At 39.4% G+C, this 57,671-nt stretch carries 58 protein-coding genes, 1 pseudogene and 1 riboswitch (2 of these 60 cut by a window edge); of the genes and pseudogenes, 52 read left to right on the top strand and 7 right to left on the bottom strand.

Annotation, left to right across the window (positions count from 1 at the left end):
- From AB5706_RS09865 to AB5706_RS09875, 3 genes are all read left to right on the top strand, one after another.
- On the top strand, positions 1-872 hold the 3' portion of the coding sequence (locus tag AB5706_RS09865) for an MATE family efflux transporter (RefSeq protein ID WP_173774130.1). It extends 502 nt beyond the left edge of the window; only the last 872 of its 1,374 coding nucleotides appear in the window; its start codon lies off the left edge, out of view; the stop codon is at positions 870-872.
- 823 nt (positions 873-1,695) lie between these two features.
- Positions 1,696-3,669 (top strand): ATP-binding protein, encoded by a 1,974-nt coding sequence (locus tag AB5706_RS09870; protein WP_233456113.1) that lies wholly within the window; start codon positions 1,696-1,698, stop codon positions 3,667-3,669.
- A gap of 365 nt (positions 3,670-4,034) precedes the next feature.
- Positions 4,035-4,125, top strand: a riboswitch (cyclic di-GMP riboswitch).
- A 233-nt stretch (positions 4,126-4,358) separates the two neighbouring features.
- The gene (locus AB5706_RS09875; RefSeq protein ID WP_368366044.1) at positions 4,359-7,565 is read left to right on the top strand and encodes a response regulator; all 3,207 of its coding nucleotides are present in this window, start codon (positions 4,359-4,361) and stop codon (positions 7,563-7,565) included.
- Positions 7,566-7,982: 417 nt separating this feature from the next.
- Here AB5706_RS09875 and AB5706_RS09880 read toward each other — a convergent pair whose 3' ends face one another.
- Positions 7,983-8,336, bottom strand: coding sequence for a cupin domain-containing protein (locus AB5706_RS09880; protein ID WP_004614173.1), 354 nt, complete (start codon positions 8,334-8,336; stop codon positions 7,983-7,985).
- Between the two features lie 142 nt (positions 8,337-8,478).
- On the opposite strand from AB5706_RS09880, the gene AB5706_RS09885 reads away from it, so the two are divergent.
- Positions 8,479-8,811 carry a winged helix-turn-helix transcriptional regulator gene (locus AB5706_RS09885; protein WP_008373705.1) on the top strand — a complete coding sequence of 111 codons (333 nt, stop codon included), beginning with the start codon at positions 8,479-8,481 and terminating at the stop codon, positions 8,809-8,811.
- Positions 8,812-8,977: 166 nt separating this feature from the next.
- Here the strand turns inward: AB5706_RS09885 and AB5706_RS09890 are convergent, their stop codons facing one another.
- Positions 8,978-10,273, bottom strand: coding sequence for a tyrosine-type recombinase/integrase (locus AB5706_RS09890; protein ID WP_173770546.1), 1,296 nt, complete (start codon positions 10,271-10,273; stop codon positions 8,978-8,980).
- 86 nt (positions 10,274-10,359) lie between these two features.
- Entirely contained in the window at positions 10,360-10,989 is a 630-nt protein-coding gene (locus tag AB5706_RS09895; RefSeq protein ID WP_015520978.1) for a helix-turn-helix domain-containing protein, read from the bottom strand.
- 174 nt (positions 10,990-11,163) lie between these two features.
- Here AB5706_RS09895 and AB5706_RS09900 point away from each other — a divergent pair, with 174 nt between their 5' ends.
- The 8 genes from AB5706_RS09900 (at position 11,164) to AB5706_RS09935 (ending at position 17,338) form a co-directional block, all read left to right on the top strand.
- Entirely contained in the window at positions 11,164-11,394 is a 231-nt protein-coding gene (locus AB5706_RS09900; protein ID WP_003505382.1) for a helix-turn-helix domain-containing protein, read from the top strand.
- Positions 11,395-11,538: 144 nt separating this feature from the next.
- Complete coding sequence (locus AB5706_RS09905; protein WP_173770547.1) at positions 11,539-11,853, top strand: relaxasome subunit MobC; 315 nt, start codon at positions 11,539-11,541, stop codon at positions 11,851-11,853.
- Positions 11,853-12,158: a hypothetical protein gene (locus tag AB5706_RS09910; protein ID WP_005345966.1), complete on the top strand. Its 306-nt coding sequence runs from the start codon at positions 11,853-11,855 to the stop codon at positions 12,156-12,158. The genes AB5706_RS09905 and AB5706_RS09910 overlap by 1 nt, the downstream gene beginning before the upstream one ends.
- Entirely contained in the window at positions 12,134-13,855 is a 1,722-nt protein-coding gene (locus AB5706_RS09915; RefSeq protein WP_173770548.1) for a MobA/MobL family protein, read from the top strand. The genes AB5706_RS09910 and AB5706_RS09915 overlap by 25 nt, the downstream gene beginning before the upstream one ends.
- Positions 13,833-14,543 carry a DUF6040 family protein gene (locus AB5706_RS09920; protein WP_173770549.1) on the top strand — a complete coding sequence of 237 codons (711 nt, stop codon included), beginning with the start codon at positions 13,833-13,835 and terminating at the stop codon, positions 14,541-14,543. The genes AB5706_RS09915 and AB5706_RS09920 overlap by 23 nt, the downstream gene beginning before the upstream one ends.
- 375 nt (positions 14,544-14,918) lie before the next feature.
- Complete coding sequence (locus tag AB5706_RS09925) at positions 14,919-15,500, top strand: TetR/AcrR family transcriptional regulator (protein ID WP_173770550.1); 582 nt, start codon at positions 14,919-14,921, stop codon at positions 15,498-15,500.
- Positions 15,493-16,185 (top strand): ABC transporter ATP-binding protein, encoded by a 693-nt coding sequence (locus AB5706_RS09930; RefSeq protein WP_015517697.1) that lies wholly within the window; start codon positions 15,493-15,495, stop codon positions 16,183-16,185. The genes AB5706_RS09925 and AB5706_RS09930 overlap by 8 nt, the downstream gene beginning before the upstream one ends.
- Before the next feature lie 4 nt (positions 16,186-16,189).
- Complete coding sequence (locus AB5706_RS09935) at positions 16,190-17,338, top strand: FtsX-like permease family protein (protein ID WP_173770551.1); 1,149 nt, start codon at positions 16,190-16,192, stop codon at positions 17,336-17,338.
- Between the two features lie 180 nt (positions 17,339-17,518).
- Here the strand turns inward: AB5706_RS09935 and AB5706_RS09940 are convergent, their stop codons facing one another.
- On the bottom strand, positions 17,519-17,755 hold the full coding sequence (locus tag AB5706_RS09940; protein WP_008373065.1) for a DUF6061 family protein: 237 nt from the start codon (positions 17,753-17,755) through the stop codon (positions 17,519-17,521).
- Between the two features lie 559 nt (positions 17,756-18,314).
- Between AB5706_RS09940 and AB5706_RS09945 the strand changes: the two genes are divergently transcribed.
- The 4 genes from AB5706_RS09945 (at position 18,315) to AB5706_RS09960 (ending at position 19,962) form a co-directional block, all read left to right on the top strand.
- Positions 18,315-18,785, top strand: a complete 471-nt coding sequence (locus tag AB5706_RS09945; RefSeq protein WP_173770552.1) for an LURP-one-related/scramblase family protein — start codon at positions 18,315-18,317, stop codon at positions 18,783-18,785.
- A gap of 46 nt (positions 18,786-18,831) precedes the next feature.
- Positions 18,832-19,050 carry an aspartate dehydrogenase gene (locus AB5706_RS09950; RefSeq protein WP_118512505.1) on the top strand — a complete coding sequence of 73 codons (219 nt, stop codon included), beginning with the start codon at positions 18,832-18,834 and terminating at the stop codon, positions 19,048-19,050.
- Between the two features lie 90 nt (positions 19,051-19,140).
- The gene (locus AB5706_RS09955; RefSeq protein ID WP_267904431.1) at positions 19,141-19,269 is read left to right on the top strand and encodes a hypothetical protein; all 129 of its coding nucleotides are present in this window, start codon (positions 19,141-19,143) and stop codon (positions 19,267-19,269) included.
- Positions 19,270-19,545: 276 nt separating this feature from the next.
- A complete protein-coding gene (locus AB5706_RS09960) occupies positions 19,546-19,962 on the top strand; it encodes a hypothetical protein (protein WP_173719342.1) in 417 nt (138 codons plus the stop codon).
- A 52-nt stretch (positions 19,963-20,014) separates the two neighbouring features.
- Here the strand turns inward: AB5706_RS09960 and AB5706_RS09965 are convergent, their stop codons facing one another.
- Positions 20,015-20,530, bottom strand: coding sequence for a helix-turn-helix domain-containing protein (locus AB5706_RS09965; RefSeq protein ID WP_173717405.1), 516 nt, complete (start codon positions 20,528-20,530; stop codon positions 20,015-20,017).
- 380 nt (positions 20,531-20,910) lie between these two features.
- On the opposite strand from AB5706_RS09965, the gene AB5706_RS09970 reads away from it, so the two are divergent.
- The 19 genes and pseudogenes from AB5706_RS09970 to AB5706_RS10060 all read left to right on the top strand — a co-directional run bounded on the left by AB5706_RS09970 (position 20,911) and on the right by AB5706_RS10060 (position 35,619).
- Positions 20,911-21,162: a hypothetical protein gene (locus tag AB5706_RS09970; RefSeq protein ID WP_148463119.1), complete on the top strand. Its 252-nt coding sequence runs from the start codon at positions 20,911-20,913 to the stop codon at positions 21,160-21,162.
- A gap of 293 nt (positions 21,163-21,455) precedes the next feature.
- Complete coding sequence (locus AB5706_RS09975) at positions 21,456-21,671, top strand: hypothetical protein (RefSeq protein ID WP_118577842.1); 216 nt, start codon at positions 21,456-21,458, stop codon at positions 21,669-21,671.
- Between the two features lie 20 nt (positions 21,672-21,691).
- Entirely contained in the window at positions 21,692-22,102 is a 411-nt protein-coding gene (locus AB5706_RS09980) for a peptide deformylase (RefSeq protein ID WP_117990283.1), read from the top strand.
- A gap of 67 nt (positions 22,103-22,169) precedes the next feature.
- Positions 22,170-22,511, top strand: coding sequence for an arsenate reductase family protein (locus AB5706_RS09985; protein WP_148463118.1), 342 nt, complete (start codon positions 22,170-22,172; stop codon positions 22,509-22,511).
- A 90-nt stretch (positions 22,512-22,601) separates the two neighbouring features.
- Positions 22,602-22,878: pseudogene (locus AB5706_RS09990) on the top strand (SDR family oxidoreductase); the annotation flags it as partial.
- Positions 22,879-23,047: 169 nt separating this feature from the next.
- Positions 23,048-24,301 (top strand): ATP-binding protein, encoded by a 1,254-nt coding sequence (locus tag AB5706_RS09995; protein WP_148463136.1) that lies wholly within the window; start codon positions 23,048-23,050, stop codon positions 24,299-24,301.
- A 135-nt stretch (positions 24,302-24,436) separates the two neighbouring features.
- A complete protein-coding gene (locus tag AB5706_RS10000; RefSeq protein WP_148463117.1) occupies positions 24,437-24,706 on the top strand; it encodes an ArsR/SmtB family transcription factor in 270 nt (89 codons plus the stop codon).
- 85 nt (positions 24,707-24,791) lie between these two features.
- A complete protein-coding gene (locus AB5706_RS10005) occupies positions 24,792-25,445 on the top strand; it encodes a helix-turn-helix domain-containing protein (RefSeq protein WP_148463116.1) in 654 nt (217 codons plus the stop codon).
- 89 nt (positions 25,446-25,534) lie between these two features.
- On the top strand, positions 25,535-25,744 hold the full coding sequence (locus AB5706_RS10010) for a DHHA1 domain-containing protein (protein WP_173774191.1): 210 nt from the start codon (positions 25,535-25,537) through the stop codon (positions 25,742-25,744).
- A 42-nt stretch (positions 25,745-25,786) separates the two neighbouring features.
- Complete coding sequence (locus AB5706_RS10015; protein ID WP_368366052.1) at positions 25,787-27,313, top strand: Y-family DNA polymerase; 1,527 nt, start codon at positions 25,787-25,789, stop codon at positions 27,311-27,313.
- Positions 27,314-27,327: 14 nt separating this feature from the next.
- On the top strand, positions 27,328-27,741 hold the full coding sequence (locus AB5706_RS10020; RefSeq protein WP_342981956.1) for a hypothetical protein: 414 nt from the start codon (positions 27,328-27,330) through the stop codon (positions 27,739-27,741).
- Between the two features lie 212 nt (positions 27,742-27,953).
- On the top strand, positions 27,954-28,178 hold the full coding sequence (locus AB5706_RS10025; RefSeq protein WP_173719327.1) for a GNAT family protein: 225 nt from the start codon (positions 27,954-27,956) through the stop codon (positions 28,176-28,178).
- A gap of 236 nt (positions 28,179-28,414) precedes the next feature.
- On the top strand, positions 28,415-29,491 hold the full coding sequence (locus tag AB5706_RS10030; protein WP_148463113.1) for a M42 family metallopeptidase: 1,077 nt from the start codon (positions 28,415-28,417) through the stop codon (positions 29,489-29,491).
- A 376-nt stretch (positions 29,492-29,867) separates the two neighbouring features.
- Positions 29,868-30,269, top strand: coding sequence for a hypothetical protein (locus AB5706_RS10035; RefSeq protein WP_368366045.1), 402 nt, complete (start codon positions 29,868-29,870; stop codon positions 30,267-30,269).
- Complete coding sequence (locus tag AB5706_RS10040; protein ID WP_368366046.1) at positions 30,266-32,326, top strand: ATP-binding protein; 2,061 nt, start codon at positions 30,266-30,268, stop codon at positions 32,324-32,326. The genes AB5706_RS10035 and AB5706_RS10040 overlap by 4 nt, the downstream gene beginning before the upstream one ends.
- A gap of 300 nt (positions 32,327-32,626) precedes the next feature.
- Positions 32,627-33,949, top strand: a complete 1,323-nt coding sequence (locus AB5706_RS10045) for an MATE family efflux transporter (protein ID WP_368366047.1) — start codon at positions 32,627-32,629, stop codon at positions 33,947-33,949.
- A 116-nt stretch (positions 33,950-34,065) separates the two neighbouring features.
- Positions 34,066-34,752: an MBL fold metallo-hydrolase gene (locus tag AB5706_RS10050; protein WP_173717984.1), complete on the top strand. Its 687-nt coding sequence runs from the start codon at positions 34,066-34,068 to the stop codon at positions 34,750-34,752.
- Entirely contained in the window at positions 34,749-35,105 is a 357-nt protein-coding gene (locus tag AB5706_RS10055; protein WP_148463109.1) for a VOC family protein, read from the top strand. Before AB5706_RS10050 ends, AB5706_RS10055 begins: the two co-directional genes overlap by 4 nt.
- A gap of 55 nt (positions 35,106-35,160) precedes the next feature.
- Complete coding sequence (locus tag AB5706_RS10060; protein WP_173717985.1) at positions 35,161-35,619, top strand: Lrp/AsnC family transcriptional regulator; 459 nt, start codon at positions 35,161-35,163, stop codon at positions 35,617-35,619.
- Positions 35,620-35,806: 187 nt separating this feature from the next.
- Here AB5706_RS10060 and AB5706_RS10065 read toward each other — a convergent pair whose 3' ends face one another.
- Complete coding sequence (locus tag AB5706_RS10065) at positions 35,807-36,949, bottom strand: GntR family transcriptional regulator (RefSeq protein ID WP_195589513.1); 1,143 nt, start codon at positions 36,947-36,949, stop codon at positions 35,807-35,809.
- A gap of 292 nt (positions 36,950-37,241) precedes the next feature.
- Between AB5706_RS10065 and AB5706_RS10070 the strand changes: the two genes are divergently transcribed.
- The 9 genes from AB5706_RS10070 to AB5706_RS10110 all read left to right on the top strand — a co-directional run bounded on the left by AB5706_RS10070 (position 37,242) and on the right by AB5706_RS10110 (position 47,403).
- Positions 37,242-38,657, top strand: a complete 1,416-nt coding sequence (locus AB5706_RS10070) for an L-fucose/L-arabinose isomerase family protein (protein WP_195589515.1) — start codon at positions 37,242-37,244, stop codon at positions 38,655-38,657.
- Between the two features lie 47 nt (positions 38,658-38,704).
- Entirely contained in the window at positions 38,705-39,685 is a 981-nt protein-coding gene (locus AB5706_RS10075; protein ID WP_195982855.1) for an ABC transporter permease, read from the top strand.
- A gap of 83 nt (positions 39,686-39,768) precedes the next feature.
- Positions 39,769-40,812 (top strand): sugar ABC transporter substrate-binding protein, encoded by a 1,044-nt coding sequence (locus tag AB5706_RS10080; RefSeq protein WP_195982856.1) that lies wholly within the window; start codon positions 39,769-39,771, stop codon positions 40,810-40,812.
- 72 nt (positions 40,813-40,884) lie between these two features.
- Entirely contained in the window at positions 40,885-42,396 is a 1,512-nt protein-coding gene (locus AB5706_RS10085) for a sugar ABC transporter ATP-binding protein (protein ID WP_368366048.1), read from the top strand.
- A 15-nt stretch (positions 42,397-42,411) separates the two neighbouring features.
- Positions 42,412-42,975: an L-rhamnose mutarotase gene (locus AB5706_RS10090; protein WP_195589525.1), complete on the top strand. Its 564-nt coding sequence runs from the start codon at positions 42,412-42,414 to the stop codon at positions 42,973-42,975.
- A 33-nt stretch (positions 42,976-43,008) separates the two neighbouring features.
- On the top strand, positions 43,009-43,689 hold the full coding sequence (locus AB5706_RS10095) for a D-lyxose/D-mannose family sugar isomerase (RefSeq protein WP_195589527.1): 681 nt from the start codon (positions 43,009-43,011) through the stop codon (positions 43,687-43,689).
- Positions 43,690-43,936: 247 nt separating this feature from the next.
- Positions 43,937-44,776 (top strand): transketolase, encoded by an 840-nt coding sequence (locus AB5706_RS10100; RefSeq protein WP_195982858.1) that lies wholly within the window; start codon positions 43,937-43,939, stop codon positions 44,774-44,776.
- Between the two features lie 4 nt (positions 44,777-44,780).
- Positions 44,781-45,722, top strand: a complete 942-nt coding sequence (locus AB5706_RS10105) for a transketolase family protein (protein WP_368366049.1) — start codon at positions 44,781-44,783, stop codon at positions 45,720-45,722.
- 25 nt (positions 45,723-45,747) lie between these two features.
- A complete protein-coding gene (locus AB5706_RS10110) occupies positions 45,748-47,403 on the top strand; it encodes a ribulokinase (RefSeq protein ID WP_368366050.1) in 1,656 nt (551 codons plus the stop codon).
- A gap of 149 nt (positions 47,404-47,552) precedes the next feature.
- Here the strand turns inward: AB5706_RS10110 and AB5706_RS10115 are convergent, their stop codons facing one another.
- Entirely contained in the window at positions 47,553-47,864 is a 312-nt protein-coding gene (locus tag AB5706_RS10115; protein WP_173717986.1) for a helix-turn-helix domain-containing protein, read from the bottom strand.
- Positions 47,865-48,245: 381 nt separating this feature from the next.
- Between AB5706_RS10115 and AB5706_RS10120 the strand changes: the two genes are divergently transcribed.
- From AB5706_RS10120 to AB5706_RS10155, 8 genes are all read left to right on the top strand, one after another.
- Positions 48,246-49,556: an ABC transporter substrate-binding protein gene (locus AB5706_RS10120; RefSeq protein ID WP_195589535.1), complete on the top strand. Its 1,311-nt coding sequence runs from the start codon at positions 48,246-48,248 to the stop codon at positions 49,554-49,556.
- A 65-nt stretch (positions 49,557-49,621) separates the two neighbouring features.
- Positions 49,622-50,518: a carbohydrate ABC transporter permease gene (locus AB5706_RS10125; protein WP_173770559.1), complete on the top strand. Its 897-nt coding sequence runs from the start codon at positions 49,622-49,624 to the stop codon at positions 50,516-50,518.
- Positions 50,519-50,521: 3 nt separating this feature from the next.
- Positions 50,522-51,316 carry a carbohydrate ABC transporter permease gene (locus AB5706_RS10130; RefSeq protein ID WP_173717990.1) on the top strand — a complete coding sequence of 265 codons (795 nt, stop codon included), beginning with the start codon at positions 50,522-50,524 and terminating at the stop codon, positions 51,314-51,316.
- Positions 51,317-51,336: 20 nt separating this feature from the next.
- Positions 51,337-53,217, top strand: coding sequence for a sensor histidine kinase (locus AB5706_RS10135; RefSeq protein ID WP_173770560.1), 1,881 nt, complete (start codon positions 51,337-51,339; stop codon positions 53,215-53,217).
- On the top strand, positions 53,214-53,939 hold the full coding sequence (locus AB5706_RS10140; protein WP_195589540.1) for a response regulator transcription factor: 726 nt from the start codon (positions 53,214-53,216) through the stop codon (positions 53,937-53,939). Before AB5706_RS10135 ends, AB5706_RS10140 begins: the two co-directional genes overlap by 4 nt.
- Positions 53,940-53,959: 20 nt before the next feature.
- Complete coding sequence (locus tag AB5706_RS10145) at positions 53,960-55,519, top strand: ADP-ribosylglycohydrolase family protein (RefSeq protein ID WP_195589543.1); 1,560 nt, start codon at positions 53,960-53,962, stop codon at positions 55,517-55,519.
- A 14-nt stretch (positions 55,520-55,533) separates the two neighbouring features.
- Positions 55,534-56,466: a BadF/BadG/BcrA/BcrD ATPase family protein gene (locus tag AB5706_RS10150; RefSeq protein WP_195589545.1), complete on the top strand. Its 933-nt coding sequence runs from the start codon at positions 55,534-55,536 to the stop codon at positions 56,464-56,466.
- A gap of 324 nt (positions 56,467-56,790) precedes the next feature.
- Positions 56,791-57,671: the 5' portion of a glycoside hydrolase family 172 protein gene (locus tag AB5706_RS10155; RefSeq protein ID WP_195379354.1), read on the top strand. It continues 223 nt past the right edge of the window; only the first 881 of its 1,104 coding nucleotides appear in the window; it begins with the start codon at positions 56,791-56,793; its stop codon lies beyond the right edge, outside the window.

Raw genomic sequence — 57,671 nt, forward strand, 5'->3', positions numbered from 1 at the left:
TAGGCTCTTTTTTTGTAAATATACTGTTCAACTATATGTTTATATTCGGTAAGCTGGGAGTTCCCAGGATGGAAGTAGAAGGCGCAGGAGTGGGAACACTGATTGCCAGAGTATTTGAATTTTTGCTGATATGTGGATATTTTTTGTTTGTAGATCGCAAGATCGGCTATCGACTGAAGAATTTGCGGATGAAATGTAATTCCCTGATTAAGGATTATGTTTCTATCAGCATTCCGGTATTTGTTTCGGATTCACTGCTTGCTCTTGGTACTTCAGCGGTAGCAATGGTTATGGGAAGAATCGGAACGGGATTTGTATCGGCAAATTCAATAACAGTTGTTACACAGCAGCTTACGACCGTGATAATTCAGGGAATCTGTCACGCCAGCTGCATTATGACCGGTCACACATTGGGCCATGGTGAACGGGAAAAGGCACAGCAGCAGGCCTGGACATTCCTGATTCTTGGCCTGGTAGTGGGCATTTTAGGCGGAGGTCTGATCAAGGTATTAAGCAGACCCATTATCGGACTTTACAATATAACACCTGAAACGGCTCAGATTGCCGGTGAGCTTATGGACGCCATCGCATTTATTGTTATTTTTCAGTCTATGAACAGCATTCTGACAAAGGGAGTGCTCCGTGGCGGTGGTGATACGAAATTTCTCATGGTGGCAGATATTATTTTTCTGTGGGCTGCGTCATTGCCCCTTGGAATTCTGGCGGGGCTGGTATGGCATCTGGATGCTTTTTGGATCTATGTTTTTCTGAAAATAGATCAGATTTGTAAATCGATATGGTGTGTATTCCGCTTGAGGAGCGGAAAGTGGATAAAAACTTTTTCAAAGGAGAAAATGAATCATGCACAGTAAATTAGGCAATTACATTACATCCATTATTTTTTGACCCTGTTAACAAAAAGACATAAGAACGGCCTGAGAATACAGCCACAGATGGCTCTGAATAGTTATAAATTATAGATAGGATGTCAAAAAAGTTTTGATGGGTGGCTGGATAAACTGTAAACCAGAGCAAAATATGGTCAAAAAATTATCGACATCCGACCTCGCACATGTTATATATAAGTAATCTAATAAGAAAACAGTGTTATCATTACTGCATTGCTAAATGAGAATGGTAGCCATAAATATGAATTCGCAGGAACGGTAGAAAAATCAATGATTTCATTGACTTATCTTAACTCAAAATAATATAGGTTTCCAACGGGGACTCGAGCTCCTAAGCACTAGATGTGGGTTCGATTCCCGCACGGGACGTCCTATCAAAAGCGGAATGTATTAGAAAAATTTCTAATATAATTTCCGCTTTTTTGTTTTTTCAGAGGGAAAATGGAATGGAATATCAGCTAATACGGAAAGAATCCTATTAGCCGCTATCTAATAAAACGCACTGCTGGTATAATAGCTGGAAATAAATCGAAATTCTAATAAAAGAGAAAAGCCAGCTGTTTATTTGAGAAAGTGGATGTAAATTCAAGCTCCGATAAGAAAAAAGAGGAAGGGAAATATCCGGCGGTAATCTGATATTTTAGTTTTGTCTTCCAGCTCGGTCCTCGCTTATATTTGTCATAGACACATGTCTTGAAAAAATGATAGCGGAACAATATGTTGCTGTGATATAATAAAGTATTCGGAATATTTGGAAGAGAATGAAGAGAGGATATGAGTGAACGACATGAAGAAAACAAAAGAAGGAGTTAATTTGAAGAAAAAGAAATTCCTTAGACTGAAGAATACAGGTAGTATCCTTGTGCTTCTGGGGCTTTTGATAATTTTTGTAATAGCACTGTACACATTTATCCTGCAAAGTTCTTACACTAAGACCGCCCTTGATACAGAAATTGCGCGTGATACAGCGAGTGCAGATGCAGTACACAAACTTGTGGATGGAAGAATCGGCAAAGAAGATTTTGATCAAATCAAAGATCAATCTGATGAAAAGAAGCAATTATATAAGGATATTTCTTCATATTTCAATGAAATCAGAACACTGAATTCTACTCGATATATTTACACCGCTACAAAAAATGAAGAAGGAAAATTCGTTTATGTGGTAGACGGTTTGGATTCGGATGCGGATGATGTAAGACACCCTGGAGATTATATTGAGGAAGAAATGGTTCCGTATATTGATAGGGCTATTTCTGGGGAGAATGTGTACTCTCAGGATATCATTGATACAACATGGGGTCCGATTTTTACGGCTTGCTATCCTGTAAGCGCAAATCATGATGGGACAGGAGAAATCATTGGCGCATTTTGCATTGAAATGGATATGCAATCAGCTTATGGAATGGTTGAAGAGACAAATCATATTTCCATCATCTGCGGTTTAGTCGCAGGAGCTGTATTGCTTTTAATTTGTCTATATACCTATTATGTTTACCAGAAAAGCAAGGCAGAAGAGCAAAAACAAAAACAATTATTAATGACCGCCGCTGAGGAAGCAGATGCTGCCAACAAAGCAAAATCTGCGTTTTTGCTTAGTATTAGCCATGACATCAGAACGCCGATGAATGCCATTATTGGATTTACAAACATTGCGCTTCACCAGAACAAGGTTTCAGATATTCATGATAGCTTGGAGAAAGTTCAAAAAAGTTCGAATCATCTTCTCTCTTTGTTGAATGACGTTCTGGATTTTACTCGCATTGAAAGTGGAAAAGTTACTATTTCGCCCGAGCCAGTGGACATTACTCAATTGATAGATAACGTCCAGACGATTATGAATGGACTTCTTTATAATCGAGATCTTAAGTTTGAAGTACATCGAGAAATCCCAAAGAACCCATATGTCCTTGCGGATGTTGCGCGTATCCGAGAAGTTTTAGTGAATCTTCTTGGCAATGCTGTGAAATTCACAAAGGACGGCGGAAAGATTACTTTGGATATCAGCAGTTACCCAGGAGCGGATGAGAAACATATCATAACTCGTTATGTTGTTCGAGATAACGGTATTGGCATGAGCGAAGAGTTCCAGAAAAAATTATTCGATCCGTTTTCACAAGAAGATGATGCTAATGCCAGAACTCAATATAAGGGAACCGGTCTTGGTATGGCCATCACAAAAAAATATGTGGATATGATGGGCGGTTCGATTGCTGTTGAGAGCAAAAAAGGTGTAGGTTCTACATTCACAGTGGAGATCCCACTGGAGTTGCCAGAACAGGTTATTCAATCAGAACAAAAACAACGTCTACATAGAGATTTGATGGGTATTCATGTTCTTATGGCTGAGGATAATGATCTAAATGCTGAACTTGCTACGATAATACTGGAAGATGCTGGTATGACCGTAACACGCGCATCAGACGGAAAAGAAGTTGTGGATTTGTTTAAAAATCATCCACGAGGCACATACGATCTTATTTTGATGGATATTATGATGCCAAACATGGATGGACACCAAGCAGCAAAAGCCATTCGAGCCCTAGGTATAGAGCGGTCCGATGCAGTTACGATTCCAATTATAGCTTTGTCTGCAAATGCTTTTATAGATGATATTCAGGAATCCCTGGATTCAGGCATGAATGACCATATTTCCAAGCCGATTAACATGGAGGAATTAACTGATACAATTGCTAAATACATTAAACGTGACACATGTTTGGCAAAGGAACTGAAGCAGAAACAAAATGACGGTATCTGAATCCGCAGATCCATGATACAGAAAAGAGGACGATGATGGAAGTTCCAGAAGGAGTGGACGCAGAGTTACTTGCAAAAAGTTCTCAGCAATCTGGAAATGGCTGTGTTGCTGACATCATTAGCAAAATCAATGCAAGGGGAACATAATTAAGATAAAGGCAGACCGGTGGAGAGCAAAATCTCTACCGGTTTTATTTATGAGATCAAATCAGAGCATGTGAGAAAAAGAGGTAAAATCATAATAGGAATTGCTGTGCCTGGCACAGATCGAATATCCGCAAAAATAGAAGTAAAAGATGTGTAGATTTTTTAAAAAAATTATTGACGTGAGGAAAACCACGTGGTATGTTTTTTGAAAAAAAGAGATTATTTTAAAGGCAAACCTGTTGAAAGGCAGGGTCGCAAAGCCAAAAGGGACTAAAGTCAGAAAACTTGACCATGTCAGCCGGTTGCCACTGTTTCCATATCATCATAATATATGGAAAAGATGTTTGAACAGAAGAGATTCCGATACCTTTTATACTATATAGATGTGTGATTTAAAAAAAATATAGTAGGGACACTGGCAGATTTTGGCAAGTGTCCTTTTTGTATGCAAAAATGGGTAACAAAACTAGCAGGGACAGGTTTTCTGTATACAGATAAAAGCAAGATGAAGAAGGCATAAGACGGAGAGAGGATTTTTATAAAATGAAAAATTATGAAGACAAAATATATTCCTTAGGTGAGACTGTAACGGGGCAGACACAGGCCATGTCACAGGCCGTACAGAAAACACTGGAAAATAATGGCGGGGTAGGTATAATGACAGGATCTTATGACCAAAACCTGTCTATTTTGTCTGTGAATAATCTGCTGTTGCATAGTACAGGATATACATTCGATACTTTCATGGAACAGACAAAAGGCTCATTGAGAAACTTCTTTTATGACGAGGAAGATATACTGGAGCGAGACCGTTTTTTGCAGCTTCACGGAACAGGGGAAGCACAGATCCTTGCAGCAGACGGTACAGTGAAAAATGTACGGCTTTGTAAAGAGGATGCGACAGATGAGGCGGGCAGACAGATCTGGGTTATGTCCGTACAGGTCAACTGGGATCATGTAAATTTGACACTGCTCAATGAGGCTATCTGTTCCGGCTTCTGGTATTTTGACTGTGACGAAAACAGTGAGATTGTGAATGCGAACTGGAGTCATGAATTCCGAAAAATGCTCGGCTATCATGACACTCTGGACTTTCCGAATAAACTGGAATCCTGGTCAGATCTTCTGCATCCACAGGATAAAGAAAGAGTAATGGTACAGCTTCAGGCGGCAATTAAGGATAAGACGAACCAGATAAAATACCAGGTAGAGTATCGTATGAGAATGAAGGATAATCAATACCAGTGGTTTCGGGCATCTGCAGAAGTAATACGCCGTCTGGATGGTTCTGCCAGCAGGATTGCCGGGATTTTTGTTAACATTGATGGGGAGAAAAAAGAAAGCATGCAGGCACAAAAATCTGCTGCTTTCCACCGGGCTTTTACGAAAGCAGATTTGTGCGAGTATTATGTGAATCTGGAAGCGAATACTTTTGATACCTTTAAGGTTGAACCGTCCTTGATGACCGTCTTTGAACAGAGTTATACGTGGGATGAATTGATTCGGCATTTTGTGGATTCCTATGTTGTGGAGACAGATAAGAAGGCGGTATCCTCTTTTTACGACCGTGGTTATATTGCAGAAAGGCTGAAGGGTCTGGAAACCGAATTGGCTTTAGAGTGCCGTATCACTCTGAATGGAGAAGAACGATGGGTCCGCAATGTGGTCATACGTGGCGAAATAGAGGATTCAGAATATGCCATGATCTTTCTGCGTGATATCACAGAGGCAAAGGTAGAGAGCGCACGGCATCTGCAGATGGCAGCGGACAATGCTTCCATGGAGCAGCTGATCCAGAGCATAGTGCGTCTGGTTGACCGCTTTGTTGTCTGTGATCTGGAAAATGACAGATATGAATTCTACAATCTGAATGGACAGATGATATATAAACCTCTGGGATTTTATCATGATTTTCAGATGCAGGTTCTTGAAAAATATAAGACACTGGAACCATTGGAAGCTATAGATATCCTGGTAGCCCCGGATAATATTCGGAAAAAACTGAAAAGTGAAAATGATATTTATAAGTTTGAGTATTGCAGCCTGGATGAAAAGACTTATAAAATCGCTTCTTATATTCCCTTGGAATGGAAGAATGGAAAGCTGGAAAAGGTATTGCTGGCATCCATGGATGTGACACAGGAGAAGAAAGCAGAGATTGAATCCCGTCAGGCACTGAAAGAGGCTTACCGGTCCGCAGAAAACGCAAATCGTGCGAAAACAGAATTCCTTTCCAATATGTCCCATGATATCCGGACACCAATGAATGCCATTGTGGGTCTGACGGCAATCGCAGGAGCAAATATTGAGAGTCAGGACAGAGTTATTGAATGTCTCAGCAAGATTACAGAATCAAGCCGTCATCTGCTGGGACTGATCAATGAAGTGCTGGATATGGCACGTATCGAAAGCGGAAAAATGACGCTGGCACAGGAAGATTTCAATCTGTCAGATCTGGTAGATAATCTTATTACACTTACGAAACCGGTGCTTGATGAACATAAACATAATTTTGATATACACATCAATCATATTGAACATGAGGCTGTCTGTGGTGACAGCTTGAGGATTCAGCAGGTATTTGTGAATCTGATGAGTAATGCGATCAAGTATACACCGGATGGTGGAAATATTACTTTTTCCATAGAGGAAAAGCCAAATGGATTTTCAGAACTTGGATGCTATGAATTTACGATTGAGGATAATGGAATCGGTATGTCACCGGAATTCCAGAAAATCATGTTTGATCCTTTCAGCCGTGCAGATGACCACCGGACAACCAGAGTTCAGGGAACCGGTCTTGGAATGGCAATCAGCAGAAATATTGTGAACCTGATGAATGGTAATATTAAAGTGGACAGTACCTTACATAAGGGAACCAGAATTACGGTAACAATTTATCTGGAGCTTCAGGAAAAAGAAAAAGAACAGGACAAAAATCTGATGAATCTGCCGGTTCTGGTAGTGGATGATGATAAGACATGCTGTGAAAGTACAGTTGCCACACTGAAGGAAATCGGTATTATGGGTGAATGGGTTCTCTCTGGCAGGGAAGCGGTTGAGCGCTGTTATGCACGGCATGAGTTGAAAGATGATTACTTTGCTGTTATTTTAGACTGGAAGATGCCGGATATGGATGGTATAGAGACTGCCAGACAGATCCGGAAACGGATAGGAAAAGAGATCACCATCATTGTATTGACATCCTATGAATTCAGCGAAATTGAAGAAGAAGCAAAGGCTGCAGGTGTAGATGCTTTTATTGCAAAACCGCTGTTCCGTTCCCGGCTGACGGCAACACTACGGCAGTTTACTTCAAGCAGAAAAGAAAAAACAGCAAGAAATTATCTGGAAAAGTTGTCAGAATCAGACTACACGGGAAAAAGGATTCTGCTAGTTGAGGATAATGAGTTGAACAGAGAAATTGCTGTTGAAATTTTGCAGATGACAGGGGCAGAAGTGGAAATAGCAGAAAATGGGAAAATCGCAGTTGAAAAAGTGGAAGCTTCTCCGGAAGGATTGTATGATCTTGTTTTTATGGATATCCAAATGCCTGTCATGAATGGTTATGAGGCAACTGCAGCAATCAGGAGCCTTCCGGGTGAAAAGGGAAAACTGCCTATTGTTGCTATGACTGCCAATGCTTTTGCAGAAGATGTACAGTTGGCCAAAAATACAGGCATGAATGGACATATCGCGAAACCGCTGGATATGGATAAGCTGAATGATGTTCTGGAAAACTGGCTGTAATTGCCTTCCTGGATGCATGGGAAAAGCAGCTAGGAAACATAGAGAGGGTTTTGTTATGACAGAAACTAAATATATATTTCCGAAGCAACCGCAGTCCATGGCAGTTTTGGCTTTCATAGCAGTGCTGATCATTTTGCTTCTTGTCCTAATTGTAATGGTACATATAAGAAGGAATTAAGATTGAGTTATTGGGGATTGCAATAATACCTTTAGAAATTGCTGTGACAACAAATAATTTTTGGGGATATGTCCTAGGTGTTTTTGGATTTGGCGTCGCTGTAGTTGGCTGTTTTCTAAAAGATAATCACTGATAACTTCTTGTTTGAAAAATTGAGAAAACGTAATATTGAACAAAAAAGAAATGCACAGTTCTTAGTTTATCGTGAACTGTGCATTTTTGTAAATAAATACTTTTAATTAGCCGATTACGGCATCCTCTGCTGTAAAATGTTCCAGAGAATTTTCTTTTACCTGAATGCAGATATAAGTAATTCCAGAAATATCGGATGCAAAAAACTGACGCTTTGCAGCAGGTGCGATTTTTAGCCAGTCTCCAGTTGAAAGGCTAATTTCTTCTCCATCAATTATGGCTTTGCCGTTACCTGAAAGAATTCCATAGATTTCTTCATTTTCTTTATGAGAATGAACAAATGGGACATTTGCTCCTGCAGGTAGTTCGTTTAAACTGATTTCTGCACCTGTTAAAGACAACTTTTCATGCAGCTCAATTCGGTTTTCCTTTCCAATAGTTGTTTTTGTGTAATTTGCCATAATAATACCTCCATAGTTAATTTGTAGTTTCTGGTTGCTTGGTGTTAGTATAGTGTGAGACACATACAAAAACAAGTACGCACCTTTTTGTAACTGTACACTCAAAATCGAATGTGTTACAATAGCCTCGGAGGTGAGAATTATGCGAGCAAAAGAAGAATTACCGGAATGCCCAGTTGCAACAGCAGTATCTCTTATCGGAGGAAAATGGAAACTGCTGATTTTGCGTAACTTGAAAGAGCGTCCATGGAGATTCAATGAGCTACAACGAAGTATAGATGGTATTTCACAAAAGGTTTTGACAGATAGTTTACGACAAATGATGAGTGATGGGTTGGCATATCGACACGATTACCATGAGCAGCCACCGAGAGTTGAATACGGCTTAACGGAACTCGGAACAAAAATGCTTCCAATTGTTAATTCACTTGCTGACTTTGGTAACTACTATAAATCAATTATTGAACAGAATTAAGTACGTTAGTATTTGAAAAGCTCGAACAATTCCAGTTTGCCGAAATATATTTCTAACTTTCCCTATTTTACAGGCTTTCCAGCCTGTGCATTAGCGAAACGATATGTATTTTCCCTTATTTTTGCCCTTATGAGATAATCGTAAGGGAAATAAGGGAAAGTTTTATTTAGTCGTTGCCTGCCACCTTATCAAGTAACCTTGCAGATTCCCGCTTGGCTTTTCTTGTAGAGTGTGCATAGACATTCATGGTGGTACTGACATCTGAGTGTCCTAACAGTTCCTGCACATCCTTTGGTGCTGCTCCATTTGCCAGAAGGTTGCTTGTGTAGGTGTGTCGCAACTGGTGAAAATGAAATCCTTCAAATCCATCCAGTTTCTGAGCAATCTTCCTGCAAACAATTCCTAACGTGCTTGGCAGTTCCAAACTTCCATCCGGTCTTAAGCAGACAAAGGATATTTCCTTATAATCTTCTGGAACATTCTCTGTTCCGTCCAGATGATAGAACTCATAGTAAACTCTGTTTTTGTCTTTTACTTCTCTGTAGTAGTTTTTGTGGTAAAGTTCTCCGTACTGCATTCGGTTTTTAAGTTGTTCCTTTCGGGCATTGCGAAGAATCTCTGCCAGTGTATCTCCAAAATCAACAATCCTTACCTTTTTTCGTTTGGTTGGTCCGATGATATTCTTGTGCCTTGAACCATCATATCGGATACTGCGTCTGATTGTAAGGCACTGTTCTTCAAGATTTACATCCTGCCATGCCAGACCACAGGCTTCACCGATACGAAGTCCTGTATAATAAGCTATCTGGATTGGAAGTATTGCCGGTGGATTGTAATCCTGTAGAAATTCAATCAGTCTTTCATAATCCTCTCGTGGAATTGGCTGTATATCGCCATCCATGTCATCATCAGAAAACAGGTCAACCTCATCCGTCTGGTATTTCAGCTTAATATACTGCATCGGATTGAAAGTGATATATTGCTTTGGTGATACTGCAAACCGGAATGACTGCTGTAATACTGCCGAGAAAGAACGAATGTAATCTTTGCTGTAACCTTTTCTTTCTGAACCATCTGGATAAGTGCCACCAAAGGAAAGCAGATCGAAGAAGGCTTGTAAATGCTCAGATGTTACATTTTTCAACTTTCTCTCTGAAATTGGATGCTTCTTGATGTTGGTAATTGCACCGAGGTAATTCTGGACTGTCCCATTACTGAGAGTACCGGTCTTTAATTCTTCCTCTGCCCATATATCAAGTAATTCTCCAACTGTAATATTTTCCGACTTTGCAATGAAATTTTTGCTTTCGTAATCGTCCATTGCCTGACGGAGCAGTTTTTCCGTTTCACTTTTGCTTTCTGTTCCAGCGTATTCTTTCTGAACTAGATTGCCGCTTGCATCTTCTACATAGAAGCGGTAGTACCATTTCTTTCCTTTTTTTCTTACAGATCCTTTTGCCATAATCGTGTGTCTCCTTTCGATATCAGACAATCGGAACTGATGAAATGCTTCTTGCGTGTAAGTATATCATAACTCCGGTTGTCGTTCTATACCGAATCGGAATCTTCATACAAAACTTCTGATAAAAGATTTTCAAGCCTTTGTTCTGCCATTTCCGGTTTCTTGGAATAGAGCCTTACAATATCTGCCATGTCATTAAAGGCATTAACAGTATGGGTGATCTCCCGGAGAAACATAATCTCGTTATATTCATCATTCGATTCAAACCCCATTACCTTTGCAATATCCGATTCATTCGTGCTGCCCTTGTAATTCTTGCAGGCAAACTGGAATGATTCCAGAAACAGGTTATATTGCTTTAACATTAACAGCAGTAAATCTTTTGAAAAAGCATCTTCCTTTTTACTAAGGTCGAGAGGTAGCTGTTTGAGAATATCGCCCATTGCATCACGAATCTGTAATTCTTTCTTATCCGTAATATCGGTTTCGTATTCATCGGTTTCACCTCTGAGCCATTCAATAGATACATGAAGTGCTTCCGAAAGACCTTCCAGCACCATCTTTTTGGTATTGTCAATCGAACCATTCTCATAACGCAGGATTGTGGAAGCGGTAACTCCCATCTTCTCTGCAACATAAGGCTGTGTCAGATTTAATTCCAGACGACGTTGTTTTGCCCTGCTACCTATCAGCTTGCGTAATTCTTTATCTTTCATGCTGATTGCCTCCTTTTTCGGTATGTATGAATTATAGCATGTACCTCACGTAATTGCAATATGCAATCTAATGATTAATTTTAAAATTTCATAACGCTTGACAACGCAATATAAAACCGCTATACTAACAGTACAACAAAAATTGCATAATGCAATTTAATAGGAGGTGACAAGATGACGGAAAGAAAGATTGCATTATCCATCGAGGAAGCAGCCGACTATACAGGAATTGGCAGAAATACTTTGAGAAAGCTGGTTGAATGGAAGAAGCTTCCGGTATTAAAAGTCGGAAGAAAAGTCCTTATTAAAACTGACATTCTGGAAAAGTTCATGGAAGCCAACGAGGGGCGAGATCTGAGGGATAAAGGAAATGTAAAAGCTGTCACAAGAAATGTGGCAACTTAAAAAGGCGGCTTCCTACGAAACCGCCAAAGGTTCTATCAGACCGAAGCCATGATATACCTACACGCAAGAGGATTATACCATGTGCTTCTCCTGATATGCAACCGGGAACTGTTGTTTATCGGAAAAAGAAAGGATGAAGACGATATGGCGAAATCAACAAAGACTTATGAAGAAAGATTACGTGCATTAGAGAAAAAGGAACAGGAAAGCATTGAAGCTACAAAAAAGCTCATAGCACAGCGGAAGGAACTGGAAAAGAGAAAGAAAGCGGAAGAAAGTAAAAAACGAACCCACAGGCTTTGTCAGATTGGAGGAGCGGTGGAATCAGTTCTTGGCTGTCCGATTGAGGAGGAAGATTTACCAAAGTTGATAAGCTTCTTAAAAAGGCAGGAGACAAACGGGAAGTTTTTCTCAAAAGCGATGCAGAAAGAATTAGTTACAGACATGGAGGAAGTGTAATGGCGGAGGGAGTGGTTTTTCCATTCCCTTCATTGCCTTTGAATGAAGGGCGCACTTATGGACAACCAGAGGTCGTCCTTATAAGTTTGCCACAAGTGGCAACCGGTCTGCGCTTACGCTTGCCGGGCTCGTTCCGTCGGCGGGGCTTTCAGCCAGACCTGCTCATGCCGCAGGGGGCACTCTTGCGCAGAGGGCGTTCCGACAGCTTCACTTCTGCCAAACCAGAAGAAGATGCTGTCGGAAATCAATGCCGGATACGGCAGAAAGGGGGAATCGTATCATGGCGATATTTCACTTTACAGTAAAGATTGTCGGGCGCAGTAAAGGAAAATCTGTCATATCCGCATCGGCATATCTTAATGGAGATGTGATGAAGAATGAGGAAACAGGCAGAATCAGTTACTATACTTCCAAAAAGGAAGTCGTCTACACCAGTCTGATGATGTGCGAAAATGCACCTCCTGAATGGCTGCATGTACCGGAAGAAAATATAAAAAGGTTTCAACAGTCTATCCGTTATAAAAGAGCGGATGATAAAGATGCCGCACTGGAAAAGTTTAAAATCACATTTCAGAAACAGCGTCTATGGAATGAGGTATTGAAGATAGAAAAAAATGCAGATGCACAGCTTGGACGCTCATTTGAATTTTCCCTGCCGAAAGAATGGAGCAGACAGGAACAGATTGATTATACAACCGAATATATTCAAAAGACTTTCGTGGATAAGGGAATGTGTGTCGACTGGAGCATACACGATAAGGGCGATGGAAACCCACATGTGCATTTACTTGTAACCATGCGACCATTCAATCTGGATCATTCATGGGGCAGCAAAGAAGTCAAGGACTGGGATTTTGTCAGAGATACTGACGGAAATATCGTGGTTGATGAATCCCACCCGGACTGGTGGCAGGATAAGAAAAATCCTGATCGGCATGGAATCCGCATTCCGGTACTTGATGAAAACGGAGTACAGAAAGTCGGGGCAAGAAACCGAAAACAATGGAAACGGGTTCTGACCGATGCTACAGGGTGGAACAATCCAAAGAATTGTGAGTTATGGCGAAGCGAATGGGCTAAGATGTGTAACCGGCATTTATCCATAGACAATCAGATTGACCACCGCTCTTATGAAAGACAGGGCAAATTAAAAGTCCCTACGATTCATGAGGGTGCGGATGCAAGAAAGATTGAGGAAAAATATCTCACCGGACAGATAAAGAAAGGTTCATGGAAGGTCGAGGAAAACCAGATGATTAAAAAACAAAATGCACTGATGCAAAAGGTAATTGCAACCTTTAGTAAAGTATCCGGTGCATTGTCGATGTGGAGGGAGTGGTTGAATGACATTAGAAGAAAGCAAAGAAGTAATTCCCATGATGGAAGCAATGATTACACAGATAGAGGAACAGCAGAATATCATGGCAGAGATGCTTCAGGAGATACAGGAAAAGGACGAGAAGCTGATGTGCTTTCAGGAGCAGGAAGAACGATTGCAGCAATTAGAGAAAGAATTATCAGAGCTGCTTCAAATCTTGCCGGATACAGAAGAACTGCTGATGCTTCTGGAAGAAAAGACAGACCAGATACAGCAACTTACAGACGAGAATCAGCAATGGCAGGAATTGGCACAGAAATTAAACAGCGAGAACCGGCTATTGCAGAAACAGAACAGCGAATTACTGAACTTGAACAGCAATTAGAGAAAGGAAGGTTGATTGATGAACGAATTAAGAAACTCAAAGAGCGACGATCAACTGGAAGAGTTGCTTCTGCTGACAGAGCAGATGCAGGAAGAACTCGACCAGAAAGACCGGACTATCCGGGAACTGAAAATGCAGCTCGACGAATCGCTGACCTTGAACGAGAGGTTAAACAGCGAGAACAGAGTCGGGAACATTCAAGCCTTAAAGAACGACTTGAGGAAAACAAAAGAATTATTGCAGAGCGAGAAAAAGAAAACGCACACCGCCCAAGCCATGATAGAGGAATGTCGAGATAAGCAGAGACAGGCAGAACAGGAACGGGATTATGCACTCTCCCATCAGAAAAAAGTAGAAATACCGGTTGAAAAGCCGGTGCTCTATCAAAAGTGCGGGAATTGTAAACAGACAGCTTATCTGAAAGCTAAGGAAAGGTATGATACACAGAGAGAAAAACTGGCAGGCAGATATAAAGCAAAAACAGCTATATATGAAGCATTGATGTTTCTGCTGATATGGTATTCCGTATCAACTACTCTTTTTCAGATGATACGGTCAAAAATATTTATTTCTGATTGCGTGGTATTCTTTGATACAATCGCCACTTTTGTACAGACCATTGCTGGCTGGATTGCACTGATAGGAAAGAATGTGGCACAGATTAGTAATGGAATATCCAATCCTGTCATTGCCGGAATTATATACTGGCTGATAAGAATATTGATTTGCGGTGGATGTCTGGTGGGTGCGGGAATACTTGTAGCGTTTATAGGGATAAAGATTGCAGGGCTATATAAGAAATACTGTTGGGATATGATTACCATACTGGTAACACTTATAAGCATGGAAATAGCAATCTACTTTGGAGATTGGATAAAGACAGTATTGCCGATCAATCTGCTATTTTTCTTATTATTCGTGCAACTGGTATATGTTGGAATCAGGTGGTATGTAAAAGGCTGGCGGGAAACAAGGGGATATTATTAAAAATCCGATTGTAAACACACAATTTTATATATGTGCTTAATCACACCTCTTTGTATTTTAATAAAATCCTACAAAAGCTTTGAAAACAAAGGATTCATTGTAATGTGTTCGCTTTATCCCTTTATATGATTTCACACTATGTTCCCCTTGCCCTGACTGTTCATAATGGTAAAAGCAAGGGCTGGAAAAACGCATAACGCAATACAACAAAGTGTAGCAATTGGGATATTATGAACGAAGAAATCATCTTTTCATAAGCAGTCAATAAGGCTGAAGGAATTAATCTCTGCCGCCTTATTGACTTTCAGGTGGGCTTCAATTATAATTAAATCAGCTGATTTAAAACAAGCGATTTAGTAAAAGGAGAGATAAAGTATGCCACCAAAAGCCAAATTTACAAAAGCAGAAATTATTGAAGCCGCATTAAATATTGTCAGGGCAGACGGATATGAGGCTTTGACTTCAAGAGCGTTAGGAACATATCTCGGTAGTTCGGCAAGACCCATTTTTACTGTATTTAAAAATATGGAGGAGGTTCAGCAGGATATGATTAAATCTGCTAAAGCTCTGTATAAAGAATATGTCAATAAAGGACTAACAACAGAGCCCCCGTTTAAAGGGGTGGGTACACAATATATTCTCTTCGCTGTTAATGAGCCTAAGCTTTTTCAACTCCTCTTTATGACGGAGCAAAAACAAATTCCTGACTTATCTGGTGTACTTCCGCTGATAGATGAAAGTTATGAGCAAATTCTATTGTCAATTCAAGATGATTACAAAATTTGCAAGGCAGCTGGGAAAAAACTGTATCATCATCTTTGGATATATACACACGGAATTGCAACGCTTTGTGCCACAAAAATGTGCCGATTTACAGACGAAGAAATCAGTATAATGATTACTGAGGTATGTATGAGTATTTTGAAAAAGCTGAAGGAAGGAGAAAATAATGATTAAAGCGAGAAATATAATAAAATCCTACCAAAACGGAGAAAGCCGATTCCAAGTATTAAAGGACATCAGTCTTGATATTGAGGATAATGATTTTGTGGTTATTCTCGGCGCATCTGGTTCTGGCAAGTCAACCTTTTTGAATGTAATTTCAGGTCTTGAACGCCCTGACAGCGGTAAAGTGTTTTATGACGGAAAGGATATTACAGCACTTTCTGATAATGAATTAACTTCATTTCGTAAGGAAAATGTCGGATTTATTTTTCAGCAGTATTATTTGCTACCCAATATGAGCGTTGATAAAAATGTAAAAATGGGTGCTGATTTAGCAAATAATAAAGATTATAAAAACGTCATTAGAGCGGTTGGACTCGGAGAAAAACTACATAAATATCCCAGCGAACTTTCGGGTGGCGAACAGCAAAGAGTATCTATTGCAAGAGCTTTGGCAAAAAGACCGAGAGTATTATTTCTTGACGAACCGACAGGAGCATTAGACGAACAAACAGGACGACAGGTTCTTGATTATATATGTAAACTTCAAAAGGAATATGGTTTTACGATTGTAATGGTAACGCACAATTTGAATATTGCGGAAATGGCAAACACAGTTATAAAAATGAATAGCGGAAAAATATCTGAAATTTACACAAATGAAGCACAAAAGACTGCTTATGAGATAGGGTGGTGATGGTATGCTCGTTGGAATAAAAAATATTTCAAAACTCATCGGTATTTCCATTATAGCCTGTTGTGCTGTTCTTGTTTGTACAATGTTTCTGAACTTTTATTTTGATATTCGATTAATTGAGAGTGAAATTACATCTGAATTATCAATGTTTTTTTATAATGCTCAGGTTTCTACCGCAAAAGTCGTTTGCCTTGTAAGTGGCGGATGCTTGCTTTTAACTGCGATTGTTATGTTGTTGTTTTATATTAAGCATTATATTGACACGCATAAGAAGGAACTTGGGATATTAAAGGCGTTGGGATATTCAAATATCAAAATTGCAAAAAGCTTTTGGGTATTCGGAATTAGTATATTTATTGGAACTGTAACCGGATATGCAGGAGCATTTCTTATAATGCCGTGGTTTTACGCTCTACAAAATGAAGATAAAATGCTTCCTGAGATAACTATCAATTTTCATCCAAGCATTTTATTTTATTTTGTGGTATTGCCGACTGTGTGTTTTTCGGCACTTTCAGTTTATTATGCCTGGTACAAATTCAAAAAACCTGTGTTGCTGCTTTTGAAAGATAATATGCAAACTGCTTCTAAAACACCAAATCATAGAATCGAAAAAAGCAGTGAATTGTCGTTTGTAGAGTATTTGAAAAGGAATACCTTGAAATCTAAAAAGGCACTTGTATTCTTCATTATTTTTGCTTCGTTTTGCTTTTCAGCTATGACACAAATGTCGTTTAGTATGAAAGATTTATCAAGTGAAATGATGGGTGTGATGATGTTGGTCATCGGACTTGTATTAGCGTTTACAACTCTGTTTCTTGCTATAACTACAGTAATAAACGGAAATACAAAAACTATTGCTATGATGAGAGTATTCGGCTATTCACAGAAAGAATGTTGCAGGGCAATTTTAGGAGGATACAGACCGCTGTCCTATATTGGTTTTATAATCGGAACAGTATATCAGTATGGATTGCTTCGGCTTATGGTGGATATTGTATTTAAGGATGTCGAGGGTGTACCTACGTATAAATTTGACTTTCCTACTATGCTTATTTCTCTTGCTTGTTTTATCACGATTTATGAAATTATGATGTATATATATTCTGAAAAAATTAAGAAGATTTCTATCAAGGAAATTATGATTGAGTAACAGGGGAAAATACATACAAACAATATGGATACAGTGCCCTGTCTGGTGAAAAAAACTGAACAATGATACTGGAAAATACCAAATTTAAAAGTTTCATCTGCATTGTCAGAAGTGAAAAAATATAGAATAATAGGGACAAATAAATCTAAAAGGGTTATTTGTCCCTTATTTATCTTTGAATTAAATTTCTAAGGAATCTTCCGCATCTACCCACATTTGCATCGTTCCATCAAGATACAATCTTGCATATTCAAGTGGTTCATCAATAGCAAGTGCATTTAATGCACAATCTGATCCAGGTGTTGTTTTTAAATTCTTTTCTGCTTCCCAGCAGTCAATGCGGAGCATATAGCCAGCACTGGTATATACATCAATGCTGTTTCTGTGTGGATTGTATTCTGCAAATATCGTTCTCATCGTATCAAATCTCCTTATCGTTCAATCAATCATTTGTTAAAAAAATAGAAGCATTTCAATCAGTTCACCATGTCGTTTTAATTTTGTGTTATACTGTTTTATAGGATTTTCTTGCCCTTGTATTTGCCCTTATCAGAGTTCGTAAACACTGGTGGGACAATATAATACAAGGGAAACAATAAGGGAAAGCTCACCTGCGATAAACTTAGTGTTTTCAAGGGCTTGAGAGATATTTGATAATAAAATATAACAATTATTAAATTCCTTGGAATACATGAAATCTCAATTCCAGTTTGCAGGGACGACAAGCGGCTCAGTATGATATTTAATTAAATGTTGCAATGAAAAGATCATTTACCGTAAACAAGCAGTAGATGGTCTTTTTTATATGTTTTTGGGAACAAGTAGAGATTTATAGCTGGTAATATGTGTTTTATCATAATCTGTGAAATAAGATGAGCTAATTCTTCGATTTACATATTTTTTAAGGTGTTCCGGCATGGTATTATGGTACTTATAAAGAACCAATTATATCTGTTGGAGAGAGCGGTGAAAAGTTATGAAGCTATTATTTAAACAAAGGCTGTTTTCATGGTTTGACAGCTATGATATCTATGATGAAGCAGGCAACACTGTTTATGTAGTAAAAGGTCAGTTGTCATGGGGACATAAACTTGTAATTTATGATGCCTATGGAAATGAAGTAGGAATGGTTGTTCAGAAAGTACTTACTTTTCTTCCTAAATTTGAGATTTATAAAAATGGCAGTTATATTGGATGCCTGAGCAAAGAATTCTCATTTCTGACGCCACATTATAATATTGATTACAATGGATGGCATATTGATGGAACCTTTATGGAATGGGACTATAGCATTCTTGATCGAAGCGGTTATTCAATTGCACGGGTTAGTAAAGAACTGTTTCATATGACTGATACATATGTTATTGATGTTCAGGATCCAGGAAATGCGTTGGATGCGCTGATGTTTGTACTTGCGATTGATGCGGAAAAATGTTCTAGGAATTAAAAAGTTGATCTTATTACCGAAGATATTCGGGGATGGGGGAGGTAGCATGGGATTATTCAAAAAGAAAATCGTGAAAAAAACATATGACCGAGAACATATGAAACCAGTTATTCGTGCAAGCATTTGTACTGGAGAAGAAGTAGCAGGGTTCAAAGATATACGGACCGGAAAAATCGAAGAAATCATGCTGATCAGATCGCCGGAGGACTTAGAAAAATTCAAAGAGATATATGAGATAACAGAGAAAATTGCAAAAGAATATTAGACGTTGGATAAGGTGGATGTGTATTGTGAAAAATAAATTTGTTATAGTGACAATATCAACAAAAAAGCAGAATGTAAATGGGGTGATCAGATGGAAGCAGCACAGAGAATTCGATTAATCCGGATAATAGAAAAGATGGAGAAAAACCCGGCATTCAGTAATAAGCTTGGTATAAAGAACACATCTGAATATTTAGCAGAAAAAGAGCAGAATAAATGAAAGACACATATCAGAATGAGTTTCAGAAGGAGAAAAAAATGTTATCGTTATTATTTACAATTTGTATAATTTGGTTTGTAGGAAAATTTTTTATTTTCGGATTAAGAGCATCCTGGGGAATTATGAAATTACTTTGTACAGTTATTTTCTTTCCGGTGATATTGATTGGTATGGTTATAGGTGGACTGATGTACATTGCTTTTCCATTGTTGATTGTCGCTGGCATTATAGCATTGGTGACGTCACATTCATAATGGATCAGGAGGAAGAAAACGAATGGGATATGATATTGAAAAAGAAAAAAGAGAAGCAATTGAAGCTGGGAGTAGAGCGTTGAACAGTCTTCAGGCAGCAAAAGATAATTTAAACAGTGCAAAGAATTGGGGCCTGGTAGATATGTTTGGCGGTGGTTTTTTTACTACGATGCTAAAACATTCTAGAATGGATCAGGCCAAACGGAATATGGAACAGGCAAAGTATGATCTTCGTAATTTCAGTAGAGAATTAAATGATGTAAATATGGCATGTAACTTGAATATCGATACTGGAGATTTTCTTTCTTTTGCGGATTATTTCTTTGATGGTTTTGTTGTGGACTGGGTGGTCCAGGATCGAATCAATAATGCAAAAAGACAGGTAGAAGAAGCTATTCGAAGAACAGAAAGTATCGTCAATCAATTACAGCGTATGTAATGTAAAAGGCAATGAGTCAGAAATGGTTCATTGCCTTTCGTCGAGTTATGGCTTATTTTAATTTTTCTTTTTCGGCATTTAAGAGCTCAAGATTAAGCCCCTGTTCTCCGGCTGTCTTATCTACCCAAAGATTCAAAGAGTCTATGGCTAAAGAAATTTCATCAAGTTTTTTACTAATATAAGCAAAATCTTTCATTTCATCATCGCTGATCTTACCGTCACGGGCAATCTGGATCAGACGACCGGTAAGAGGATTGATTTCATTCAGACTGGCAATTGTCTCCAAAATGATATTTGACAGATCGGTCACTTCTACTTCTGGAACATAACGATGGCCGATTTCGCATTTGTGAGAGCAATAATAATTGCAAAGATCTGGTCTTTTATAGGCATCTGCCATTTGGAGGATATCATAAGGCGTAGGTTCTTGTGTTTCATATTCAAATTTTTCAATTTTTGAATCAGAGACAGCATCCATTTTTTCACTGGCCTCTGCTCTTGTAAGTCCTGCCGCTTCTCGGTAAAGCTGGTAAATTGTTTTGTTTTCCCTGGTGGATTGTTTACCCATGAGAATTTCCTCCCCGTATATCGCCAAACATGCAGAGCATCTATGTTCCAGGCTGCATGCTGAGCGTGTATTTCTTATATGAATTTTATTATACATAAATTATGAACTAACAACAAGTAATAGACTTTGTAAAATTATCATTTTAGGGTTTATATCAAAGAATGCTCAAGGAAGTTTAGCCGGTTGGTTGTCGGGATTTTTGTACAGCCATTTATTGTAAGATGATAACATCAAAAAAGAAGAAAAATCCAAGGAGGACTGGCAAATGAAAGGTTATGAAACAAGCAACGGATATATGGGATATGTAGAAGGCAAATACATTTTATTTGCCAGTGAGCAAGAGTATTTCGAGTTTATGGAAGATTAAGGGAGGAAAAATCATGTTTGGATTTGATAAGATGTTTGATTTTAACAGAGACGGGAAATTGGATAGTTGGGAACGTGCTGCACAGTTTCAGTTCATGGACGAAATGATGAAGGATGATGAAAAAAGTATCTTTGATGACGACGATGAGATCGATACTTTTGCGGATGCAGGGCTGGATTATGATGAGTTGGAATTTATGGATCCGGATGAAAGAAGAGAAGTTTTGGAAGATGCAGGACTGGATCCGGATGAGTTTGATTTTTGAAACTGAATGATATAGTTTAGAATAGCTGAGGCTGATTAGGGTCTCGGCTATTTGCTTTGGCTGATGGGAAGAAACAAGGAAAGCAACAAAATACGGAAAGTTATTTATGACAATTTATTACATGTAAGGTATAATAATGAACAAGAGGTTTAAATTGTACCTCTTGTCTATTTTATATGGATTTTATAACGATGGCAATGTAAGGATGGCTGTAACGGAAGATGAAGTGGTGGAAAGTCGGAAAAGGTATGTAGAATACTGATTCTTAATATTATCTCAAGAGGAATTAAAGTATGATGTATACAGTAAAACGAATCGATGAAGACCTGGATTTTGGTTGTGAAGAACGACTGGATGATGCACCAGTCATGGCACTAGTGACTCTTGTGGATTCTTCTGGAAAAGAAGTGACAGTAAAAGCAGAGGATGCCAAGCTCTATGAGCGTAATATCAATGAAGGAGACAAAGTTTGTCTCGATGTAAATAATAAATTGGAAAAAGCAGAATGAAAGCTACAGGGAGAAAGTAAATGGTAAAGCAAATTGTAAGAGACGTTTTCTTTTTAGGCCAACCATCCGAACCGGCCACGAAAGCAGATATCCAAGTTGGAAAAGACCTGCAGGATACGCTGCAGGCGAACCGGGAGCGTTGTGTGGGTATGGCGGCAAACATGATTGGTGTAAAGAAGAATATCATCATTGTAAATATGGGCTTCATAGATGTTGTGATGTTCAATCCGGTGATTGTTTCAAAACGTGACATGTATGAGACAGAAGAAGGCTGTTTATCCTTAGATGGTGTTCGTAAGACGACCCGGTACCAGGAAATAGAAGTAGAGTATTATGATTTCAACTGGAAAAAACAGCGGCAGAAGCTGTCCGGATGGACGGCTCAGATCTGCCAGCATGAAATTGATCATTTGTCTGGAAAGATAATATAACTGAATGCGGACCTGGAATGTCCGCTTTACAAAATGATACATATGGCGATGGACAAGGAGAAATAATTTGAATATACAGATTTTTGGAACAAAGAAGTGTAATGATACAAAGAAAGCAGAACGTTTCTTTAAAGAACGTGGGATTAAGTTTCAGTTTATTGATATGAAAGAAAAGGGCATGAGTAAGGGCGAATTTAATTCGGTTGCCCAGGCAAATGGTGGACTGGAAAATATGATCAACTGGGAGGGCAAGGATAAGGATCTGCTTGCGCTTATTAAATACATTGCAGAGGAAGATAAATTTGAGAAGGTACTGGAAAACCCGCAGGTGATTAAAACACCGGTGGTTCGTAATGGAAAACAATCCACTCTTGGATATCAGCCGGATATCTGGAAAGCGTGGAAGTAAGAGATCGGAGGATAGGCAGCTAATGGAAGAATGTAGATTTCATATTGGTGATGTAGTCCAGCATTTTAAACGGGAAAATGTAAATTTGGAAACAGCAGAGTATTTGTATCGGTTACGGCACCATTTTATCTGGCAAAACTATTTCAGCCATATTTCTCTGAAGGAGCTGCCATTGTTAATATTTCATCTTCCCGTGACCGTATGAGTCAGCCGCAAACAGAAAGTTACACTGCAGCAGCCGGTTCATCGTGTCGGAAATCCTATGGATATTGCCAATATGGTATTGTTCCTTTGCTCTGAAAAAGCAGGCTTTATCACAGGTGAAAACATTTGTATTGACGGTGGTATGACAAAACAAATGATTTAGTAGTCGATTTTGACACTGCAATCAAAAAAATGAAAAGATATTTATCTTATATTACATAAAAATGTGCGGATACACATAAGATGGGAATAGATATTGAAGCTCAGATTGTTCTATGATAGAATATTATTACTAAAAAGTGTGTAAAAGCACGGAATTGAGGAATATAATGATAGAAATTAAAAGAGATGCTTATCTACAGCAGTTGACCATGCGAAAAGATAATGGAATGATAAAGGTGATTACCGGTATTCGTAGATGCGGCAAATCTTTTTTGCTGTTTAATATTTTCAAGAGATATTTACAGGAGAATGGTGTTGCTGCCGATCATATTATTGAGATTGCCTTGGATGGTATTGAGAATGAGGAATTAAGAGATCCCAAGGTGTGCTTTAAGTACATCAAAGATGCCATGAAGGATGATGATAAGTATTATCTTCTTCTGGATGAAGTACAGTTCATGCCACGATTTGAGGAAGTGCTGAATAGCCTGCTCCGCATGAGCAACATTGATGTGTATGTCACCGGAAGCAATTCTAAGTTCTTGTCCAGCGACATTGTGACCGAGTTTCGTGGCAGAGGTGATGAGATCAGAATCTATCCCCTCTCTTTTGCAGAGTTTTATTCTGTCTATAAAGGTGATTACGACGATGCATGGGATGACTACATGACCTATGGAGGATTGCCGCAGGTCGTAGGTTTACAGAGCGAACGACAGAAGGCAGATTACCTGAAAAATATCTTTGCAAATGTTTATCTGAAGGACGTAATTGAAAGAAACAAGATCCAAAATGTGGATGAAATTGGCATTCTGGTTGATGTGCTTGCATCTGCAATCGGTGCACTGACCAACCCTTCAAAGATTGCTAATACCTTTGCCAGTGAGCGTCAGATGAGTTATACAAACAAAACGATTTCCAATCATATCGACTATTTGGCAGATGCGTTTTTGATTTCTAAAGCAAGCCGATACGATATTAAGGGCAGAAAGTATATCGGTGCAAATATGAAATACTACTTTACCGATCTGGGTCTGAGAAATGCCCGTTTGAATTTCAGGCAACAGGAGCCTACTCATATCATGGAGAACATTGTTTATAACGAGCTACTGATTCGTGGCTACAATGTTGATGTGGGTGTTGTGCAGATCTTTGATAAAGATAAAGAGGGCAAGCGTGTACGTAAGCAGTTGGAAGTTGATTTTGTAGTTAACCAAGGCAATCAGAGATACTACATCCAGGTTGCTTATGACATGACTTCAGAAGAAAAGCAGACTCAGGAGTTCAATTCTCTGCGTAATATCCCGGACTCTTTCAAGAAGGTTGTTATTGTAAATGGCAGCAAAAAGCCTTGGAGAAATGATGAGGGATTTGTCATCATGGGAATGAAGTATTTCCTTTTGGACGCAGATAGTTTAGAGTTTTGACATTGGATATAGATAAATTAAATCGGAAGTCATGGAGATAGTTTTATTATGATTTTGTGCTTTTTAGGACATTGACAAGCATCTATGCGTATGGTAATTTGATGTATAGATGATTATCTATGTGAGGCGGCGAAAATGGAAGCAAAGGATATGATACTAATATGTAAAGCATTATCAGATACAAATAGACTGGAGATTGTTCAGATGCTGTCAGACGGAGAAAAATGCGGATGTAAGATTCTGGATAAATTCAATATCACGCAGCCTACTTTATCACATCACATGAAAATATTGGTTAACTGTGGGATTGTAAATGACCGTAAGGAAGGCAAGTGGCATTATTATTCTCTGAACAAAAAAGTAATAAGAGCGGCAAGTTCATTTGTTGAAGCTTTGGGAAGGTAGGAAATGAAAGAAGAATGCAAAAGGCAGAATACCGTTATTATGAAATTTCTTAGGATCTTCCTGTTATGGCATTAAGTGGTAAAAAATGGGAATATTTATTTGTGGATGTGGAAGAAATTTTAAAAGAGGTTTTGTAAATGTTCCAGAAAAATATATTTATGTTGAACAGAATCTATCGAAGAAAATAAGTGTTTTGGAGAATGCTGGAAGTACGAAGGCTGCGGCACTTATGCAGATGATAATAGAAGAAATACAGCTGAGACAAGCAAATTATAGATATACTGTTTCAACGCTTGCGTTTAATCTTGTGCTGTTTTTTGATCGTTTAGATAATGAAAACATAAAGTTTCAGAATAATTCCCGGGAAACTTCAGATTATACACGTAAAATTATAAGTTATATAGAATTACATTATATGGAGGACATCGGGGGAAAGGATTTTGCAAGGGCATGTAATCTGAGTGAGACACATATGCGGAGGATCTTTATAGAGTCTGCTAATATTACACCATCAGAATATCTAAATCTGGTTCGGATTAAGAAGGCCTGTGAAATGCTCGCAAAAGAAAAATGTTCCATAGAAAAAGTGTCTAATTCTGTAGGATACCCGGTGATATCTACATTTATGCGTAATTTTAAGAAAATAACGGGAATTTCACCAAATGCATGGCGGAGAAAAGCGTTGGAGAATCCGGAAAATGTGGCAGCCTACCAAGTATCAGTGTTTAAGGGGTGGTAAAATATATAGGGTGCCACCAGGAACAGTAAAAAAACAGTTGCCAAAAGGACAAACAGTCACAATCCCTGTATTTTCAGCTAGGTTTTACCATGTATGAGGAAGAAGAAAACCGCTGGCGGTGTTCCTTCCGATCTGATGGAAAATGGATTAATGTAAATGAACTTTTGCAGGCATTTTGCGGAGGTGGACATGCTGCGGCAGCAGGCGTGCGTAAGCGTACAAATGACGTAGATAAATTCAGGCCGGAAATACTTGAGCGGATTGTTATGATGAGAAAGATTTCCGGTCAGAATAAATAAGAATTAGAAACGGAACACAGGAGAATCGGGAGATGTAGAATGATGGAAAAGAAAAGAACCTATATTGCAATCGATCTTAAGTCATTCTATGCGTCTGTGGAATGTAAAGAACGAAATCGGGATCCTTTGACGACCAATCTTGTGGTTGCAGATAAAAGCAGAACAGAGAAAACGATCTGTCTTGCGGTATCTCCAGCCTTAAAGTGTTATGGGATCCCCGGAAGGGCTCGTTTATTTGAGGTTGTTCAAAAAGTAAAAGAAGCCAACAGTGCCCGCAGGTGGAAAGCACCGAACAGAACATTTATTGGTTCCTCTGATGACAGTGCAGAATTAAATAGTAATCCTGCACTGGAGATTGATTATATTGTTGCTCCTCCCCGGATGGCTCTCTATCTGGAATACAGCACCAGAATTTACAGCATTTATCTGAAATATATTGCGCCGGAAGATATTTTCCCGTATTCGATTGACGAAGTATTTATTGATGTAACGGATTATCTGCATACTTATAATATGACAGCAAGAGAACTTGCAATGGCCATGATACAGGATGTGCTGAAAACGACAGGTATAACGGCAACTGCAGGAATCGGAACAAATATGTATTTGTGCAAGATTGCGATGGATATTGTGGCGAAGCATATTAAAGCAGATAAAGATGGTGTACGAATTGCGGAATTGGATGAAATGTCATACCGAAGGAAACTCTGGAGTCACAGACCACTTACGGATTTCTGGAGAGTAGGGAAGGGATATGCAAAGAAGCTGGAAGAATACGGGCTTTATACAATGGGTGATATTGCAAGATGTTCCATCGGAAAAGAGAATGAGTTATACAACGAAGATCTGCTATATAAACTGTTTGGCGTTAATGCAGAGCTGTTGATCGATCATGCCTGGGGGTATGAACCCTGTACCATGGAAATGGTTAAGGCCTACAAACCGGAAATGAACAGTGTTTGCGCCGGACAAGTACTTCATTGTCCTTATGATTTTGAAAAAGCAAAACTGGTCGTAAAAGAGATGACGGATCAGATGGTTTTGGATTTGGTGGATAAGAAGCTTGTAACGGACCAGATCGTGTTGACAGTTGGTTATGATATTGAGAATCTGAACAATGCCGACAGGAAAAAGCAGTATCATGGAGAGGTTACGATCGACCGTTATGGAAGAAAAATCCCGAAGCACGCACATGGAACGACTAATCTGAAACGGCAGACTTCCTCAACCAAGATGATAACTGATGCAGTAATAGAGCTATATGACAGGATCGTTGACAGAAACCTGCTTGTCAGAAGAATCAATATCACAGCAAACAGGCTCGTGGATGAAAGTTCTGTGAAGAAAGAAGAAGTGTATGAGCAGTTGGATCTTTTTACGGATTATGAGGCGCAAAGGAAAAAGCAGGAAGAGGAAGCGGCTGTGCTGGATCGCGAAAAACGTATGCAGGAAGCGATGCTCAGTATCAAAAAGAAATTTGGAAAAAATGCTGTACTGAAGGGGATGAACCTTCAGGAAGGTGCAACCGCCAGGGACAGAAATGAACAAATTGGCGGACATAGGGCATAAAGGAGTTGGAAGGGATGAAAAATAATTCTTATGACGATATCATCAATTTACCGCATCCGGTCTCTAAGAAGCATCCACAAATGCCTCTTCGGGACCGGGCAGCACAATTTGCTCCTTTTGCAGCCTTGACTGGGCATGATGCTGCGATAAAAGAAACCGCAAGATTAACCGATGAAAAATTGGAACTGAGTGAGGAAGTGATTGCTCAGCTGAACGAAAAAATCAATATAATCAGGAATAATATCGGTATAGAACAGAATGTATCGATAACTTATTTTATTCCCGATGCAAAAAAATCCGGTGGATCTTATGTTATGTGCTCTGGTATTGTAAAAAAGGTAGACGAATATGAGCACACCATAATCATGACGGATCAAACGGTCATTCCAATCGAACAGATAAGTGATATTAAATGTGAAGAGTGGTAAATTTGAGAAAAGATACAAAGAAGTTAGAATGTTTTTAAGGAAAAGCTGGAGATGATGTGCCATGGCTTCATTTGATCAGAAGCTCCGTGCGTTATCCGAAAATGATTATTGCCCGAACTAAACATCCAAAATATAGCTATGAAGGAGTCGAGATTCACGATATAACTGATTGGTTGTTACGGAGAAATCAAAGCTGATGGAGAATAAGCGTTATGATCAGAAAGATGCAGAACACAGATATTAATAGAGTTGCCGACATATGGTTAAAGAGCAATTTAAAAGCACATGATTTTATTCCGGAGCAATATTGGACAAGTAATTATGAATTAGTGAAAGAAATGATGTCACAAGCGGAAGTCTATGTGTATGAAGATGATAAAATGATTCAGGGATTTGTAGGACTAAGTAACGAATACATTGAAGGGATTTTTGCATAGCATTCTTTGCTCTATAAGAAGTTCACGAAATGTACCACATCAAGTTGGAATTGTTGACAATCATATTGGCCTAGACTATACTTGATTTATTAAGCGTGGCTCGAAAATTCTTATTGTCAGAAAAAAGTTAATCCTAAAGGGGAATAGGAGATTATTGACAGTTAAATATAACTTATAAAACCATATAAGTAGATGTTGAGCTCAAGAAGGTAAAACTTTCATAAAGAGGTGTCAGAATGGATAAAAAAACAACGTTGGAAATGATTGCAGCAATTTCAAATGCAAACGGTACATCAGGCTTCGAAGATGAAGTGGTTGCAGCAATTCGTCCTTATGCAGAAGGACTCGGAGAAATCACAGAAGATCGCATGCGCAACCTATATATTCGCCGTAAAGAAAATAACGGCAAACGTCCGGTTGTTCAGCTTGATGCACATAGTGATGAGGTTGGCTTTATGGTGCAGGCTATCTGCCCGAATGGAACTCTCCGCATCATTCAGATCGGAGGTTGGGTGAACCACAATATTCCAGCTCATAAAGTCCTGGTCCGCAACCGATTCGGAGAATATATTCCGGGTATTACTGCCAGCAAGCCTCCGCATTTCATGACAGAGCAGGAGCGTAAAGCACCTCTGGATATGAAAGATATTACAGTAGATGTTGGCGCTGTTTCTAAAGAAGAGGCGGTTGAAAAGTTCGGCATTCGTATCGGTGAACCGGTAGTGCCGGATGTGACATTTACATATTCAGAAACCACAGATCTGATGGTGGGCAAGAGCTTTGACTGTCGTCTGGGATGTGCGGCAATTCTTAAGACCATGCATACCCTGGCTGGTCAGGATTTGAATGTGGATATTGTTGGCGCGTGTGCAGCACAGGAAGAAGTTGGTGTACGTGGTGCCACTGTGACAGCACAGGTAATTAAGCCGGATATCGCAATTGTTTTTGAAGGCTGCCCGGCAGATGATACGTGCGTTGAGCAGTATATGGTTCAGACTGCTATTAAGCGTGGCCCGATGCTTCGTCACATTGATTCACGCATGATCACCAATCCGCGTTACCAGAGATATGCGCTTGATCTGGCAGAAAAGCTTGGCATCCCGGTTCAGGATGCAGTACGCAGTGCTGGTTCAACCAATGGTGCAGTTATACATCTGACTGAAAAAGCAGTTCCGGTCATCGTTATTGGTGTTCCGGTTCGCTATGCGCACACACATTACGGAATTTCAGCTTATGCTGATTTTGATAATGCGGTTAAGTTGGCATGCGAAATTCTTAAAAGACTTGACGAAGAGCAGATTATGAGTTTTTAAAAAAATATAATGATGTGCTGAAAGCGACAGGTATAACGGCAACTGCCGGAAAAGGATATGCAAAGAAGCAGCAAAGAAGCGCATCACAGTTATTTAAACTTTTATGTGACAAACGTAACTGTCTGTGATATTATGAAAGTAATATAAGCGAAAATGACTTTTGCAGAAACGAAAGTATCTTCAAATTTTATTTAAAAATATACTTCTTCTAATGGATTAGAAAGAAGTTATATAGATACGGAACGGTATGAGTACAAAGAACATTACCAGTGAACAGTAATGTAGGAGAACAGTTCGAATATATGTATCGGCTGTTCTCCTTTTGTTTTCAGGCATTAATGGGGGAATATTTTCTATATAAGTGTTGGGAGATTTTATGGAAAAGTTTAAGGCAAATGATACTCTGGAAACGATCAAACAGAGCGTACTTTCCAATGGTACAGAGGTTGATGGGATGACGGAGCTGAAATTCAGCTATACCTCCAGAATCAGATATTATTATGAAAATTATGTAATCCGGGAATCAGCACCGGATTTCCTCCAGAAGCTGGAACGTCATGCTCTTATAGAGCATCTGCGGAATCACAAACGTTTTGTGTATCGTTATCAGTCCGTGAAAAACCATGCCGGACATGAGTATTTTGAGTTACAGGTGATCCGTCTGGAGACAGGCAACAGGGATGATTATAAGATCATTATGGGATTTCGCTATATTGATTTTATTGCACAGCCAGATGAAAAACAGTTGGAAGAAAACATAATGAGGAAAATTCAATGAAAATAAATAGTACAGCTGCTGAACATATTAAGAAATATTGCTATATTGTTGGCATTCTCTCTTTCCTGCTTGCATTTTTTGCGTGTAGCCAGATGATCCGATATCAGGAAAAAGAAAAAAAAGCAGTGGGAACTTATATGGCACAAAGCACGATAAGGAGAGTCAAGGAAAAGCTGGACAATTATATAACGATTTCTGATCTTCTGGGAAATTATATTATTGATGGATCGGATATGGATGAAAACATTTTTTCAGAACTGGCAGAGAAGATCCCCAATGAGGAAGGTGTGGTAAAGGCGTTTGAGCTGGCGCCGGAAGGGATCATAACCGAAATCTATCCTATGCAGGGAAATTCAGAGGCTATTGGATTGGATGTACTGGGGGAACATGAACGGAAAAAAGATGCAATTCTGGCTAAGAAAACCAGGGAGTATACACTCGGCGGTCCCTATCAGTTAAAGCAGGGAGGTACCGGAGCATTACTTTTTAAACCGGTTTATCGAACTGACGATTCTGGAAAGAGTAGTTTCTGGGGATTTGTACTTCAGGTAATCGACTGGGATCGTTTCATGAGTGATATAAATCTGAAATCCTTAAGTCAGGCGGATTTCTGTTATAAGATCTGGTCATATGACAGAAGCAGTGAAGATAAGGTTATTCTTGCCCAGAGTCAGGAGAATATGCCGGAAGACAGCCTGACGATAGAATGTGAAATCCCGAATAACACATGGTATTTTGATATTGTGCCTTCGAATGGGTGGATCCCGGTTTCACACTGGCTTCTCGCCATTGCCGCTTCTTATATATTTTCATTATTGGTCGCTACAATTTATTATCAGATCTCCAGCAAAAAACACAGAGAAAAACAATATGCTGCTGATCTTAAGAAAGCAGCGGAACTGGCAAAAAGTGCCAATGAAGCAAAAACGCGATTTTTGTTTAATATGAGCCATGATATCCGGACGCCAATGAATGCGATCATAGGTTTTTCCGGATTACTGGAAAAGAATCTTCAGAACGAGGAAAAGGCAAAGGAATATCTGGGAAAAATCTGTTCTTCCGGAAATCTGTTGATGACGATCATTAACCAGATCCTGGAGATAGCCCGTATTGAAAGCGGTACTACAGCGCTGCAGCTGAAAGCTGAGGATATAAACACAGTATTTCATACGGTAAACACAGTATTTGAAGAAGATATAAGCAAGAAGAACCTGCAGTATTCGACAGATTTAGATGTATATCACACGTTTATCTTTTGTGACAGAGTGAAACTTCAGGAGATAATGCTGAATATTATCAGTAATGCAATAAAGTACACGTCCGATGGGCATGCGGTCCATGTAAAGATATATGAGAAAGATTCAGAGGATCCCCGGAAAGCCCGGTTTATTTTTACCTGTGAAGATACAGGCATTGGCATGAGCGAGGAATATCTTCCACATATTTTTGAAGAATTTTCCAGAGAGCATACAACCACAGAGAACAAGGTCGCTGGTACAGGACTGGGCCTTCCTATTGTGAAATCCATGATTGAGCTGATGGGAGGAAGCATCCAGGTAGAGAGCACGCAAGGTGTCGGGACAAAATTCACGGTAGATATTTCTTTTGATATGGCATCAGAATCGGATGTATATAGGGATCAGATATCTGAACAGCCAGATGTATTAGAAAAGCTGGAAGGAAAACGTATTCTTCTTGCAGAGGATAATGATCTGAATGCAGAGATTGCGATAGAACTGCTTGCGGAACAAAAGATCATTACAGACCGTGCGGAAGATGGAGCAGAGTGTCTGGATAAGCTGGAGAAAGCAGATTCCGGATATTATGATATGATTCTTATGGACATTCAGATGCCGGTGATGGATGGATATGATGCTGCAGCCAGGATACGCAGAATGAAAGATGAGAAAAAAGCCTCCATCCCCATTATTGCAATGACAGCAAACGCCTTCGCAGAGGACAGGCAGAAGGCAATATCGATGGGAATGAATGATCATGTGGCAAAACCAATTGATATGAATGTACTTTTACCGGTGATAGCAAAGTATATAAGGTGAAAGATCAGTGTTACTGTTCATTGGTAACGTTCCGCGAGGTGTTTTTTGTGAACAAAGTTCACAGAAAACCCGAGAATCTCAGCGAGAAATCATGCGAATGCATGATTTCTGTGCATCGCGAAGCGTGTTACTGGTCACGGGGTGACCAGTAACTAAGAGTAAACGGCGACTTGACTTATTCGTTGCAACCACATATAATTGTTTCGGAACGTAACTTAAAATTTACATTTCGAATAAACAAATAAATTTTTATGAAGGGAAGAATAAATGAAATTATGAAACATGTGGAGGCATATGATAATGTCAAAAGATGAGTATTTAATCACAGATGCGCCTCTTAAAGCGCTGACGGTCTTTGCAATGCCGATGATTCTTGGCAGTTTTTTTCAGCAAATATACAATATGGCTGACTCCATTATCGTCGGTCAGTTTGTGGGCTCCTCCGCACTTGCAGCTGTCGGTGCATGTGCAGCGCTGACCAATGTTTTCATTTGTGTGGCACTGGGTGCCGGTGTGGGTGCCGGTGTGCTCGTGAGCCGTTATTTCGGTGCCAGGGAGTATGGAAAAATGAAAACCATCGTGTCAACGTCTTTGTTTAGCTTTTTGATTCTAAGCATAGTCCTTGGTATTTTTGGCTTTTGCTTTTCCCATTGGATGATGAGCGCGTTACAAACCCCTGCAGATATACTGGATGACGCAGTGCTGTATTTGCGGGTCTATTTCGTGGGCTTTCCTTTTTTGTTTATGTACAACATTCTTTCAACGATGTTTACTTCCATAGGCGAATCAAAAATTCCACTGGGACTCCTGATATTTTCGTCAGTCTTAAATATTTTTATGGATCTCTGGATGGTGGCTGGTCTTGATCTCGGCGTGTTGGGTGCGGCGCTTGCAACCTTGATTGCACAAGGTATTTCCGCCGTGTTTTCGCTTCTGATTTTCTTATATCGGATGCGGCGATATAAGAGCCCTTTTCAACGATTTGACTGGAAGGAGCTGCATTCCATGCTTCAGATTGCAGTTCCGTCAGTTCTCCAGCAGTCTACAGTGTCTATTGGTATGATGATCGTGCAGGCAGTTGTAAATCCCTTCGGCACACAGGCACTTGCGGGATATGCGGCGACGATGCGGGTAGAGAATGTTTTTTCCCTGATTTTTGTATCTATCGGTAATGCAGTTTCGCCATATGTTTCCCAGAACCTGGGCGCAAACAAACCACAGCGTATCAAAAAAGGCTATCAGGCTGCATTGGTGTTGGATGTGTGCTTTGCAGCACTTGCGTTCATCGTTATTGAAACGCTGCATACGCAAATTTCCTCGCTGTTTCTTGGTAAAGACGGAACCGCCCTGGCCTATCAGGTATCCGGGGATTATATGAGATGGATTGGTTATTTTTTCATCTTTATGGGAATCAAAATGGCAACCGATGGAGTCCTTCGTGGTCTTGGAATCATGCGTCCGTTCCTTATTGCAAACATGGTAAACCTGGCGATTCGTCTGTCTGTTGCCTTGATTTTTGCACCGCGTTTTGGTATTGAATTCGTCTGGCTTGCTGTACCAGCAGGTTGGTTTGCGAACTTTTTAATATCCTATGTGGCGCTCAGGAGATCATCAAGTCTATAGTATCCGGCTGTATTTTGCAGAAAGCTTTTTTCAAACATGCTACAGGAAAAAGTTTTTCATTCAACGTGTTGCGTCAGAAATAGCTGAAAGAGAACGCGGGAAATGAGGGAGGCATCATGAAAATTACTTACATTAACCACAGTGGATTTTTAATTGAGACCAGAGACTGCTACTATATTTTTGATTATTACAAGGGTGAATTGCCGCACCTTGACAAGGAAAAAGAAGTAATCGTCTTTTGCAGCCATTTCCACGAGGATCATTTTAACCCACAAATCTTTGGGATTCTTGAGGATATGGGGATGACTTATCAGGCAGTCCTGGCGAATGATATACGAAAAAGGAATCATTTATCGGATCTGAAGATCACATATGTTTATCATGATCAGACTTATAATCTGGATAATGGTACTGAAGTTGATACCTTGCTGTCTAACGATAGTGGTGTCGCATTCATTGTCAAAACAAAGGAAGGCACCATTTATCATGCCGGTGACTTAAATGACTGGTATTGGGATGGTGAGCCGAAAGCTGACAACCAGAGACTTACTTCTGCGTATCGTGCAGAGATCAGGAAAATTAAGGGTATGCATTTTGATGCTGCATTTGTTCCCTTAGATCCGCGGCAGGGAGATCACTATGCCGACGGGATCCTGTATTTCCTTAAAAATGTAGATTGCAATGTCATTTTTCCAATGCATTACTGGAATGATACCAGTGTAATTAAGCGGTTTATTACCGAATATCCGCAATATAAGTCTCGCATTAGAAACACAGAATGTACAAAAGGAGAAGAAGTATGAAATTTAAGATGATTCACGAAAACTATAATGTGTCAGACCTGGACCGATCTATTAAATTTTACAATGAGGCCCTTGATCTGCACGAGGTGAGAAGAAAGACTACCGATGATTTTATCATCGTGTATCTGAGTAACGATGTAAGTGATTTTGAGCTGGAACTTACCTGGCTTAAGGATCATCCACAGCCATATAATCTGGGTGAATGCGAATTCCATCTGGCATTCCAGGCGGAGGATTACGAGGCGGCGCACAAGAAGCACAAAGAGATGGGGTGCATTTGCTTCGAAAATGAAGCAATGGGAATCTATTTCATCGTAGATCCAGATGGCTACTGGCTTGAGATTGTGCCGTAAAGCTGGTTGGGAAATCGAATAAAGCTGGCGTATATTATTTTACAGGAGGGCACTTATGTACCTGGATAATTTAGATGAACTGGATCAGAAGATTATCCAGTTACTTATAGAAAATGCACGTATCTCCTACTCAGATATCGGTGAAGAAACCGGCATTTCCAGAGTGGCAGTAAAAGCCCGGATTCAGGCCATGGAGAAAAAGGGGATAATTGAAGAATATACAACAATAATAAATCCTCAAAAAATCAGTGGGGCTGTATCCTGTTATTTTGAAATTGAAATAAAACCAGATCATTTGTCACAGGTGACGGATATTTTATACAAAGATGATACAGTTACACAGATTTACCGTGTCACAGGAAGAGACAAATTGCATGTACATGCTGTTGCTTCATCAAGTGATGAAATGGAGCACTTCCTGCACAACGTCATTGATACACTGCCCGGCATTATCAGCTGTAGCTGCAATACAATCTTATCACGGATTAAAGATATTAAAGGGTTACGGCTGTAGAGGTCAAATTGAGGTGACGCATTATGGCTTCTTTTGAGAAGAAAGAGAAAAATTTTGTTGTTATTATTTGCAATTACAGTGTATGTAAAGTAAAAGGCAATGAATCAGAAATGGTTCATTGCCTTTTGTGCGGTATGGGTTATTTTAACTTTTAAAATATAATTTTGAAATTTTAAAACGAAAGCTGTTATAAAAAATCAGAGTTTATGGTTCCGTTTAAAATTGTAAGTTCTTGTTCTTTGGAAACTGGAAAAATAATTTGCGGATGTCCGGAAGGAATAGATGTAGGAGCTTCAATATATTGCAGCAATAAATTTGCAGCCATTTCTCCAAGCTTCTCTTTCGGGTGGTTAATACTAGGAACTCGGGTTGAATCATACAATTTGGTTACATTGGAATTATCAAAGCTTATAACAGTTAAATCTTCTGGCACAGAAATGTTTTTTGAAGCAAGATAAGGAACTACATGGCAAGCAATATGATCATTATAGCAAATCAGTGCACTACATTGTATTGAAATGTCATCAATAAATAAATCAATATTTTTAAATTGTCGTTTAGACTCTTCTTTTTGTCCTGATAAACCGTACCAAGAAATAAAATCTTCTTGGATTGGAATATTAAAATCTTTTAATGCTTTGATATATCCAAGATAACGATTTAATCCTTGCGTTTCATCAAAGCGAAATAATCCAGCTATTTTCGTGTGTCCTTTTTGAATTAAGCGTTTGGTCATCAAATAAGATGCTTTTTCATCATCCCACATAACACTAGGAGCATCTACGTTGCATAGGCGGTTATTAATAAACACAAAAGGAATATGGTGTAATCTTAATTGTTCATATAAATCTGTGTATGGAGATGGAAGGCTACTTTTTACGCTTTCGATAATTAATCCTGAAACCTTACTATTAAGCATTTTCTTTAAAAAAAGTGATTCGTTTTCAAGGCGATTATGACTTTGTTCTAAAAGCAAACTATACCCTTTTGGATAAAAAACTGTTTCAAAGCCAGTGAGGATTTTAGAACTAATGTAATTGCCAACATTGGTAAAAAGAATGCCAATTATTTTTTCTTTTTGAAATACTTCTACTTCTTTTGCAACGAAACTTCCGCTTCCTTTGGATCTGGAAATGAGGCCATCTGTTTCCAATTCTTGAAAGGCGTTTCGTACTGTTTGTCTACTTATTTGAAATTGATTACATAGTTCAGATTCAGACGGTAACTTTTCCATGTATTTAAATGTACCATTATAAATTTGGTCGGTAATCCACTTATAGAGAATTTTGTATTTAGGCAGTTTGCCGTATTCTGTTTGTGTCTTATTCATGAGAAATGCTCCTTTATGAGAATAAATGCCTTACGTTTACTATAGCAATTAATTGGAAAAAAAGCAAGTAAAAATACATAAAAAAATACATGTTGAATAAAAAAAAGACAACAAAAAGAACAGAAATATTTTGTTGAAATCTACAAAAATAGCAAAAAAGACTAAAATGTATTTACAAGCATGATAATATGTGGTATAAAAAATACAAGAAAACCACAAAGAGTGAGCTTAAAAATACAAATTAAAAACATGAAAGGATATTTAAAAAAGAACACAAAAGGGAGGCGAAAGTGTGAAAATAGGGTATATTCCAACTCGAAGAAATAATTTCAGCGTGGAAGCTGCACTGTTTTATAAAAAAAAGATAAGACAAATTATAGAAGTAATCTCTCCGGAAATTGTAGATTTGGAAGATATTAATTCTGAAGGTTTACTATGGAAACAAGCAGATGTCCCTAAAGTGATAGAAAAAATGCGCCGGGAACAAGTAGATGCGTTGTTTTTTCCGCATTGTAACTTCGGAAGTGAAGGTGTTGTTGGTCAAGTGGCAGCTGCTTTGAATGTTCCGGTATTGTTATATGGACCGCGTGATGATGCACCGGCGTTGGATGGAATGCGGGATCGAGATTCACAGTGTGGGTTGTTCGCGACAGGTAAGGTTTTGCGACATCATAATGTAACGTTTACATATATTACAAATGTTGCGCCAGATGACATGGTTTTTATATCAGGATATGAAAAGTTTTTAAGAGTGGTACAAGTAGTAAAAACAGTAAGAAACATCCGCATTCTTCAGATTGGTCCAAGACCAACAGATTTTCTTAGTGTAATGGCTAACGAGGCTGAATTAATGGAGTTGTTTGGAGTAGAAGTTTACCCATTGACTCTTTCAGAATTGAAATCAGAGATGGAGAGATGCTGGACAGAGGAGAGAAAAAATGTAGAAGATGTGTGCACTTGGATTGAGAAGAATTATCAAGGAGTAGGAGCCAAAGAGGAAGTGCCGCGTAGGACATTTGCGAAGATGAAAGTTGCAATTCAAAATTTGGCAAAAAAATTTCAGTGTAACTGTGCTTGTATCCAGTGTTGGAGTGCAATGCAGGATGAATTAGATATTTTTCCCTGTGCAGTTAATTCAATGCTAGCTGACGAAGGATTTCCAGTAGCATGTGAAACAGATATATGCGGTGCAATTTCTGCTCTTTTAATTCAAGCAGCAACAGGAAATAAGAAAGTACATTTTTTAGCTGATGTAACTATACGTCATCCAGAAAAGGAGAATACAGAGCTTTTATGGCATTGTGGTGCTTTCCCATCAAAATTTGCAAAACATAGAGAATACTGCAGAATTGACACTGCATGGGATGGAAAAAGTCAGTGTGGAAATTGTAGTTGGGAACTTGAAAACGGCGATATTACGCTTTGCAGATTTGATGGAGATCATGGTAGGTATTCTCTGTTTCTTGGAGAAGGAAAAGGAATTAATGGTCCAATGACAAAAGGAACATATGTTTGGTTCGAAACTGAAAATTGGCCCAAATGGGAGCATAAGCTTGTGCAGGGCCCATACATTCATCATGTGGCCGGAACTTATGGAAAAGTTGCAGATGTTTTATTAGAGGCATGTAGATATATTAAAAATTTAACACCAGACCCTGCAACTCCGTCAAGGGAACAGTTAGAGGAAAGATATAGAATGGGGCTTTAAAAAAGCTATATTAAAAAAGTATATTGAGCAAATAGGAGAGAGATATTATGAGTCAGAAGAAAACGGGTGGAAAAATATCACTTTGGAAGCGATTCTTTTTACAGAGTTATTCGAGTGCAATTGTGGCGATAATTTTATTAATATTTATTTTTTCTGTCTTTACAGATGCATTTTTAACCCCATTTAATCTTTTTAACTTATCAAGAACCGCTGCTGTTTATGCATTTATAGGTGCTTCCCAGTTGATTTTGATGGTAATTGGAGACATGAATCTTGGTATTGGGGCTTGTGGAGCCTTGTCTACGGTTGTAATGGGAACATTGATTACCAAATTTGGGTTGCCAATTCTTCCAGCTGTATTGATGGCAGTTTTAGTATCTGTATTATGTGGTCTTATGATTGGTCTTCTGGTGGTTAAGATGAAACTTAATCCTTGGATCATTACATTGGCAATGTCTTTTGTTTTTAATGGTTTAGCAATTGGATATTCGCATGGGTATTCATATGAAATGCCAGAAACATTGACTTGGATAGGAAGAACCAAGCTAGGGATTTTTTCATTTTTGTTTATCTTGATGGTAGTTATGATAGTAATTTTATATGTAATGTTTCGACATATGAAATATGGAAGAGATATTTTAGCCGTTGGAGGAAATCGAACAGCAGCAAGACTTTCTGGTATTAATGTAGATTGGATTATTATTTCTTGTAATATTCTTTCTTGTGTGTTTGCTTGTTTGGCAGCAATTTTGTGGGCCTCTAGAACTGGAACAGCATCTCCGAATACAGGATCAGATTGGATGATGTATTCTATAGCGGTTTGTGCAATTGGAGGAATTCCACTTTTAGGAGGAAGTTTTACGGCACTTGGATTTTTTTGCGGAGCGTGGATTCTGACGATGGTGCGTAATGGTCTGACAATGTTAAATGTGGATGTTTATTATGAACAGGTTTTTCTTGGAATTATTATTTTGTTTGCTGTTTCTGTGGAATCTATAAGAGCGCGGGTGGCAGAAAGAATGAACTAGGATAAAAATTTGTACTTCGGAGAGGAAAGTACAGATATTTATAAAAAACTATTAAAAAACTATATTATTAGGAGGGTAACTTTATGAAGAAAAAAGCAGTTAGTATTTTATGTATGGTAGCAATGAGTATTGGAAGCTTAGGAACAGAAGTTGTATGTGCAGCAGAGTCTGACTATGCTCTGGCAAAAGCCCCAGAAGATTATAAGCTAACAATTTATTGGCCGGCACCAGATACTTATTTTGAGGAAAATATTCAGCCAGGATATCAGGCTGTGGAAGAAAAATATGGGGTTTCTTTTGATTATGCAATTGGAACAGAATGGACGCAGGATATCGAAAATCAAATTGTGGAAGCAAAAGCAGCTGATGGATATGATTTATTTATGATTTACGGTGCAGATACATCCGGAGCAAATGCGCTTTATAAAGAACTTTATGAGGCAGGCGGAAAAGTTGTTAATTATGGAGGAGTAATGGATGATCCTCAGGAATCGGCACTTACTGTTTGCGGTGATGTGTATCAGTATTCTTATGAAGCTACTTGCAAAATGATTGAATCAATTGATGGAGATGCTAAAATTATAAATGTTTTGGAGAATCTCGGTGATGTAAACACCTTGGAACGTCAGAAGGGTGTAGAAGCAGCTGTTGCAGAATATGAAGGGGCAGAAATTGTTCAGACGATTGGTGACATCACAACCGAGGATGAAGGATATGAGAAGACATTTAATGCGTTAGCAGCGAATCCGGGGGCAAACGGAATTATTGCAACTGGTGGTACAGCTTCTAGAGGATTAGCGAATGCTTTGAAAGATTACTATGCATCAAACAGCGAAGCAGAACATCTCTTTGCAGTTGCAACAGATCCATCTGAAGAAGTTATGAATGGAATTGAAAATGGAACAATTGATATAGGAGTAGCTCAGAACGGATATGGACAAGGATATATTGGTGCACTTGCATTACTTCATCTTGCCGATGGATGGGAGCCAGTAGAATGGGGCGAACATATAGTGTCTGGTTTTGTGTTAATTACAAAGGATAATATGGATACATATAGTTCAGAAATTGAGCAACTTAGTATTGACATTGCAAATGATTTGGAAACAGTTTATATGAAGAAGTAGTAAGCTGAAAATAGGAAGAATTTCTGCCCTCTGTTACAAATAGAGGGCAGAATAAAACCGGAGGAATAGATTATGCTGGAAATAAAAAATGTTTCAAAATCATTTCCGGGAGTGAAAGCACTAAATAATGTTTCTGTACAATTTCAGAACGGAGAAATTCATGCGCTTCTTGGAGAAAATGGAGCGGGAAAAAGTACACTTATGAAGATCATCTGTGGAATTTACAAAGCAGATGAAGGGAATATCCTGATGGACGGAAATGAACTTCATTTATCAGGATATGGTGATGCTGTTCGCCATGGGATTAGCATGGTACATCAGGAAATTCAGATGATCCCGGAAAGTAGTATCGCTGAAAATATTGTAAATGATAAAATGAGTCAGTTTGCTAAAATGGGTTTTGTAAATTGGAAGAAGATTTATGAGTTTGCGGAGATCTATATGAAAGAAGTAGGTCTTGAGTTTCCTCCGGAAAAGAAGGTGCGATTCTTAAGTGCTGCACATAAGCAATTAATTCAAATTGCAAAAGCATTAAGCGCAGATACAAAAATACTGCTTTTGGATGAACCAACATCTTCTTTAACGAGGCATGAAGCAAATTTGCTTTTTGAACTTGTAAAAAAATTAAGAGATAAGGGATTAGTTATAATTTTTGTGTCTCATAAACTTGAAGAAGTTCAGTTGATTGCGGATAAAGTTACAGTTTTTCGTGATGGAGAATTAGTTGGTACTGGTGAGATTAGTAAAATGGACAATCCTACAATTATAAAAATGATGATAGGAAGAGAGTTTGCATATCAGTATCGGGGAGCTTTAAATGCAGAGAAAAATGAAGTGATATTTGAAGCAAAACATATTTATTCCCACTTGCATGGTTTACAAGATATGAGTTTTCAACTTCGTAGAGGAGAAATTTTGGGGTTTTATGGACTTGTTGGCTCTGGGCGTACTGAGTTAATTCGTACAATCTTAAATATTGATAAAAGAGATGCTGGAGATATTTTTCTTCGAGGAGAAAAAATTGAAATTGATTCTTTTAAAACTGCACTACATAAATACAAAATTGGTTATGTAACAGAGAATAGGAAAGAAGAGGGACTATTTTTGGAACACTCTGTCGTAATGAATATTTGTGTAAATTCATTACAAAAATGTTATTACAAAAGAATTCCTGTTATTAATTTAAAAACAGAAGAAGAGAATGCAGATATTTATGTAAAAAAGCTAAAAATAAAGACACCTGGAATGACAACCCTTGCAGGAAAGCTGTCAGGAGGAAATCAACAGAAAATAAGTATTGCAAAATGGCTTGCTGCAGAGTGTGATATTCTTATTATTGACGAACCAACGGTTGGTGTTGACATTGGAGCGAAGGAATATATTCATGATTTAATCTGGAATCTTGTCACAAAAGAAAACAAGACAGTAATTTTAATTTCTTCGGATATGAATGAGATGATCTCATTAGCAAGAAGAATTTTAATCTTTAAAAATCGAAAAATTGTTTCAGAGTTAAAAGGAGAAGAATTTTTTGCAAGGCCGGGAAGTGAAATTAGTGAAAAAATAGGAAAGTCATTCGTATAAAAAGGAAATGAAAAAATGAAAAAACTGGCTTTTTATTCAATAGAGAGAAGCAATGAAATATCAGAAAGTTACATAAAAAAATTAGTAGAGAAATTGAGGAAAAATGGTGCGGAACAATGTCGAATCTATGAACAGGAATTGGAAGGAGAAAAATATTTTTTTGGATTTATTGAGACTGAAAAATCGTTTGAATCTGATTGGATGTCAGCAAGGCACGTATATGAATTTGCTCAGCGAGAAGGAGACGATTTCACTAATTTAGAAAAACGTGGAATTATTATTGGAGTAGCTGATGGGAAATTAGAAGAATATGTACGCCTTCATGATGAACAGCCACAGATTATTCATGATTTATGTTATCAGAATGGTTTTAGAAAATCTTCAATTTTTGCATTCCCTACTTTATCAGGTAATTGGTATTTATTGCAATTTGTTGAGTATAAGGGAAAAGAAGATCCGCGCCTATATGAAAACCCGACATATCAAGAGTGGCTGCGTGTTACTGGAGAGTGTCAGAAACCTCTTCCAGGAGAAAAATTTTGGAAAGACATGAAGTTGCTATTTCAGTATAGGAAATAATTAAATAAGAAAAGATTAAATAGGAGGATTGCTATGAAAAGATCACTTGCAAATAGTGCTATTCGTTATGCAGAAGAATTATTAAATCAGTATAACTTTAAACTTCCAGAATTTGGTTATTGGAATTTGAATGAGTGGAGAGCTCATAAAAATGAGATAGATGTAATTAAGAAACTGATGCTTGGGTGGGATCTTACTGATCATGGACTTGGTAGGTTTGACGAAATTGGATGTACCCTTTTTACGATTCGAAATGGTCTTCTTGATCAACCAGATGTGGGGGTTCCGTACGCAGAAAAGTTATTAATTTTTAAAGATGGTCAAAGATTACCGATTCATTATCATGGATTTAAAACTGAGGATATTATTAACCGTGGTGGTGGAGTTATGTTTATTCGTTTGTATAATACGGTAAATGGAAAAGCAGTAGACACGCCTGTTGAGGTTTATATGGACGGAATTAAACACATTTATCAACCAGGAGAAGAAGTACTGATTTATCCTGGAAATAGTATAAGTATTACACCTGGAATTGCGCATACGTTTGGTCCAAAGCCGGGGATGGGTGATTTAATTTGCGGAGAAGTATCAAAAGTTAATGATGATAATATTGATAATTATCACATTGAATTCCAGCCGCAACAGTATCCTGAAATAGAAGAAGATGAACCTATTTTTCGTCCTCTGTGTAATGAGTATGACCGAGTTTTATAAAATTTTATTTTGAAAGTTGATTAGATGCATAAGTTGCCACAATCTGTGAGAAAACAAAGGTTGTGGCTCTTTTATTAAAAGATTAGTCTGTATAAAAAAGCTGTATATCTTTTTGTGTAAGAAGTAATTAAGCGTTAAAACAATTTTGTATTGTAAATTATTCAATACTGCCATGTTTGTGTGTTAAAAGAATGAAAACGTAACATGCTAACAATAAGCACAAAAATTCAAAAAGGAGACTAAACAAATGGACAGCAAGAAGAAAAAAGAGTTGGAGTTATGGGCTGCAAAAATTCGTAAAACAGCTTTGCAGACAATCCAGACTGCAGGTTCAGGACATATTGGAGGATCTTTCTCCATCTGTGATATTATGTCAGTACTGTATTTCGACAAAATGAATGTAGATCCGGTAAACCCGGACAAGCCAGACCGTGACAGACTTGTTCTTTCCAAAGGACACTGCTCACCGGCAATGTATGCAACATTAGCTCTCAAGGGATTTTTTCCGGTAGAACATCTTTCTACATTCCGTAAACTGGACAGTGATCTTTCCGGACATGTAGAGATTCATGTGCCAGGTGTTGATATGTCTGCCGGTTCTCTTGGACAGGGACTTTCCACAGCTCTTGGAATGGCTATGTATGCAAAAGCAAATAAGACTGGAAACAGTGTATTCTGTATCATGGGAGATGGTGAAATCCAGGAAGGCCAGGTTTGGGAAGCTGCTATGTGTGCAGGCTTCTATAAAGCTGATAACCTGATTGCATTTGTAGATAATAACAATCTTCAGCTGGATGGCTCTCTGGAAGAAGTTATGTCTCCATACCCGATCGGAGACAAATTCAAAGCATTTGGCTGGAATGTGATCGAGATCGACGGACATGATGTAGAGCAGATCGCAGACGCTGTAGAGCTTGCTTCTGTAGTAACCGGAAAACCTACTGTAATCGTAGCACATACTATTAAAGGCAAAGGCGTTTCCTTATTTGAAAATAATGTTGACTTCCACGGCGGACAGCCAAAACCGGAACAGTGGCCGGCATGTTTTGCTGAATTGGATGCTAGACTTGCGGAACTGGAGGACTGATAAAATGGGAGAGAATATTTCAACAAGAGTAGCATATGGACGTGCATTAGCTGAATTTGGTGCAGATGAGAACATCTATGTATTTGACGCAGACTTAAAGAAATGCACCATGACACTTTATTTCTCAGAGAAATATCCGGAACGTTTTTACAACATCGGTATTGCTGAGGCAAACATGGTAGATGTTGCAGCTGGTTTTGCAACATGTGGAGCAACTGCTCTGGTACATACATTCGCTATTTTTGCAGCAGGCCGTGTTTATGACCAGGTAAGAAACAATGTCTGCTATCCAGGATTAAATGTAAAGGTAGTAGGAAGCCACGCTGGCCTTACAGTTGGTGAGGATGGTGCAACCCATCAGGCTCTTGAGGACATCAGCCTTATGCGTACAATTCCGGGAATGACTGTAATTGTTCCATGTGACGCAAATGAGACTCGTCTTGCAACAAAGGCTATGCTTGATTTCCAGGGGCCATGCTATTTCCGTACAGGGCGTCCGGCAGTTGAGTGTGTAACTGATACAATTGAGAATTACTCATTCGAGATTGGCAAAGGCGTACAGCTGAAAGATGGTAAAGACGTTACAATCATTGCATGTGGCCTTATGGTTCAGGAAGCTCTGAAAGCACAGAAACTTCTGGAGGCTGAGGAAATCAGTGCAAGAGTTATTGATATGCATACAATTAAACCGATTGACCGTGATATCATTCTCAAAGCAGCAGAAGAGACCGGTGCAATTGTTACAGCAGAAGAGCACAATGTGATCGGCGGACTTGGAGCAGCTGTTGCAGAAGTTCTGGTTCAGAACAAGAGTGTTCCGACTGAGTTTGTTGGAGTTCAGGATACATTTGGACATTCCGCTTCTCCGGCAGAACTGCTGAAACATTACGGATTAACCCCTGAGAATATTGCTGAGAAAGCAAAGAAAGCAATTTCCAGAAAATAATTACAGGAAAGAAACGGTTAAGCAAATGGCAGAAAGTTATGTAATTGGAGTTGACTTCGGAAGTGATTCTGTTCGTGCGCTTATTGTAAATACAGAGACTGGGGAAAATGTTGGACAGGGTGTTGCCTGTTATCCACGTTGGAAAGCTGGACTCTATCAGCATCCGGAGTACAGCATTTTCCGCCAGCATCCATTAGATTATCTGGAATCTTTGGAAAAATGCATTACGACAGCACTGGCAGAGCTTACCGAAGAGCAGAAAGATTATGTGATTGGAATTGGAGTGGACACTACTGGTTCCACTCCGGTTCCGGTAGATAAAAATGGAATTCCGCTGGCACTGCTTGATGAGTTTGCAGAGAATGAAAACGCCATGTTTTTCCTCTGGAAGGATCACGCTGCAGCTGCTGAGGCGGACGAGATAAACAAGTTATTCAGGAACAACAGTGAGAATGACTATACCAAATACCAGGGAGATTACAGTGCGGAATGGTACTGGGCAAAAATCCTTTATGCAGTGAGACATGATGAAGCAATCCGCCAGGCAGCTTATACCTGGGAGGAGCATTGTGACTGGATGACTGGTATTCTTTGCGGGGAAACAAGACCGGAGAAAATTTACCACAGTGCGTGTGCAGCTGGTCATAAGGCTTTGTGGCACAGCGAGTGGAATGGTCTGCCGGCAGCTTCTGTTCTGGAACAGCTGGATCCGTATCTGGTACAGGTTCGCGAGCGGTATGGAAATGCACCGCAGCCGTCTACTGTGAAGGTTGGAACTCTTTGTCTGGAATGGGCTAAGAAACTGGGATTAAAAGAGAGTACTGTGATTTCAGGAAGCTCTTTTGATGCTCATGCAGGTGCTGTGGGTGCTGGTATTCAGAAGAAGACTTTTGTATGTACGATGGGAACTTCTTGTGTGGATATGTTCGTGGAGAAGCCGGAGAACCTGAAGGGAAAAGATATTCAGGCGTACTGTGGACAGGCTGAGAATTCCATTTTGCCTGGATACGTAGGCGTGGAGACCGGACAGGCGGCTTTTGGAGATATATTTGCATGGTTTAAGAGGCTGTTGGAGTGGCCGCTGGCAGAACTTGCAGCTGATGAGAATTCTGGTATTTCAGATGAACTATACAAAAAAGTCGAAGATCGGATTTTGATTATGCTGCAGAAGAAGGCGGAAGAACTTCCGGAAGAGCCATTCCCAATTGCACTGGACTGGTTTAATGGGCGCCGTTATCCAAATACAGACGATTTCCAGAGATCTGCCATTTCCGGATTATCGCTGGGAATGGATGCGCCGTATCTCTACCGCAGTCTTGTGTTTGGAGCCGTATGTGGTCTGTACCGTCTGATTGAAGGTTTCGAGAAACAGGAAATTGATATTGAAAAGGTGATCGCGGTAGGTGGAATTTCCAAGAAATCACCTTATGTTATGCAGATGTTGTCTGACTTAAGCGGACGTGAGATACACATTCTGGACAGTGACCAGACATGTGCACAGGGAGCCGCTATGTATGCCGCTGTGGGAGCTGGAATTTACGAGACATTGGAAGTGGCAGCAGAGCATATGGCAGCGAAATGTATTAAGATTTGCAAACCGGATTCTGAGAAGAAAGACTGGTATAAGAAACATTACCAGGAGTATCTGAAACTGGCAGAAGCGGTTAATAAATTAAGCTGAAGATAGAAATTGCTATAAAATTTTGAAAAAACCTCAGAAAAATGTAGGCTGGTGTTCACCGAAAGGTGGCACCGCCTACATTTTTCTGTCCAGTGGATAATCAAAGCTCTTGAGGGTCTGGTGAGAACCAGACCCTTTAATGGAAGCTGTTATTTTGCCACTACATAATTGGTTTCCTCCAGCTCATCGGAAGCTAACATTTCCAATAAGCGGAACGCTGGACCGGAAGGATGAGTCCGTCCTCCTTCCCAGGCCTCAACTGTTTTCTTGGATACGCCCATATATGCAGCAAAAACACTTTGCGTCATTCCTGCTTTCATCCTGATGTCTCGGATTTCTGCACTGGAATATTCCTTTACAGGTGCAATCGTATAAGTCTTAATACGTGCAGTGCCTTGACCTTTTTCATATGCAATTGCTTCTTGCAAGCCTTGCTTTAAATCATCAAATAATGTACTCATAAAGATCAACTCCTGTTCTTGGCATTAGTATCCACCTTTCTATCAGTTATATTACCATACTACACCCTATTTTATAGGGCGTCAACTGAAAATTCATGAATTAAAACTTTGAATAACTGTGCGTCGCATTCTCGTTACTTCAGTGATGAGTTATGCGCACTATTTTTTTGAAGATAGAGTTAGGGACTTGTTTTATGCAGCTGTTTTATAATACCACAAAATTAAGAAAAAGAGTATGAAGCTTGTGAAACTATTTTTCATACAAAAACTAATTTTTTGACACATTTTTATAATAAAAATGACTATCAGATTACTCGTGCAAATGGTAAATTATAGTCAAATAAAACAAACGTGATTCTTAAATGAAAGGAGAATTAAAACATGAAAAAGAAAATGGTATGCATCTTAATGGCAGGCGTTATGGCCTCACTTGTACCGGCACAGATGGTCTTCGCAGAGGGCGACGGCGGAGAGAAAACAGTTGTAAAATTCCAGACCTGGAACCCAGGGGATGAGAAATATACACATGCAATGCTGGAGAAATTCGAAGAGGAGCATCCGGACATTCAGATTGATTATACTTTTATGCCGTATACAGATCATGTAGAGAAGCTGAAAGTTGATCTTTCAGCAGGAGATGCTGCAGATGTTTATGGAGTTCAGACCGGAGCAATGTATAAAGAATTCCGTGACTTCGAAGAAGATCTGACCCCATATATGGCTGAGAAATACGGTGATGACTGGACCTCTAATTTCAATGAATATGCAATGTCCCTTCTTCAGGGTGATGACGGCGAATATTACGCAGTTCCTCTGGGACTCAGCTATGCCGGATATGTATGGGCAAACATGTCTTACTTTGATAAATATAATCTGGAGCTTCCGACCAACTATGATGAACTGAAAGAAGTATGCCAGACATTCCGTGACAATGGTGAATATCCTCTGGTAATTGGAGCAAAAGATTCCTGGATCAACATTGATACCTGGATGAATATTGCAGCTGATATTAATACTGAGAAGCTGTATTCCGCAATTGAAGGCGAGACTCCATTTACAGATGAGGACCTGGTTCAGTCCTTCCAGATCTGGCAGAACTGCTTTACAGACAGTGTTTTCCAGGATGGAGCACTTGGCGTAGGAATGTATACAGATTCCACTGATATGTACCAGAAGGAAGGTTCCATTCCTATGATTCTCAATGGTTCCTGGGCACTTGGCGCTTACATGGATAGTGATGAGCAGAGCCAGGAAGTTTATAACAGTGAAGGTGCAAACCATAAGATATTCTTAATGGATTGGAATAACGATGGAAAGATTGCACCAGTGGAAGAAGCTGTTGATGTATCTCTGGCAATCAACAATCAGTCCAAGGTTAAAGATGCTGCATGGACATTTGTTGACTGGATGATTCATGAAGGCGCAGATACTCTTGTAAACGGACAGTTACAGTACATGCCGGCACGTAACGACATGGAGCTTAATGTAGAAGGTCTGAACGAGAATGGTACTGAAAATCTTGAATACTGTGTAGAGCAGGGTAAAAATAATGTAGGCGGATACAGAGAAATGGCTTATGCAGAGCTGAAAGAGACAATCAGCAATGAGCTTACAGAACTTGCTCTGGGAGATGTTACACCAGAAGAGGCAGCAGAGACGATTGAAGCAGCTTCCCAGGCACAGGAAAGATAAATTTTATTAAGTATAAAAAGGCTGCCCTCACTTTGGGCAGCCTTTTATAAAAAAGGAGGAAAATCATGGCCTCAGCTCGAAAAAGGAAAGATTGCTTTACCAGCTTTCTGTTTGTACTTCCCCTTTTGGCATTGTTTCTTGTTTTTTTTGCTTATCCTATTATTTATAACATTGTCATCAGCTTCTATGACTGGAATGGAATCAGCGTAGAAAAAGTTTTCGTAGGTTTCGCAAACTACAAAAAGCTCTGGGCAGATTCCGTAATGCAGAAAACATTTCGAAACTTTGTCATTATTGCAATATCTACTACGGTTATTCAGTCAGCACTTGGACTTATGCTGGCATCCTTTTTTATCAGAAAGATAAAGTTTTCCGGGTTCTATAAAATCCTTTTTTATCTTCCGGCAATCTGTACCTCCACAATTGTTGGTACTGTATTTTCGAAAATTTTCGAAACAAACCGTGGTTACCTGAATGTGATCCTGCGGGCACTTCATCTGGATTTTCTCTGTCAGCAATGGCTTGCAACACCGAAGACCGCACTTGCATGTCTTTTATTTGTAAATATCTGGCAGTGGACCGGTTATAGTATGCTGATGTACTACACAAATATGCTGAATATTCCCCAGGACCTTTATGAGTCAGCAACCATCGACGGAGCAGGAAGCTTTAAACAGTTTATTTACATAACTTTCCCACTTCTTCGCGGTACTCACATTACCCTGATTATTCTGGACATTCTGGGTGCGCTGAAGTTTTTCGATCTTTCTTATGTATTGACTGATGGTGGACCGGCACATGCTACTGAGACTTTTTCTACATATATATATACGAAATCATTTAGTACGTTTCAACAGGGACAGGCTTCCACCATTGTTGTATTTATGTTTTTGATTGCTATGGTGCTGACCGTTATTCAGTTGAAAATCTATTATAAAAAAGACAGGAAGGAGATGAACTAGCCGATGAAAAATTCACTATCTTATAAAATAGTTACTCAGGTTATCTGTGTGATTCTGCTGGTTATCTTAGTCTTTCCACTGTATTTGATGGTAGAAAAGTCCCTGGCAGTTAATGGACTTGGAAACTATACAAAAGTATTTGAGTATTTCAACTTGCTTCCCAATATTATTACAAGTATTATTGTGGTAGGAGGAACGCTTATTGTTGTCTCAATTGTAGTTTCCATGGCAGCATACGCATTTTCCAAACTGGAATTTCCACATAAGCAGGCTGTTTATTATCTGATTCTTACAGGTATGATGATCCCTACATCTGCATTAATCTTTCCGCTTTATCAGATCGTAAGGGGACTTCATCTGAACAATACCGGATGGTCATTGGTATTTCCATATGCTACGGCAAGTGCCTGCTTTAATCTTATGGTTCTGACCAACTACTACAATGCATTGCCGGATGAACTGATCGATGCAGCGAAAATCGATGGTGCAAATAAATGGACTACATTTATACAGATCATGCTTCCAATTGCAAAACCAGGTCTTGTTTTTGTACTGATCCAGACCTTTTTATCTGCATGGAATGAACTTCAGATGGCGATCATTTTCGTTAATGATACTTCGAAACAGCCGCTTTCTGTTGTGCCGCTTCGGTTTGCACAGACAACTTCCAGTTCCGGCTTTACTATTAATAACCTGTTTGCAGCGTGTATTATCTGTCTTTTGCCGATTGCGGTTTTCTATATCTTTGCATCCCGGCAGCTGATGGCAGGACTTACTGCAGGAGCTGTGAAGGGTTAAGCTAAAGGACGGCCTGTTTTATGAAAAAAAATTCTTCGCACAAAACGCTTAGTATTGTGAAACGTATCAGCATTACGAATATTGGAATCTTTATCATTGCCTGTATCTTAAGTATTGTGGCAACTTTAAAGCTGAATGTGGAGTACCATATTGACCGGGATGCACAGATGATGAAGGTCTATATTTCCAATACTCTAAGTTCGATTGATAATACTCTGAAAGATATGGGAAGGGTTTCGCTGATCGCGTTTTCCGATCAGACGGTGCAGGATATTCTGAAAGGTACTGATTATTCTTTTGATGAGAAAATGGAGAACGAAGAGTATCTTAAAAAACTCTATTCTTCTATGATTTCAATCAGGGATGATGTGCGGGGAATTTATATTTTTAATAATGAGGATATGGTGTTTTACAGTGATACCTGGAATCCATTTTTGGGATTTGACTGGAATGTAGAATCTTTTTTTCAGGATGTAAAGATAAATTCTGACCTTTCTACAAATATTTCGGGATGCCATATGTATGTGGGTACGCTGCCTGAGGGATTTAAGTACACACAGACTTATACAAAAAACATTTTCCAGGAGAATAATATTTATCTGGTCCGTCCCATTCGCAGCTTTTCACCGTTCGAAGTTATCGGTTACATTGCACTGCGTACGCCTATCCTTACTTTACAGAAAATATGCAGCAATTATCTGGAAGATAATATTTCCTATATTGTTGCTGATGAAAATAATAATGTTGCATGCAGTTCTAACGAGAAAATTATTAGCAATAATCTCGAGGACATTTATCCAGAGCTTCTGGAACAGGTGAATGGTGCAAAAGGATCTTTTAGCCTGACTCTGAATCAGGAAAAGTATCTCTGTGCCTACCAGCGTTCTGATTACAGCAATATGCTTCTGATCACGCTGAAAAATTATGATTCTATTTATGATGAACTGAGCATTCTGGTGATAACCTGTATTGTGATCACGGTGATAAGTGCGCTTTTTGTATTGTTCTGTGCATATGGTTTTACCAGAAAAAATCTGAAAAGGCTTACGGATTTTTCGTTGGATATTCAGAATTTCCAGCCTGGAGATCTTACAAGACAGTATGATGTGGGATATATGGATGAGGTTGGCGTACTGAAGGATTCCTTTAATAAAATGATTCGCCGCCTGAACGATCTGGTCATTTCGGAGTATCAGGCAAAGGATGAGCTTCAGAAAGCGGAAATTTCTGAGCAGAAAATGGCAATGCTGTATCTGAAGCAGCAGATCAATCCTCATTTTCTTTATAATACACTGGATATGATCCGTTTGAAAGCTGCTATTAATAAGGATACGGAAGTGTCTCAGATGCTGATGAAGCTGGTGAGCTTTTACCGTTTAAGTACCAAGGTGTATGATTCTATGGTGGCAGTGCGCAAAGAGGTAGAAATGCTGGATGCTTATATGAGTCTGATGTGCTATCGGTATTCAGATATTATATATCGTTCAGAAATTGAACCTGGGGCATTGGATATAGAGATTCCCAACTTTATTCTTCAGCCGCTGCTGGAAAACAGTCTGATGCATGGGTTGAAGGACAGGCGGTATCAGGGAACGATCATTCTTAAAATATATAGAAATGAGCAGGACAAAAATGAACTGAACATCTGGCTGATCGATGATGGAATAGGAATTCCAGATGACAAAATGGCAGAGTTGAATGCGTATAATGCAAAGGACAGTGAAGCTCTTTATCGTGTGCAGACCAGAACTGAGGGTGACCGTACCCACCTGGGTGTTATCAATGTGATCAGCCGTCTGAAGCTTTATTATCAGGAGAATGCGGAAGTGATCTATATGCGGAACGAGACTGGAGGAACTACTGTAAAAATTAAGATTAAGACAGCGAGTGAGGAGACATGAATAATTGCAGAGTACTTTTAGCAGATGATGAGGCCGCGATCCTGGAAGGGTATAAATTACTTTTCGACTGGGAGAAATATCAGTGTGAGGTTGTGGGGACTGCCATGGATGGACGTGAGGCAGTGGAGAAAGCCCGTGAGTTAAAGCCAGATATTGTAATTATGGATATCAATCTTCCGAAGCTTAACGGGCTGGAAGCCATACGTGCCATTCAGGAGACTGCTCCGGCAGATCATCCCATTTACATGATCGTAGTTACCGGGTATGATGAATTCTCTTATTGCCAGGAGGCACTAAGGCTTCGAGTTTCGGATTTCCTTTTGAAGCCAATTGATTTTGATGCTTTTGGTGAAGTGATAGAGGGGCTTGTGAAAAAGGTAATGGAGAATCCGAACCGTCAGGTGGTTCTGTCAGATACCCTGAAAAAGATTGTGGATTATGTAAATGAAAATCTTTCTGATGAAGATATGCGGCTTACATTGCTTGCGGAAAATATGAATATGAATCCGAATTACATCAGCCAGTTGTTTAAAAAAGAGCTGGGATGTGGATATCATGCCTACCTGAACCAGGTTCGTGTGGAAAAGGCGAAAAAATATCTGAAGCAGACCAACGAACCGATCACGGTTGTAGCAGAATTAGTGGGGTTCAGTGATTATCGTATTTTTACGAAAATATTTAAGGGGATTGTGGGAGTTACTCCCTCGCAGTTCCGAAAATAAAATATATGGGAGGTAAGATCATGGTTTTAAAATTAAACGAGTTCCGTGACAAACTGGCTGGATGCTGGGCAGGAAAAAATGTGGGTGGTGTTCTTGGCGCACCTTTTGAGTGCAAGAGAATGGTTCCTGATGTGGATTTCTATATTCAGGATCTTTCTATGGGACCGCCTGCAAACGATGACCTGGATCTTCAGATTGTATGGCTGGCAGCAGTTGAGCGCTACGGCAGAAATGTAAATGCGTCTATCCTTGGTGAGTACTGGCTGTCCTATGTAATCCCGAACTGGGTTGAGTATGGAACTGGTAAGGCGAACCTTAAGGCAGGAATTGTTCCGCCTATGTGTGGTGATGTGGACAACACTTACAAGAACAGCAATGGCTGCTGGATTCGTTCTGAGCTTTGGGCGTGTCTGGCACCGGGACATCCGGAAATTGCAACCAGATATGCATTTGAGGATGCAATTGTCGATCATGCAAACGAAGGAATGTATGGTGAAATTTTCACATCTGCGCTTCAGAGTGCGGCGTTTGCAGAAAGTGACCGTGAAAAACTGATCGATATCGGACTTTCCTATATTCCGGAGGATTGCGCTGTTGCAAGAGCAATCCGTAAAACAGTAGAATGCTATCATAATGGCATTGATTATCTGGAAGCAAGAAAAATTGTGCACAATACTGCGCCGGGAACCTTTGGTATCCAGGAATACAAGCTGAGTGAGATTCCAAAGGAAAACAATGAGGGAATGGAGATTGGAGAGCCTGGCTTTGATGCACCGGAAAACGTTGCTTTTGTAGTACTTGGTCTTCTCTACGGAGAAGGTGATTTCGGAAAGAGTCTTATTATTGCCAATAACTGCGGTGAAGATACGGACTGTACCTGTGCAACTCTTGGCGCACTTCTGGGTATTATTTATGGTGCTTCTGGACTTCCGGAGAAATGGACAAAACCACTTGATGACAAAATTGTAACCATGTGTATTGATAAAACAAGTCATGGAATCTGGGTTCCGGATACGGCGACAGAACTGGCAGAGCGTATTCTTCGTGTGGTACCGGGCTTTTTGGGACAGGATCTCTGCGATGCTTTTGCAGAGGGCGGAATGACTATTGAATGCCTGGAAAAAGAGGCTCTGTTCTGCAATAAGACAACAGATTATCTGCCATTGATCAATGGAAACGGAAAATCAGAGGAATTGCCGATCCGTGATCTGTGCGCTCTTTCTTCCTATGTGGCAAGATATCAGTTCCCCGCATTTAGTGTTATGGTGGATTATGAGGACTCTGTTTTCTTTACACCTGGCGAGAACAGAAAGTTTAAGGTTAAGGTTGTAAATTCCAATACCATGAGAGAGCAGCAGTGGGTAAAAATCAGGCTGTATCTTCCGGAAGGAGTTACTGCTGTGGGTGCATCTACAGCGGAGCTGCCATTGAATAACCTGTACCTTTCCTGTGCGGAAAAAGAATTTGAAATCAGTACAGAGGGCTTTAGTGACAGCCGGCTGGAGCTGATCGTGGATGTTTCCCTTACAGGAAGACATTCAAACGGACCTGTGAAGGTTGTTCTTTTTGCAGGAAAATAAGGAGAATATAGAGTATGTATATTGCAATTGACGGAGGTGGAACGAAGACAGAATATCTGCTTCTGGATAAGCATTTCCAGGTAGTGGATCACTATCTGGGCGGCTGTCTGAACCATGATCTTCTGGGAAATGGATGGGCAGATGTTTCGTTGGCTTTAAAAGCTTCCATAGATGTTTTGCTGGAGCGTAATGGTCTGACTGTTTCGGATATTGAGGCAGCAGCGGCTGGTATTTCCGGGCTGGATACTGCCGGGGATCAGCAGCAGGCTGATGCGTGCTTCTCTTCAGCTGGCATTTCCCGTTTTCTTGCAATTAATGATGGCTATCTCCCCATTGCAGCCGAGAACCCGGCTGCGTGGGGAGTTTCTCTTAATTGCGGAACAGGGATGTGCTGTGCGGCAATTGATTCTTCAGGTAACCGGATCAAACTGGCCGGAATGGATGAATGGTCAGGGGATGCAGGGGGCGGAAATTGGATTGTGATGCAAATGTATCGCAAGGTTTACGAAAACCTGATTTTAAAGGATGTTAGTACACCGTTTGTAATGGAATATATGAAAGTGATGAATCTTGGCGGTAAGGTTGATTTTATAAATTCATGGTCAGATTTGAAAGACGGGGAGAATACAGAATGTAAGGTTCTGCATCGTAAGATCATCCAGCTTTTTTTTGAACTTCTCGAGCGCTCTAATCCAGAGGTACAGGCTCTTGCAAATCAGATGATAAAGTGCGCGGCCTACACCATCGATGCAGCAGTTCGGGAGCTTCATTTTTTCGGTGAGAAAATTCCGGTGTATCTCTCAGGCTCCATTTTGACCAAGGCTGCTTCCGCGGGGTATCTGTCGATGCTGAAGGAAGCTCTTTCCTGCATCTGTCAGGGGAAACTGGAGGTGCATATGTGCACGAAAAGACCTGTGGAAGGGGCAGTGCAGTTGCTGAAGGGATAAGAAAAAGGACAATAATATTATTATCCCAACACATTTGATTATCTCCCAAAAAGATGCTATTATTGGGAGAAAGTAAAGAAGTTTGGGAGAATGGAGTTGGAAATATATTATGAAGTTTTGCAAAATGCTGATCAAAACTGACAAGAATAGTATTAGCTGAAAAAACTGGTTGATGAGGGTGCTATGATTATACAGCAGGACATACTGGCGTTTTGTGGAATATGGGGGAAGTTCAGATTGATGAATTTGAAGTCTTTGAGGGAAAAGAACAAAATAAAATAGAAAAACCATAGCACAGAGTGAGAATATTACAGACAGGAGCAAATGATGAATATATTTCAAAATATTTTACCATATGGCGTATTTGGAAAATCGAGAGCAATTAATGCAGAAAATCCCACAGGCGAAAAGGGAAAAGGAGGAATGGCTTCCAGTAATCTTGGAAAGGGAAGAAAGGGAAGTCCATGTCTTAAAAACATAGAACCTGGAAGTACTACTGTACTTGCGGATATTTCAGGATGTGGAGTAATTAATCACATTTGGATTACTGTGGATAATAAAACAACTGATGGAGACTGCTTTGTACTGAGGGATCTTATTTTGCGCATGTTTTGGGACGATGCCAAAAGTCCGGCAGTAGAAGTACCACTGGGTGATTTTTTCTGCTGTGGGTTCGGAAAAGAATGTTATATTAATTCCTACCCAATAGTAGTTGCACCATCAAGAGGCTTGAATTCTTATTTTTCAATGCCATTTAGGAAAAAAGCCAGAATTGAGCTGGTTAGTCAACATAAAAATGTAATCCCTGCGTTTTTCTATCAGATTGATTACTGTCTTTATGATACATTGCCAGATACCATGTTATATTTTTTCGCAAAATGGAACAGAGAATCTGTAACTGTTAAAAAGAAAGATTATACGATTTTGGATAATGTATATGGAAAGGGAATTTATGTAGGAACCTATCTGGCACTACAGACATTGGAAAGATATTGGTGGGGAGAAGGAGAAGTAAAATTTTATTTGGATGGTGATGAGGAATATCCTACCATCTGTGGAACTGGAATGGAAGACTATGTAGGAGGATCCTGGAGCTTTGCAAAAGAGAACCAGGAAAAAATGACAGAGCAGACGTATTCGACTCCATTTCTGGGATATCCTTATTATTCTAATCATGATGATTTAACAGTTCATCCGTATCATAA

The sequence above is a fragment of the Ruminococcus sp. RTP21484sp1_RTP21277st1_D2_RTP21277_210401 genome (genome assembly GCF_040924225.1).
In the GTDB taxonomy this organism is placed as follows: domain Bacteria; phylum Bacillota; class Clostridia; order Lachnospirales; family Lachnospiraceae; genus Blautia_A; species Blautia_A faecis.

Excerpts from the sequence above, each read along its gene's own strand:
- AB5706_RS10100 (WP_195982858.1), top strand. The coding sequence starts at position 43,937 with ATGGACAGCAAGAAGAAAAAAGAGTTGGAGTTATGGGCTGCAAAAATT.
- AB5706_RS10125 (WP_173770559.1), top strand. The coding sequence starts at position 49,622 with ATGGCCTCAGCTCGAAAAAGGAAAGATTGCTTTACCAGCTTTCTGTTT.
- AB5706_RS10000 (WP_148463117.1), top strand. The coding sequence starts at position 24,437 with ATGGAAGCAAAGGATATGATACTAATATGTAAAGCATTATCAGATACA.
- AB5706_RS09870 (WP_233456113.1), top strand. The coding sequence starts at position 1,696 with ATGAAGAAAACAAAAGAAGGAGTTAATTTGAAGAAAAAGAAATTCCTT.
- AB5706_RS10090 (WP_195589525.1), top strand. The coding sequence starts at position 42,412 with ATGAAAAAACTGGCTTTTTATTCAATAGAGAGAAGCAATGAAATATCA.
- AB5706_RS10055 (WP_148463109.1), top strand. The coding sequence starts at position 34,749 with ATGAAATTTAAGATGATTCACGAAAACTATAATGTGTCAGACCTGGAC.
- AB5706_RS10110 (WP_368366050.1), top strand. The coding sequence starts at position 45,748 with ATGGCAGAAAGTTATGTAATTGGAGTTGACTTCGGAAGTGATTCTGTT.
- AB5706_RS09945 (WP_173770552.1), top strand. The coding sequence starts at position 18,315 with ATGAAGCTATTATTTAAACAAAGGCTGTTTTCATGGTTTGACAGCTAT.
- AB5706_RS10145 (WP_195589543.1), top strand. The coding sequence starts at position 53,960 with ATGGTTTTAAAATTAAACGAGTTCCGTGACAAACTGGCTGGATGCTGG.
- AB5706_RS10120 (WP_195589535.1), top strand. The coding sequence starts at position 48,246 with ATGAAAAAGAAAATGGTATGCATCTTAATGGCAGGCGTTATGGCCTCA.
- AB5706_RS09880 (WP_004614173.1), bottom strand. The coding sequence starts at position 8,336 with ATGGCAAATTACACAAAAACAACTATTGGAAAGGAAAACCGAATTGAG.
- AB5706_RS09890 (WP_173770546.1), bottom strand. The coding sequence starts at position 10,273 with ATGGCAAAAGGATCTGTAAGAAAAAAAGGAAAGAAATGGTACTACCGC.
- AB5706_RS10080 (WP_195982856.1), top strand. The coding sequence starts at position 39,769 with ATGAAGAAAAAAGCAGTTAGTATTTTATGTATGGTAGCAATGAGTATT.
- AB5706_RS09875 (WP_368366044.1), top strand. The coding sequence starts at position 4,359 with ATGAAAAATTATGAAGACAAAATATATTCCTTAGGTGAGACTGTAACG.
- AB5706_RS10105 (WP_368366049.1), top strand. The coding sequence starts at position 44,781 with ATGGGAGAGAATATTTCAACAAGAGTAGCATATGGACGTGCATTAGCT.
- AB5706_RS10045 (WP_368366047.1), top strand. The coding sequence starts at position 32,627 with ATGTCAAAAGATGAGTATTTAATCACAGATGCGCCTCTTAAAGCGCTG.
- AB5706_RS09960 (WP_173719342.1), top strand. The coding sequence starts at position 19,546 with ATGGGATATGATATTGAAAAAGAAAAAAGAGAAGCAATTGAAGCTGGG.
- AB5706_RS10085 (WP_368366048.1), top strand. The coding sequence starts at position 40,885 with ATGCTGGAAATAAAAAATGTTTCAAAATCATTTCCGGGAGTGAAAGCA.
- AB5706_RS09905 (WP_173770547.1), top strand. The coding sequence starts at position 11,539 with ATGGCGAAATCAACAAAGACTTATGAAGAAAGATTACGTGCATTAGAG.
- AB5706_RS10020 (WP_342981956.1), top strand. The coding sequence starts at position 27,328 with ATGAAAAATAATTCTTATGACGATATCATCAATTTACCGCATCCGGTC.
- AB5706_RS09980 (WP_117990283.1), top strand. The coding sequence starts at position 21,692 with ATGGTAAAGCAAATTGTAAGAGACGTTTTCTTTTTAGGCCAACCATCC.
- AB5706_RS09910 (WP_005345966.1), top strand. The coding sequence starts at position 11,853 with ATGGCGGAGGGAGTGGTTTTTCCATTCCCTTCATTGCCTTTGAATGAA.
- AB5706_RS09915 (WP_173770548.1), top strand. The coding sequence starts at position 12,134 with ATGGCGATATTTCACTTTACAGTAAAGATTGTCGGGCGCAGTAAAGGA.
- AB5706_RS10095 (WP_195589527.1), top strand. The coding sequence starts at position 43,009 with ATGAAAAGATCACTTGCAAATAGTGCTATTCGTTATGCAGAAGAATTA.
- AB5706_RS10005 (WP_148463116.1), top strand. The coding sequence starts at position 24,792 with ATGGGAATATTTATTTGTGGATGTGGAAGAAATTTTAAAAGAGGTTTT.
- AB5706_RS10065 (WP_195589513.1), bottom strand. The coding sequence starts at position 36,949 with ATGAATAAGACACAAACAGAATACGGCAAACTGCCTAAATACAAAATT.
- AB5706_RS09950 (WP_118512505.1), top strand. The coding sequence starts at position 18,832 with ATGGGATTATTCAAAAAGAAAATCGTGAAAAAAACATATGACCGAGAA.
- AB5706_RS10025 (WP_173719327.1), top strand. The coding sequence starts at position 27,954 with ATGATCAGAAAGATGCAGAACACAGATATTAATAGAGTTGCCGACATA.
- AB5706_RS10150 (WP_195589545.1), top strand. The coding sequence starts at position 55,534 with ATGTATATTGCAATTGACGGAGGTGGAACGAAGACAGAATATCTGCTT.
- AB5706_RS09935 (WP_173770551.1), top strand. The coding sequence starts at position 16,190 with ATGCTCGTTGGAATAAAAAATATTTCAAAACTCATCGGTATTTCCATT.
- AB5706_RS10075 (WP_195982855.1), top strand. The coding sequence starts at position 38,705 with ATGAGTCAGAAGAAAACGGGTGGAAAAATATCACTTTGGAAGCGATTC.
- AB5706_RS10035 (WP_368366045.1), top strand. The coding sequence starts at position 29,868 with ATGGAAAAGTTTAAGGCAAATGATACTCTGGAAACGATCAAACAGAGC.
- AB5706_RS09955 (WP_267904431.1), top strand. The coding sequence starts at position 19,141 with ATGGAAGCAGCACAGAGAATTCGATTAATCCGGATAATAGAAAAGATG.
- AB5706_RS09965 (WP_173717405.1), bottom strand. The coding sequence starts at position 20,530 with ATGGGTAAACAATCCACCAGGGAAAACAAAACAATTTACCAGCTTTAC.
- AB5706_RS09895 (WP_015520978.1), bottom strand. The coding sequence starts at position 10,989 with ATGAAAGATAAAGAATTACGCAAGCTGATAGGTAGCAGGGCAAAACAA.
- AB5706_RS10010 (WP_173774191.1), top strand. The coding sequence starts at position 25,535 with ATGTATGAGGAAGAAGAAAACCGCTGGCGGTGTTCCTTCCGATCTGAT.
- AB5706_RS10030 (WP_148463113.1), top strand. The coding sequence starts at position 28,415 with ATGGATAAAAAAACAACGTTGGAAATGATTGCAGCAATTTCAAATGCA.
- AB5706_RS10135 (WP_173770560.1), top strand. The coding sequence starts at position 51,337 with ATGAAAAAAAATTCTTCGCACAAAACGCTTAGTATTGTGAAACGTATC.
- AB5706_RS10060 (WP_173717985.1), top strand. The coding sequence starts at position 35,161 with ATGTACCTGGATAATTTAGATGAACTGGATCAGAAGATTATCCAGTTA.
- AB5706_RS09920 (WP_173770549.1), top strand. The coding sequence starts at position 13,833 with ATGATAGAGGAATGTCGAGATAAGCAGAGACAGGCAGAACAGGAACGG.
- AB5706_RS09930 (WP_015517697.1), top strand. The coding sequence starts at position 15,493 with ATGATTAAAGCGAGAAATATAATAAAATCCTACCAAAACGGAGAAAGC.
- AB5706_RS09925 (WP_173770550.1), top strand. The coding sequence starts at position 14,919 with ATGCCACCAAAAGCCAAATTTACAAAAGCAGAAATTATTGAAGCCGCA.
- AB5706_RS09970 (WP_148463119.1), top strand. The coding sequence starts at position 20,911 with ATGTTTGGATTTGATAAGATGTTTGATTTTAACAGAGACGGGAAATTG.
- AB5706_RS09885 (WP_008373705.1), top strand. The coding sequence starts at position 8,479 with ATGCGAGCAAAAGAAGAATTACCGGAATGCCCAGTTGCAACAGCAGTA.
- AB5706_RS10130 (WP_173717990.1), top strand. The coding sequence starts at position 50,522 with ATGAAAAATTCACTATCTTATAAAATAGTTACTCAGGTTATCTGTGTG.
- AB5706_RS10040 (WP_368366046.1), top strand. The coding sequence starts at position 30,266 with ATGAAAATAAATAGTACAGCTGCTGAACATATTAAGAAATATTGCTAT.
- AB5706_RS10015 (WP_368366052.1), top strand. The coding sequence starts at position 25,787 with ATGGAAAAGAAAAGAACCTATATTGCAATCGATCTTAAGTCATTCTAT.
- AB5706_RS09975 (WP_118577842.1), top strand. The coding sequence starts at position 21,456 with ATGATGTATACAGTAAAACGAATCGATGAAGACCTGGATTTTGGTTGT.
- AB5706_RS09940 (WP_008373065.1), bottom strand. The coding sequence starts at position 17,755 with ATGAGAACGATATTTGCAGAATACAATCCACACAGAAACAGCATTGAT.
- AB5706_RS09900 (WP_003505382.1), top strand. The coding sequence starts at position 11,164 with ATGACGGAAAGAAAGATTGCATTATCCATCGAGGAAGCAGCCGACTAT.
- AB5706_RS10050 (WP_173717984.1), top strand. The coding sequence starts at position 34,066 with ATGAAAATTACTTACATTAACCACAGTGGATTTTTAATTGAGACCAGA.
- AB5706_RS10115 (WP_173717986.1), bottom strand. The coding sequence starts at position 47,864 with ATGAGTACATTATTTGATGATTTAAAGCAAGGCTTGCAAGAAGCAATT.
- AB5706_RS10140 (WP_195589540.1), top strand. The coding sequence starts at position 53,214 with ATGAATAATTGCAGAGTACTTTTAGCAGATGATGAGGCCGCGATCCTG.